Below are 56,589 nucleotides of genomic sequence, written 5' to 3'. Positions count from 1 at the left end.
CCTTGGCCAGCCTGACCTGCCCCGTTGCCTGATCCATCATGATCAGGTCGGTGAACGTGCCACCGACATCAACGCCTACAACCTGTCCCGCATCACCATTCGTCATCCGTTGTCCTTTGCCGCTGCCAAGCCATTTTTGCGCCAAGACTGTTTGTATGCAAATGATTTCAGCAATGTCCCGCGAAAGTCAACGGTGCGTCCATCTGCAGCTGCAATCAGCTTTGCAATTCGAGCAGATTTACCCATAGTCGGATACATGTTTCACCGCTTTGCCCTTGTTGTCGCCCTGATTTGCGCTGCCACGCGCGCCTTGGCGCATGCGGGCGAGCAGGGATTTGTCCTTCTGCTACCAACCCAGCTTTATATTATCGGTGGCGGGCTGAGCGTGCTGGCGACGGTCTTGTTGATCTCTGTCTTGCCACAGCGAATGGCGGTGTCGCTGTTCCGTCCCACGACGATCAAGCGCTGGCGCCTTGCGCGCGCAAAGTCAGGCGTCAGCTGTATCGGATTTGCCGTGATGGTCGGGCTGGTGTTTATCGGCCTGACCGGCCCGCATGATCCGAACCACAATGCCCTGCCGCTGGCGGTCTGGGCCATGTTCTGGTTTGGGTTCGTGACGTTGCAGGGGCTGATGGGCGACCTTTGGCGCTGGATCAATCCGTGGACCGGGCCGTGGTTGGCGATTCGGCGACTTGGTGTGCGCCCCATTGCGCGGTTGCCGCGTTGGCTTGGCTATTGGCCCGCGTCGCTGTCATTTCTGGCCTTTGCGGCTGTATTGCTGGCGCATCCGTCGCCGTCCGACCCTGACGCGCTGGCGGCGATGGTCGCATGTTACTGGGTCTTCCATTTCATCGGGATGGTGGTGTTCGGGCCCGCGTGGCTGCGGCGCGCCGAAGGTCTTGGCGTGTTGCTGCGCTGTTATGCAAGCCTGTCGGTTGCCGGGCAATCGGCGGGCAGATTGCGCCTGGGGGTTCCGGGCTGGAAGATCGTCACAGGGCCACGGCCCGACACAAGCCTTGCGGTCTTCATCGTGATTCTGCTGGCCGTCGGCAGCTTTGATGGCCTGAACGAAACGTTCTGGTGGATGGCCCGCATTGGGATCAACCCGCTTGAATTTCCCGGTCGGTCAGCCGTTGTGGCGCAAAATCTTGCAGGGCTTGGGTTGGCGGTGCCAATGCTGGTTGCGGCCTATGCCATGGCGATCTGGCTGGGCGTGCGGCTGATTGGGCAGGGCGCGCGGTTTGCGGCTGCGTTCTGCGCGCTGGCCCCGGCGATCCTGCCAATCGCCTTCGGATATCACTTTGGTCACTACATGCCGGGCTTTCTGGTGCAGATACAATATGTTGCCGGGGTGATTGCGGATGCGTTCGGGATGGGCCCCGTTCACGTAACCACTGGGTTCTTCAACACGTATGCCACGGTTCGCGCGATCTGGTTGTTGCAGGCGGGATCGGTGGTTGTGGGGCACATTCTGGCGATCATCCTGTCACATGTTCTTGCCCTCAGCCTGTTCGGAACGCATAGAAAAGCAGCGATCAGTCAGCTGCCACTGGCCATATTCATGGTGGGATACACAGTTTTTGGGCTTTGGCTGCTGGCATCGCCACGAGGGGTCTGATGCAGGGGCAAAAAGCTGGACAAATTGTTTGTGTGCATACAGGCTGTAGAAAAAAAGACGTTTAAATCGCAACAACCGTCAGGGAAACTTAGTTATGTCAAAATCGTCAGAGTCTAAATCCGCTGTCTCTCGCCGCTCGGCGCTCAAAACCCTCGGTCTTGGGGCCGGTGCTGCAGCTGCATTGCCGCTTTGGGCGCGGTATTCCAGCGCCGAAACCGCCGCGCCGATCCGTATCGGGTTTCAGAAGCACGCCACTGGTATCGGGGCCGCCTATGGCCGTTGGTATGACCGCACCAGCCAGGCCGCAGTCCGCCTGATCAACGAGGCCGGCGGCATCAATGGCCGTATGGTCGAACTGGTGACCGAAGATGACGGCACCGATCCCAAGCGCGGCGCCGAGGTGATCGAAAAATTCGCCACCCAAAGCAACTGTGATGTCGCGTTCGGCACACTGTTCAGCCATGTGGTTGTCGGCTCTGCCCCGCGTGCGGGCGAGCTGAAACTGCCTTATTTCGTGGTGTCCGAAGGTCACCACGTCGCCAGTGGCATGTTGAACCGCTATACTGTGCAGCCGGGCATTACCGATGTGAAAAGTCAGGTTCAGGCGATGGCGCCATTCGTGTCGCAGAACCTGGGCAAGAAAGTCACGATGATCTTCCCCGACTATGCGTTCGGCCATGATCACCGCGATTTCTTCACCGCCGCGATCGAAGCGCAGGGCGGCGAGGTTGTGGGCCTGATCCCGATCCCGCCGACAGAAACTTCGTTCACCAAATACTTCCCGAAAATCCCGCGCGAGACCGAAGTGATCTATCACGTCATGGTCGGCCCCGGCGTGCTGACGTTCGTAAAGGAACTGGGCGAATTCTTCGGGCCAAGCCGTCCCGAGATTTTCGGCTTCATTGACAGCCTTGAGGCCGTCGATCTGGCCAGCCCCGGTCTGGAGTTTCTCGAAGGCACCTATTTCTGGGAGGGAAATCCGCGTTACGCGCAGCCTGATCAGACAGAATATGACAAGCATTTCCGCGCGGCCATCGGTATTGACGAAAACGGCGCATCTATCAACGATTCCAAAGATGTGTCGACCTATGCGCATATGTTTGGTTGCTGGGAAACGCTGTATGTCATTAAGGCCGGAATGGAGGCCGCGGGCTATGCCGGACCGCAGGATCGCGCCAAGCTGATCGAGGCAGTCGAGGCGATAACCACGATGCCGCATTCGAACGAGCACCCGCAGGGCGCCAAGGTGTTCAATGGCAAGACCCATCAGGTGTTCGGACCGCAATATATCTCGAAGGTCGTCGATGGAAAGCTGATGGTGGTCCACACCGCGTCGATTGAGGACGGGATGTACCCTGACGAGGTTGATTACACCACGCAGGCTCTCTGACTTTGCTCACGCGCCCCGGAGGCAACTCCGGGGCCATTTGAGACGGAAATATCATGGATTTCGGACCCTATCTTATGCTGGCCACGCTGGAAGGCGCGGTCCTGGCGGCTGTACTTGCGCTTATGGCGTCGGGGCTTAGCCTAGTGTTTGGCGTGATGCGCGTGGTGAACGTGGCGCATGGCGAATTCTACATGCTGGGCGCGGTTCTGGCCTGGTGGGTCACCTCGATGGTGGGCGGCGGGCCAGCCGTGGCTTTTGTTGCGGCGCTGATCGTGGTGCCCGTGATTGTGGGCGCGTTGGCCGCAGCGGCGGATATGACAGTGCTCAAACGGCTGGAGTATGACCCCGAGCGCACGATCGTGGCCACGATTGGGCTGCTGTATATCCTGCAACAGGTCACGTTGATGACGTACGGGGCCGATGCGCGCCCGGTGGTGCCGCCTTTCAACACCCGCCTTGCCCTGCCTTGGCTGGAATGGTCTGACGGGGGGCTGCACATGTTCTGGCCCTGGGGGCTGTCCACAACCACCTATAAGCTGTTTGTCATCGTCGCGGGTATTGTCATTCTGTCTGCTGTCTGGGCGATGATGCGGCACAGCCGGATCGGTTTGCTGATGCGTGCAACGCAGTTGGACAGCGAGATGGCGCAGGCCTTCGGCATCCCGGTCGAGCGGGTCTATGCGCTGGTTTTCGGGATTGGGGCCGGGCTGGCGGCGCTGGCCGGGGTTCTGATCGTCCCGATCCAGCAGGCGCATTATCTGATGGGGGGTGATGCGTTGCTCTTGTCATTCATCGTGGTCATCATCGGTGGGCTGGGCAGTTTGGCGGGGACCATCGTGGCGGCGCTGCTGATCGGGCTGAGTGATGGCATCATTTCGGTGTTCTTTTCGCCGACTCTGGCCAAAATCATTGCCACCTTGCTGGTTGCCTTTGTGCTGGTGTTTCGCCCGCAGGGCCTGTTCGGGACGCGTGACCGATGACCGAAACGCAAAAGATCCTCGTGCTGCATGTCGGGCTGATTGCCCTGCTGTTTGCGCTTAATTTCATCCTTCCTGCATATCACCATGGCAATCTTGCGCGGGTGATGGTGCTGGCGACCTATGCCATCGGCTATAATGTGATGCTGGGCTATACGGGGCTGCTCAGCCTTGGGCACGCGATGTTCTTTGCTGCGGGCATGTACGGCATGGCGCTGAGCATTCGGCACCTTGGGTTCGCCCCGGCTCCGGCTTTGCTGGTTGGGATCGCGTCTGGGGCGGGGCTGGCGCTGGTTGTGGGGCTGCTGGCGCTGCGCACTGCTGGTGTGGCGTTCATGATCGTCACGCTGATGTTCGCACAGACGGTTTACCTGACGATCCTGCTGGCCGGGCGATGGACTCGCGGCGATGAAGGTTTCGTCATCCAGCAACACGAGCGCGTGCTTTGGGGTATTGATCTGAGCGATCCGTCCAGCCGGTATCTTGCGGCGCTGACGCTGTTTGCGATCTGCCTGTTTGCTACATTGAACCTGATCCGCCGCCCATTGGGCCGCGTCTTCGTCGCCATCCGCGAGAATGAAGAGCGCGCCCGCTTGCTGGGGTACAACGTGTTCCGGGCCAAGCTGTTTTCAGTGGTTATTTCCGGCACGATCTCGGCTGCGGCGGGGGCGAGTTACGGGCTGCTGTTCGGCTATGCCGGGGCGACATTCGCGACCGTGCAATATTCGATTTTTCCCCTGTTGTGGGTGTTGCTGGGGGGCACCGGGACCATCATCGGGCCGTTTCTTGGGGCATTGTTCATGTTCTATCTGATCGACCTGTCGTCGGGTGTGACCAACGCCTATATGTTGATCGCCGGTGTGGCCTTGGTTGTGCTTGTCATGTTCGCCCCCCAAGGCATCGCAGGCGAGCTGCGCCGCCGAATTTGGAGCTGGCTGCCATGAGCGTGATCCTGTCGACGCACGGTCTGACGCGGGCCTTTTCCGGGCATGTTGCTGTGAATGCTGTGGATTTCACCCTGAACGAGGGCGAAATACGTGCCCTGATCGGACCGAACGGCGCAGGCAAAACCACATTTGTGTCGATGCTGATCGGCCGCATCGCGCCAAGCGCTGGTCGTATCCGCTTTGAGGATCAGGATGTGACCGACCTGCCTGCGCATCTGCGCGTGTCGCGCGGTATGGCCTATACCTTTCAGATCACATCGGTTTTCGGTCAGCTGAGCGTCGAGGAAAACGTGGCCCTTGCAGCGCGGCGCAGGCTTGGCCGTGACCGGGTTGCGGTCCGCGCCGAGGTCGAGCACGCGCTGGCGCGGGTCGGGTTGACGGACCACATAGGCCAGACCGCGCAGGACCTGAGCTATGGCCACCAGCGCTTGCTGGAGATCGCGATGGGGCTGGCACAGCGCCCGCGCCTGCTGATCCTGGATGAGCCAACGCAGGGTCTGGCAGAGAACGAGATTGCTGCCTTCAAAACCCTGATCCGCAGCCTTGTGCCGGACACGACGATCCTGCTGATCGAACACAACATGAGCGTGGTGATGGAGCTTGCCGACCGGATTACGGTCCTGAATTTCGGTGAAATTCTGGCCGAGGGCACCCCGGTGGACATCCACGCCAATCCGCTTGTTCAAAACGCTTATCTGGGGTCGGGCTGATGTTGGAGCTGCGCAATATTGATGTGGCCTATGGCCGGGCGCAAATTCTGCGCAATCTGTCCTTTGCTGTGAAGCCCGGCGAAATCGTTTGCCTGTTGGGGCGGAACGGCGCGGGAAAAACCACCACGATGAAGGCGATCATGGGGCAGCTGCCCTTGCTGGACGGTCAGATCACGCTGGATGATGTCGTGCTGAACACGTTGCCCGCGCATGAGGTGCCCCGGCAGGGCATCGGTTATATTCCGCAGGGCAGGCGGCTGTTTTCAGAACTCACAGTGGCGCAGAACCTTGAGATTGGGATGCTGACCCGCAAAAGCCCGCCTGAGGTGTTGGAGCGGGTTCTGACCCTGTTCCCGCGTCTGCGCGAACGGATGCATCAGCGCGCAGAAACCCTGTCAGGTGGCGAGCAGCAGATGCTGGCCACCGCCCGTGCGTTATGCCTGCGCCCGCGCGTGTTGCTGTTGGACGAACCGACCGAGGGGTTGCAGCCCTCGATGGTCGAGGCGATCCGCCAGGTCGTCGTACAAATGCGCGCCGAAGGCGTGGCTGTGCTTTTGGTGGAGCAGAAGGTCGATGCGGTCCTGTCCGTGGCTGACCGGGTCGTGTTCATCGAAAACGGGGCCAACCTCAAAACGCTTGATGCAGAAGAGCTGCGCGCCGACCCGCAGGTTCTGCGCCGGGCGCTGGGGGTCTGAGTCGGGTTCAGAATCGCGAGGGGTGCTCTGTCAGGTCAACCGTGACAGAAACTCAAGAAAGACCGTTTGCTCGGCTTTGCTCAGCGGGGACAGGGTTTCTTCGCTGACTTTTTGGGCACTTTGTACGGTGTCATGATAAAGTGCGCTTCCGGCTTCGGATGCGGCGACAAAGATCCGGCGCTGGTCATCGGGGTCGCGGCGCGAGGTGATCAGGCCCTTTTTGCGCAGCCGGTCAATCACCCCTTTGATCGTGGCCGCGTCCATTGCTGTTGCGCGCCCAAGGGCGTTCTGCGAGGTCGGGCCAAGCTCGCACAGCTTGGACAATGCGGCGAATTGGGTCGAGGTAATTGCCGGAATAAGGCCGGAAAAGATCGTCAGGTGCCGTTGCGTGGCGCGGCGCAGCAAGAATCCGACCTGCGTATCCAGAATATATCCGGCAGTCATATCGGATTTGGGGGCAGGGGGCGTCGTGTTATCCATACCGAATGATCCTTTTGAACGAAGGCGGCTGCAAGGTCCGAATGCGTGTCGGGTGCCGAAATACCAAATTCAGCGGGCCATGTGACCCGACATCGACAATAGCCAGATCAATTCGATGTTGACAGGCCGACAAATCCGCCCGCAAAATCTGTTTGTATACGAACAATCCGATCCGTTCGGGTGAGGGGAGACGCCATGACCGACTTCTTCAGGCCGCACCAACTGTCCGACGCGCTGGAAATCGCCAGAACGGGTGGCGTGACAATCACCGCAGGCTGTACCGATCTGTTCCCGGCTACGCAGGCGCAGGCCTTGCGCGGGCCGGTTCTGGATGTGACCGGAATTGCCGGGATGCGCGGGATCACCCAGTCAGCGACCGGGTGGCGGATTGGTGCGGCAACCACGTGGACAGACATTCTGCGCGCGGATTTGCCGGGCGCTTTTGACGGGTTGCGGGCGGCTGCGCGCGAGGTCGGGTCGGTTCAGATCCAGAACGCAGGTACGATCGGCGGCAATCTGTGCAATGCCTCGCCCGCCGCAGACGGGGTTCCGGCGCTGCTGACGCTTGATGCCGAGGTCGAGCTGTGCTCGACCGCAGGCACGCGGCGGATGGCGCTTGATACCTTTCTGACCGGGCCGCGCCAGACGCTGCTGGCGCCGGGCGAATTGCTTACAGCAGTGCTGCTGCCGCCGGTGGCAGGCACAGGTGGGTTTCTGAAGCTCGGGGCCCGGCGGTACCTGGTCATTTCCATTGCAATGGTCGCGGCGCGGCTGGAGATCGAGGCGGGGCATATCCGCCATGCGGCGCTTGCCGTCGGGGCGTGTTCCGCCGTGGCGCGCCGCCTGCCCGCGCAAGAGGCCGCGCTGACAGGCGCACCCGTGGCCCGCGCGGCGTCACGGATTGACGCGTCGGTGTTGCAGCCGGACCTGTCGCCCATCACCGATATACGTGCCGATGCGACCTACCGCGCCCACAGTGCCACTGTTTTGATGCGCCGCCTTGTCGTCGGAATTTGTCAGGAGGCAGAAGCATGACTGCGCAACCAACCCATCTGAATCTTCAGGTCAATGGCAAGCCGGTTGTCGTGCAGGCTGATCCGATGCGCCGCCTGTCGGACGTGCTGCGCGAGGATCTGGGATTGCGCGGCAGCAAGGTCGGCTGTGACGCGGGCGACTGCGGCGCCTGCACCGTGCTTGTGGACGGCGCGCCGGTTTGTTCCTGCCTGACCCCGGTTGTGCGGGCGGTGGGGCATTCGGTCGAGACCATCGAGGGCCTGTCACCCAACGGGCTGTCCGATCTGCAAAACGCGTTTTTGCGACACGGCGCGGCGCAGTGCGGTATCTGCACGCCGGGCATGTTGATGGCGGCCACCGGGCTGCTGGCTGAAACCCCCGCGCCGACGCGCAGTCAGGTTGAAGACGCCCTTGGTGGCGTTCTGTGCCGCTGCACCGGTTATGCCAAGATTATTGATGCGGTTTTGTCGGTAGGGCATTCGGGCGCGGCGCAGGCTCTGCCCGCGTCGGGGCAGGCGGTCGGGGCCCGGATCGAGCGGCTGGACGGTCTGGCCAAGGTTAACGGGGCCGAGGTCTTTGGCGCGGATCACTGGCCCGAGGGCGCGTTGGTGGTGCGGGCCATTCGGTCGCCGCATTTCGCGGCGTCTTTCGAATTTGGCGATCTGGCGGGCTGGGAAGCGGCGCGTGCGGTTCAGGTGTTTACGGCGCGCGATCTGGCCGCACTTGGCGGCGTGAACCGTTTTGGGGTCATTCCCCCTTTCGCCGATCAACCCGCGCTGGCCGAGACCGAGGCGCGGTTGCGCGGCGAGGCCGTGGCCATCGTTGTCGGCACGCACAAGGTGATGGACGCGATTGACCTGTCGGATTTCCCGATCACTTGGACGACGCTTACGCCGGTGATGGACCCGGCCACGGCGATCGGCGCACGTGCGGTTCAGGCCGAGCGGGCAGACAATGTGCTGACGCGCGGCCGTGTGGTGCAGGGCGATGCGGCGGCCGGACTGGGTGCCGCGGCGCATGTGGCAGAGGTGACGGTCGAGACGGCCTATGTCGAGCACGCCTATATCGAGCCGGAGGCGGGCTGTGCATGGGTCGAAGGCGACACGCTGGTCATTCAGGCCTGCACGCAGGCGCCGGTGATGGATCAGGACGATGTGGCGATCCTGCTGGGGTTGCCGCGCGAAAGGGTGCGGATCATTCCGGCGGCAGCGGGGGGCGGGTTTGGCTCCAAGCTGGATGTGTCGTTGCAGCCCTTGATCGGGTTGGCAGCGCTGTTGACCGGACAGCCGTGCCGGATGGTTTACAGCCGCGCAGAGTCGATGCAATCAACCACCAAGCGCCACCCGGCGACGATGTCGGCGCAGATCGGTGTCGATGCGGCGGGGCGGATCACTGGCATGGCGTTTGAGGGGCAGTTCAACACCGGGGCCTATGCCAGCTGGGGGCCGACGGTGGCCAACCGGGTGCCTGTGCACGCGTCGGGGCCGTATCTGACGCCGAATTACCGTGCTGAAACGGTTGCCATCCACACCAACGGCCCGGTTTCGGGGGCGTTTCGCGGCTTCGGTGTGCCGCAGGCGGCGGTGGTGCAAGAGGTTCTGTATGATGATCTGGCGGCGGCACTGGCGATGGATCGGCTGGCGTTTCGGCGCTTGAATGCCCTGTCCGATGGCGACCGTTCGGTATGCGGCCAGCAATTGCACGGCGTTGGCATTGATGCCTGCCTTGCGGCATTGGAACCGCGTTGGGCGCAGGCCAATGCTGACGCTGCGGCTTTCAATGCGGCCGGCGGCGCACTACGGCGCGGCGTCGGTCTGGCGTCTTGCTGGTATGGGTGCGGGAATACGGCCTTGCCGAACCCGTCGACCGTCCGGCTGGGGATCACGGCGCAGGGGCGGCTGTGCCTGCATCAGGGGGCGACGGATATCGGGCAAGGCTCGAACACCGTGGTGACGCAGATTTGCGCTGACGCGCTTGGCCTGCCGATTGCGCAGTTTGAACTGATCGGACCAGATACCGCCCTGACGCCGGATTGCGGCAAGACCTCTGCCTCGCGTCAGACAGTGGTGACTGGCAAGGCGGCGATGCTGTCGGGGCAGGCGCTGCGCCAGCAGATCTTGGCGCTGACCAACCGGGGCGCGGATGCCGATCTGACACTGGACGGCGGGCGGATCATCGTGACCGACGCCGCAGGTGCGGGTGAGATCTCGCTGGCCGATCTTCCGCTTGGCGCGCATGGTTATGTGCTGATGGCCGAGGAAAGCTATGACCCGCCAACTCTTCCGCTGGACGAGGATGGGCAGGGCGCGCCCTATGCCGTTTATGGCTATGGCGCGCATCTGGCCGAGGTCGAGGTGGATATGGCGCTTGGCGTCGTGAAGGTGCTGCATATCACCGCCGCGCATGATCTGGGCCGGGTGATCAACCCACAACTGGCCGAAGGCCAGATCGAGGGCGGCATCGCGCAGGGGCTGGGCATGGCCCTGATGGAGGAATTCATTCCCGGTCGCACCGAAAACCTGCATGACTATCTGATCCCCACGGCGGGTGACATGCCGAAGATCACGCCGATTTTGATCGAGGTGCCTGACCCAGAGGGACCGATGGGAGCCAAGGGACTGGGCGAGCATGTGCTGATCCCGACCGCTCCGGCGATCCTGAATGCGATCCGCGATGCCAGCGGAGCCCGGGTCACCCGGTTGCCCGCCCTGCCGCATCGCGTGCTGGCCGCCATTCAGGAGGCCGGACAATGAGCGACTCGCACGACAGCCGCGCCGACACCTCGATGGGGGAAATGCCCGAGACCCGGACCCGGCCGGACAAGATCCGCTGCGATGCCTGCCCGGTGATGTGCTATGTCGCCGAAGGCAAGACCGGCGCCTGCGACCGCTATGCCAACGAAGGTGGTCGGATCATCCGCTGCGATCCGCTGACGGTACTGGACCGGCGCATCGCCGCCGGGGGCGAGATCAGGCCCTTCCTGAAATCCGACTGGGATGGGGTGCTGGTCAGCGATGATGACCTGTTTGTTTCGGCGGTGGGGGCGGGCACGACCTATCCCGATTACAAGCCCGCGCCGTTCATTGTCAGCCGCCAGATCGACGGCGTTGATTTTGTCACGGTGGTGACCGAAGCGATCTATTCCTACTGCGGGGTCAAGGTGAAGATCGACACCGACCGGCACCTTGGTCACGAAGGTGCGGTGGTGCGCGCCGGGGCCGAGGCGGTGGGGCTGGTTATCACCTCGGAATACGGCAGTCAGATGCTGTCGCTGGGCGGGGTGGATCACCTGACCGGCGGATCCAAGGCCGAGGGCCGCGTGACCTGCGATGTCTTGATGCGCCTGTGCAACAAAGAGCCGGTGGAGCTTGCGATTGACGATGGTGCTCACGTGGTCGTGCAGGCCGGAAAGCCCCCGATCGTGGACGGCAAAGCAGAGCACCGGATGCGTGTCGGCTGCGGGTCGGCAACGATCGGCATGTTCGCCTCGCAATGGCAGGGGCTGGTGGACGAGGTCGTTGTCGTCGATGATCATATCACCGGTGTTGTCAGCGAACATCAGGCCGGCAAGGTGCTGGGCTGGCCCGACACCGGGATCAAGATCAAGGGGCGACGCTCGACTCCGGGGCGCTATTTTCAGGTGGCGCAGCCGGGGCTGGGATGGGGCGGCACTGATATCGATGACCCGCTGACCATTCTGGGCGAGTGGTCCCCGAAAAAGGGCGCGGTGCCGGGCTTGTCGCTGCTGATGGTGTCGACCACCGGCGAGCATGCGGCATATTTCACGCTGGATAATGACCTGAAGCCGGTTGAACACCCGATCCCTGATCATCTGCGGCCATCGGTCGAACTGATCACCGAAAACTGTGAACCGGCGCTGTGCACGGTGATGTTTACCGGCGGCGCGGGGGGATCTCTGCGCTCTGGCGTGACCAAAAACCCGGTGCGGCTGACGCAGTCGGTGCAGGCGTTCAAAACCCATGTGAGCTGTGGCGGGGCACCCGCTTGGGTCTGGCCGGGTGGGGGGATCACACTGATGGTGGATGTCATGCAAATGCCGGATGGCTGCTTCGGCTATGTGCCGACGCCCGCCATTGTGGCACCGCTCGAATTCACTGTCCCCCGAGCCGACTATCAGGCGCTGGGGGGCCATGACGAGGCCGTGCGCGCTCTGAGGGACGTGCTTGAACACGGCGGCGAGTATGGCGATGCGGTGCGGGCCGTGCCGCGCAGCAGATGACCGCGCAGATGGGTCCACAGGCGGTCCTGTTACCGGATGGGCGCAGGCTGCACCTGAATCACGGTCCGATCGACCTGATTGTCGGGGCCGAGGGGGACGGTGCGCAAGCAGCGCAGGCCTTGGCCACGGCGCGATTTCAGACCGTCCTGCAAGAGCTTGTGGCAGAACTTCCAGCCCTGCGCCGCCCGGTGGATACCCATCCATTCGACGGATCAATCGCCCGCAAGATGCAGGCCGCAACGGTGCCGTTTAGCCCCGGCTTCATCACGCCAATGGCCGCCGTTGCAGGGGCCGTGGCCGATGAGGTGCTGGAGGCCCTCGCGGCGGCACCCGGCTTGACCAAGGCCTATGTCAACAACGGCGGCGATGTCGCGTTTTTTATGGCCGCCGGGCAATCGGTTACCGCCGCAATGGCAGAGGGGCGCGTGACGATCGACGCCGCTGCGCCGTGGTGCGGGTTGGCCACCTCTGGCTGGCGCGGGCGCAGCCACTCGCTTGGCATTGCCGATGCCGTCAGCGTTGTGGCCCGGTCTGCCGCCTTGGCCGATGCGGCGGCCACGATGATTGCCAATGCAGTTGATCTGCCGGACCACCCCGCGGTCACCCGCACGCCCGCGCATGACCTTGCCCCCGACAGCGACCTTGGCGCGCGACCTGTGACGGTTGATGTCGGTTCGCTGACCGCCGACGAAGCCCACGCCGCCCTTGATCGTGGCACCCGGCTTGCATCGGATCTGCTGCGGCGTGGGTTGATCGGTGGCGCCTGCCTCAGCCTCAATACGTTCTCGCAAATTGTGGGCGCGGCGTTTATACCCCTCTCAAATCGACCGGAGACATATCATGCCTGATTTTACCCTGCGCAAAACGATGCTTTTCATCGAAGACATCCATCATGATGGTGGCCCGGTTCAGACACCGCCGCGCCGCCGCGCCGCGATTTTGGCACTGGTCCGCAACCCTTTTGCGGGGCGATATGTTGAGGATCTGCAATCGGCGATGGACGATCTCAAGCCGCTGGGCCTGATGATGACCGACCGCCTGATCGAGGCGATGGGCGGCATTGACGGCATCGATGGTTATGGCAAGGCGGGCCTGTGCGGCGAAGCCGGAGAGTTGGAACACACCGCGCTGTGGCATGTGCCGGGCGGGTATTCCATGCGCGAAAGACTGGGCGAAGCCAAAGCGATTGTGCCCTCGTCGATGAAGGTTGGCGGGGTCGGAACCCGCATCGACATTCCGCTGGGGCATATCAATGCCGCCTATGTCCGCAGCCATTTCGATGCAATGGAAGTGGGCGTGCCGGACGGGCCGCGCGCTGACGAGCTGTTGTTCGCGCTGGCGATGTCGCGCGGCGCCCGCATCAACAGCCGGATGGGCGGGCTTGAGGTGGCTGACGTCAAAGGGCTGGACGGGCTGCGCTGAATGAGCGCCGGGCCTCGGCCCGGCCTTAGCGCCCGTTCGTTGGGGGCGCGTTTAAATGGCTTAAACAGCGGTCGCGTCGAACCCGGCGGATTTGATCGCTGACAGCAGCGCGGATGTATCGTCGGCGCTATCAATCTCCACCTCGCGGGTTGTCAGGTCGAAATTCAGCAATGCGGTTGGATCCGCTTGCGTCACAGCTTTTTCGATCGAAGCGGTGCAATGTCCGCAGCTCATTTTGGGGACGCTGAATTTGGTCATGGCGGTTACTCTCCTTGGATTATTCCCAAATGGAGGCTTCCAGCGCGGGAAGGTCAAGAGCGATTGAATTCATTTTTGTGACCCCTTGACCTTCCAGTAACGGGAAGCACTATCTGCGGTGGGAACACACAGTTGGAGACCCGCCATGATCCCGCAACACAAGCTGAAGCTCTCGGTCGAAGGCATGACTTGCGCGTCCTGCGTGGGCCGTGTCGAACAGGCGCTGAATGCCGTGCCCGGTGTGACCGAAGCCCATGTAAACCTGGCCAACGAAACGGCGCAGATCAGGTTTCAGGCCCCCGCAGATGCGGCGGGGCTGGTCGCTGCTCTGAAAGCGTCGGGTTATCCCGCGCGGTCACAGACGGCTGCCTTGGATATCGAAGGCATGACCTGCGCCTCTTGCGTCGGACGTGTTGAACAGGCGTTGGGCGCTGTGCCGGGGGTGACGGCCGCGCGGGTCAATTTGGCCAGCGAAAGCGCGCAAGTCGATTACCTCGAAGGGCAGGTGGACACAGCGGCCTTGCTGCGCGCGGTGGCCGGGGCGGGATATGCCGCGACGGCGCGCGGCAGCAGCGCGGTGCCGGTGGCCGATCGCAAAGAGGCCGAGGCCGCAGCGCTGAAGCGCCGGTTGCTGCTGGCCGCCGCATTGGCCCTGCCGGTGTTCGTGATGGAAATGGGCGGGCATATCTATGCGCCAGTTCACCATTGGATCGCAGCCACAATCGGTAGTCAAAACAGCTGGTTTATTCAGTTTGTTCTGACCACGCTGGTGTTGGTCGGGCCGGGGCGGCAATTCTACCTGAAGGGGTTCCCGGCATTGCTGCGCGGGGCGCCGGACATGAATGCGCTGGTGGCTGTCGGTACGGCGGCGGCCTATGGCTTTTCCGTGGTCGCGACCTTTTTGCCCACTGTTTTGCCGGGCGATACGCGGGTGGTTTACTATGAATCCGCAGCCGTGATCGTGGTTCTGATCTTGCTGGGCCGATACCTTGAGGCGCGGGCCAAAGGCCGCACCGGCGAGGCGATCCGCAAACTTGTGGGCCTTCAGGCCAAAAGCGCGATGGTGGAACGGAACGGTACGGCCGAAGAGGTGGCGCTGGAGCAGATCGTGTTGGGCGATGTGATCCGCGTGCGCCCCGGCGAGCGTATTGCCGTGGACGGCGAGGTGATCGAAGGCAAGGCCTATGTCGACGAAAGCATGATCACCGGCGAGCCCGTCCCCGTGGCCAAAGCCCCCGGCGCCGAGGTGGTGGGCGGCACGGTGAACGGAACCGGCGCCTTGCGGGTCAGGGCGACGCGGGTGGGGGACGACACGATGCTGGCCCAGATCATCCGCATGGTCGAAGACGCACAGGGCGCCAAGCTGCCGATACAGGGCGTGGTGGACCGCATCACGCTGTGGTTTGTGCCGGTCGTGATGGCGCTGGCGGCACTTACCGTGCTGATTTGGCTGGCATTTGGCCCATCCCCGGCGCTGACCCATGCGCTGGTTGCGGGCGTGGCGGTCTTGATCATCGCCTGCCCCTGCGCGATGGGGTTGGCCACGCCGACCTCGATCATGGTTGGCACCGGGCGCGCCGCAGAAATGGGCGTGTTGTTCCGCAAGGGGGATGCGCTGCAGGCGTTGCAGGGGGTCAGTGTGGTCGCCGTGGACAAGACCGGCACCCTGACCGAAGGCAAACCGGCGCTGACCGATCTGGTGATCGCCGATGGCTTTGACCAGGCAGAGGTTCTGCGCCGTGTCGCGGCCGTCGAGAGCTTTTCCGAACATCCCATCGCAGGCGCTATCGTGGCCGCGGCCAAGGCCGAGGGGCTGGTCCTGCCCGAGGTGACGGGCTTTGGCTCGGTCACCGGATACGGCGTCATGGGCACGGTTGAGGGCGCGCGGATCATGGTTGGCGCTGATCGTCTGATGCTGCGCCGCAAGGTGGATCTGGGCCAGTTGGAGCAGGCAGCCAAAGACATGGGCCGCGCCGGAAAAACGCCGCTTTTCGCGGCCATAGACGGCAAAATTGCCGCAGCGATTGCTGTCTCGGACCCGATCAAGCCCACGACCAAACCCGCAATCGATGCCCTGCACCGGATGGGCCTGCAGGTGGCAATGATCACTGGCGACAACCGTGCGGCGGCCGAGGCGATCGCGACCGAACTGGGGATCGACCATGTGGTCGCCGAGGTGCTGCCACAGGGCAAGGTCGAAGCGCTGGAAGAGCTGCGCAAGGATGGCGCAAAGCTGGCGTTTGTCGGCGACGGCATCAATGATGCCCCGGCGCTGGCCCATGCGGATGTGGGGATCGCCGTGGGCACCGGCACCGACGTGGCGATTGAAAGCGCGGATGTGGTGCTGATGACCGGCGACCTGCGCGGCGTGGTCAATGCCTTTGACATCTCGGCCCGCACCATGCGCAATATCCGGCAAAACCTGTTCTGGGCGTTCGGCTATAATGCGGCGCTGATCCCGGTCGCGGCAGGCTCGCTATACCCGGCTTTCGGGCTGCAACTGTCGCCGATGCTGGCGGCAGGGGCGATGGCGCTGTCCAGCGTATTCGTGCTGTCAAACGCATTGCGACTGCGGTTCATCCGCCCGGTTTTGCGTTCGATGACAGATTGATAATAAAGGAAAAAACATGAATATCGGCGATGTCTCCCGGCTGTCGGGCCTGCCTGCAAAAACCATCCGCTACTACGAGGATATCGGCCTGATCCAGCCTCAGCGCGGCGACAACGGCTACCGCCGGTTCCGCGACCGCGATCTGCACAAGCTGGCCTTTCTGGGGCGGGCGCGGCACTTGGGGTTCTCGATCGAGGATTGCCGCACCCTGCTGGCGCTTTACGAGGATCGTGGCCGCGCCAGCGCGGATGTGAAACAGGTGGCACGGCAGCACCTTGAGCGGATCGACAGCAAGCTCAAGGAGCTGAACCAGATGCGTGAAACGCTGGCGACGCTGGTGTCGGCCTGCGCCGGGGATGACCGGCCCGACTGTCCGATCCTGGCCGATCTGGCAGCCCCTTCGGCGTCGTGATCGCCGCTCACATTACATGCACATACCATGCACACCCGATGCATACCGCGCGCTGATCCAAGCCACAGGGCTGCCCTGCTGTTTCTTTCTGACCAAAATACTCAAAAGCCCGGCCCGCAAAATGTGATCCGCCCGCGGCAGGTGCGCACGGGCGGATCAATGTCCCCTCAGCGGTAGTGGCTGACCTGACCGGACAAACGGTCGAACGCCGCATGATATTCGCGGGTGATGCGGGCGATCAGGTCGGCGGCGGGCACCACTTCTTTCACGGCACCAATGCCCTGACCCGAGCCCCAGATTTCTTTCCAGCTTTTCGGCTTGGAGCTGCCCGAGCCGAAATCCATCTTCGACGGGTCCGAGCGTTCCAGATTGTCCGGGTCCATGCCTGCCGCCGCAACGGAAGGTTTCAGGTAATTGCCCCACACCCCGGTGAACAGGTCGGAATAGACGATGTCAGAGGCGCCGCTGTCGACGATCATCTGCTTGTACGCCTCTGCCGCGTTCGCTTCGGTGGTGGCGATAAAGGCCGAGCCCATATAGCCGCCATCCGCGCCCATTGCCTGCGCCGCCAGCAGGCTGTCGCCGGTGGCAATCGAGCCGGACAGGAACACAGGCCCCTCGAACCACGCGCGGATTTCCTGCACCAGCGCCAGTGGTGACAGCGCACCCGCGTGGCCGCCCGCCCCGGCCGATACGGCGATCAGCCCGTCGGCGCCTTTTTCGATTGCCTTATGGGCGAAGCGGTCGTTGATCACATCGTGCAGGGTGATGCCGCCGCAGGAATGTGCGGCCTCGTTGACCTCGGCCCGCGCGCCCAGCGAGGTGATCCAGACCGGCACTTTGTGTTTCACGCAAATCTCGATATCGCGTTCCAGCCGCGCGTTGGAGCGGTGCACGATCTGGTTCACCGCATAGGGCGCGGCGGGGCTGTCGGGGTTGGCCTGATTGTAGCGGTCCAGCTCTTCGGTGATGCGGGTCAGCCATTGATCCAGCAGGATCGGGTCGCCGTCATTTTCGCGCGCGTTCAGCGCGGGGAAAGAGCCAACGATCCCGGCCTTGCACTGGGCGATGACCAGATCGGGGTTGGAGATGATGAAAAGCGGGCTTCCGATCAGCGGAAGTTTCAGGTTTTGCAGAATGGGGGGCAGGGCCATGTGGCGCTCCTTGGGTTATGCGCCGGTAAAGACCGGTTTGCGTTTTTCGATGAAGGCGGACACACCTTCGCGGAAGTCGGCGCTTTTGACCAGTTTGCCCTGTTCCTGTGCCTCGGCGCTGAAGGCATCGCCGAAACTGCCCTCGCCGACCTTGCGCAGCAGGCGTTTGGCGGCAGCGGCGGCCAGCGGGGCGGTGTTTGCGATCCGGGCGGCAAGGGCCTGAGTTTCGGCCTCGAGCTGATCGTCGGAGGCGATCTGATTGATCAGGCCGTGATCAAGGCATTGCTGCGCCGTGATCTTCTTGCCCTCGAGGATGGTTTGAAGTGCGCGGTGATATCCCATCGCCTTGAGCAGCAACCAGGTGTTGCCGCCATCGGGGATCAGCGCGATCGACGCGAACGCCATATAGAGCGAGGCAGTATCGGCCATCACGACCATGTCGCAGCACATGGCATAGGCCGCGCCGATACCAGCGGCAGAGCCATGCACCTGAGCGATCCAGATCTTCGGGGAATGGGCGATCCCGATCAGCGAGGGGCGGAATTCGGATTCGAGCAGGTGTTCGATGGACCCGCCCAGCCCGCCTTTAAGGTCGGCGCCGGCGCAAAAGCCGCGGCCTTCGCCCTTGAGGATCACGACGCGCACAGCGTCGTCTTCGTTGATGTCGGCCACGGCGTTTTTCAGCGCGGTGCGCAGTGCCGCGTCGAAGGCGTTGAAGGCTTCGGGGCGGTTCAGGGTGATGGTTGCGATCGCCCCTGTCTTTTCGATCTTGAGCACGTCGGTCATGCGGCTTTCTCCTTCGTCACGTCAGAACACCGGCGGCGCGCAGGCGGGCCAGCGTTTCGGGGCTATAGCCGAGTTGCGCCAATGCGCTGTCGGTATCGGTGCCGGGGGCGGGTGGTCGGCCCGGTGCGGCGGTGGGCGTGCGGTCGAACCGGGGGGCGGGGGTGATCTGGGTCACGCCGTCCACCTGGGTATAGATGCCGCGCGCTTTCATATGCGGATGTTCGGGCGCTTCGCTCCAGCTCAGAACGGGGGCGACGCAGGCGTCGGTTCCGTCGAACAGCGCGGTCCATTCGTCGCGGGTTTTCTGTTTGAACACCTGCTCGTACAGAACATGGCGGTCGGGCCAGGTGGTCGCGTCGGTCTGGTTGGTCTTGTGGTCGTCGGGCAGCCCCGCGATCTGCACCAGCTGGGCGAAGAATTGCGGTTCCAGCGGCCCGACCGAAACATATTTGCCATCGGCGCATTCATAGCTGCGATAGTAGGGGGCACCGCCGTCAAGCATGTTGCTCTCGCGGGTTTCGCTCCAGCTGCCGCGCGCGATCATTGCGTGGATCATCGCCAGAAGGGCAGGCGCGCCATCGACCATGGCGGCGTCGATCACCTGACCCTTGCCCGAGGTCTGGCGTTCATAGAGCGCGGACAGCAGGCCCAGCAGCAGGAACATCGTGCCGCCGCCATAATCCGCGCCCAGATTCAGCGGAGGGATCGGCGGCATGTCGCGTTTGCCGATGGCGTTCAGCACGCCGGTCAGGCCCAGATAGTTGATATCATGCCCCGCCATTTGCGACATCGGGCCGGTTTGGCCCCAGCCGGTCATGCGACCATAGATCAGGGCCGGATTGCGGGCGTGGCAGTCGGAGGGGCCGAGGCCCATCCGTTCCATCACGCCGGGGCGGAAGCCTTCGATCAGGATATCGGCGTGTTCGAGCAGCCGCATGGCGGCCGCGATCCCGTCGGGGTGTTTGAGGTTCAGCGCCACCGAGCGTTTGCCACGGTTGTTGACATCCGTGGGATCGGCGGGGCCGGATTTGCGGGTGATCAGCGTGACCTCGGCGCCAAGATCGGCAAGGAACTGCCCCGCAAGCGGGGCAGGGCCAAGGCCTGCCATCTCGACCACTTTCAGGCCGGAAAGGGGCCCGCTCACGCTGCTTTCGCCGTGCTTGTGCGCAGGATGTCATAGGCCGACGGGGCAAGGGTAAAACGCTCGCCGTATTTGTCGGCCAGTTCCGCCGCGCGCGCGGCGAATGTATCGACGCCGATGCCACGGATGAACTGGATCGCCCCCCCGGTGTGGGCCGGAAAGCCGATGGCGAAGATGCCACCAAGGTTGGCTTCGACCTCGGTCCGCAACACGCCTTCGTTCAGGCAGCGCAGGGTTTCGATGGCTTGGCGATACAGCAGGCGATCAATCGCGTCCTGCATCGGGATTTCGGCGTTGCCCTTGGCGAACTGCGCCAGACCGGACCACAGCGATTTCGAACCATCCGCAGTATAGTCATAGAAGCCGCCGCCATAGTGACGCCCGCCGCGCCCCTGTTCGATCATCGCGTCGGAAACGGTGGCCGAGGCGGTGTTATGCGCGCCAAAGCCCGCATCGGTGCCCAGCCGCGCATCAAGATCCTTGTGGGTCTTGCGCACCTTCTGGGTCAGAACCATCGAGACCTCGTCGTGCACCGCCAGCGGGCCGACTGGCATACCGGCCAACCATGCGGCGCGCTCGATCGCGACGGGTGACATGCCGTCGATCATCAGCGCCAGACCTTCGTCCATGAAGGTGCCGAACACGCGGCTGGTGAAGAAGCCACGGCTGTCATTCACCACGATGGGCATATAGCCGATCTGCTGCACGTAATCATACGCTTTGCGCAGGGTCTCCTCGGAGGTCTGTTCGCCAAGGATGATCTCCACCACCTTCATCTTGTCGACGGGGCTGAAGAAATGCAGCCCGATGAAGCGGGTCGGGTCGGGGCAGGCTTTTGCCAGAATCGAGATCGGCAGGGTCGAGGTGTTGGAGCCGTAAATCCCGTCCGGCGCCAGCATTTTGAAGCTTTCGGGAATGACCTTTTCCTTCAGCGCGATGTCTTCGAACACGGCTTCGATGATGATGTCGGCGCCTTCAAACGCGGTATCATCCGTTGCCGGTGTGATCTGCGACAGCAGGGCGGTTTTCTTGTCGTCCGTCATGCGGCCGCGTTTGATCGCCTTGTCGGCCAGCGTGGCGGTATAGGATTTGCCCTTTTCGGCCTTGTCCATTTCCATGTCTTTCAGCACGGTCGGCAGGGCGGCGTTGGCATGTGCCCACGCGATGCCGCTGCCCATCATGCCCGCGCCCAGAACGGCGGCTTTCGTGGCTTTCCAATGCGGGCCTTCGGGGCGGACCTTGCCGCCTTTGATCGCCTGCATGCCAAAGAAGAAGGTGGTGATGGCGGCCTTGCACTCGGGCGTGGTGACCAGCGCGCAGATGCCCCGGCTTTCGTTGCGCAGTGCGGCGTCAAAGCCCATGCGCATCGAGTTGACGGCAATGTCGAGGATTTTCGCAGGCGCAGGCATCAGGCCACGGGTTTTCTGATACAGGATCGCCGGAGAGGCGACCGCGATCTGGCGGACCTTGGGGCTGAGCGCATCACCCCCCGGATAGCGGAAGCCTTTTTGATCCCAAGGCTGCGCGTGTTGGTCGGGGTTGGCCTTGATCCATGCCTTGGCGGCGGGGATCAGGTCGTCGCGGGTGGCGACGACTTCATCAACCATGCCAGCGGCAAGCGCGACTTGCGGCTTGGCCGGTTTGCCTTCGGTCAGGTAGGGCAGCGCCTTTTCCAGACCCAGCAGGGCGGTCAGGCGGACCACGCCACCGGCACCGGGCAGCAGGCCCAGCGTCACCTCGGGCAGGCCGACGATGGCCTTGGGGTCATCGACCACAATGCGGTGGTTGCAGGCAAGGCACAGCTCGTATCCGCCGCCAAGGGCCGCGCCGTTGATCGCGGCAACGACCGGAACCGGCAGCTTTTCAAGATCGCGGAACGGGAACTTGTTCCCTTCGATATAGCGCATGGTTTCGGCGTCGGATTTTTCGATCGCCAGGATCAGCCCCAGATCGCCGCCCGCAAAGAAGGTTTTCTTGGCCGAGGCGAAGATCACGCCGGTCAGCCCGTCTTCGGCGCGCAATTTGGCGATCGCGTCGTTCATGCCGGGCACGTAGCGGTCGTTCATGGTGTTGGCGGACTGGCCCTGCATATCGAGGGTGATGGTCACGATGCCGTCGGCGTCTTTTTCATAAATAAAATCGGTCATTTGTCTGTCTCCCCTCAGACGCGTTCAATGATGCTGGCGATGCCCATGCCGCCACCGACGCACATGCACATAAGGGCGCGTTTCAGATTGCGCCGCTCCAATTCGTCCAGCATGGTGCTGACCAGCATGCCGCCGGTGGCCCCCAGCGGGTGACCCATGGCGATGGCGCCGCCGACGACGTTGAGCTTCTCGTCGGGCACATCAAGGTCGCGTTGCAGGCGCAGGGCGACCGAGGCGAAGGCCTCGTTGATTTCGACAAGGTCGATGTCGTCGATGGTCAGGCCCGCCTTGGCCAGCGCCTTGAGCGACGCCGGGCCGGGGCCGGTCAGCATGATGGTCGGATCGGTCGAGGTCAGCGCGACGGATACGACGCGGCCACGCGGCGTGAGGCCAAGCTCTTTGCCGGTTTTTTCGTTGCCCAGCAGGATCAGCGAGGCGCCATCGACGATGCCAGAGCTGTTGCCGGGGGTGTGGACGTGGTTGATACGCTCGACATTGGGGTATTTCGCCAGTGCCACCGCATCAAAGCCCATCGCGCCGGGCATGGTGAAGCTGGGCTTGAGGGCGGCCAGTTTCTGCATGTCGGTGCCGGGTTTGATGAAATCGTCACGCTCGAGGATCACAACACCGTTTTCGTCGCGCACTGCCACGACCGAGCGGTCGAACCAGCCGGAATCGCGGGCATGGGCCGCGCGCTTCTGCGATTCCATGGCGAAGGCGTCGACGTCATCGCGGCTCCAGCCTTCGATGGTGGCGATCAGGTCAGCGCCGATGCCCTGCGGCACGAAACCGGTCGCGATCGAGGTTTCGGGGTCTTCGGCAAACGGGCCACCGTCGGCGCCCATCGGCACGCGGCTCATGCTTTCATAGCCGCCGGCGCAGACCATATCCTCCCACCCCGAGGCGATCTTGGCGGCGGCGGTGTTGAATGTATCCAAACCAGAAGCGCAGAAGCGGTTCACTTGCGCGCCCGCAACGCTTTGGTGCCAACCCGCCTTTTGCAGGGCGACCTTGGGCAGGACCGAGCCCTGTTCCATCACCGGGGCGACGCAGCCCAGCATCACGTCGTCGATGCGGCTGGTGTCCAGATCGTGGCGCTGCTGCATTTCGGTCAGCAGGGTGGTGACTAGGTTAATGGGTTTCACCTCGTTCAGGGTGCCATCGGTCTTGCCCTTGGAACGCGGGGTTCGGATTGCATCATAGATAAAGGCAGCTTCGGTCATTGGGGTCCTCCTCCAGAAGGTTTTAGCTTGGGATCTTGTCCCGAATTGCGCCCGCCTGACCCACCGAGGAAAAATCCACGCGGGGTAGGGGGGCATAATGAATTGTGGCAAGGCTGCGCGCCTCGGCCCGGTCAACGCCAACGGCGCGTAAAATCAGTTCGGCAGTGTCAGAACCCGACTGACGCCAAGTGCACACGCCATTCAGGACCAGCGACATCGCGCCAAAAACCGCGCCCCCGGCCATGCCGGTGATCGAATGGATCTGCTCGCGTTCGAATTCGAAGCGACCGGTCTCCAGCCCCTGAAGCAGGTAGACCGCCGGGTCACGGCCCCAGAACCGGCCCAGTCGCGGGTCGCTCATGGCGAAGAGTGCGACGAATCGTCCCCAGTCGGTTTCCTCGTGAACGCGGCGGATGACCTGATTGATGATGACCGACAGCCGCGCGGCAGGGTCATGCATTCCATCAGAGCTGGCCCGGACAGATTCGCGCATTTCGACATAGACGGCATCGCAAGCCATGCTGAACAGCTCGTCGGTATTTTCGACGTTATTATAGATGGTTCCACGCGACAGCCCCGCTTCTTTCGCCAGATCGCTGATCGAGATCTGCATCGATCCCTTCTCGGCGAACAGGCGCATTGCGGCATGCAAAATGCGGGATTTTACGGTTTTCATCAGGTGGTCCATGATCACTGTTGACAGAAATTGAACACGTGTGTTTATCTGAAGTCAATAGCGTTCATACGGTCAGGGAGGAGACAGCATGGATGTGTCAAGCAGACGGTCTTTAGAGGGCCGCCCCCGGTTTTTCCGGGCGCTTACACGCGAGCTTTCGCCACGCATGAAGCCGCAAATTGGCTCAGCGCGGGGAAGCATATAATATGGAATTGATTCAGCTGGTAATCGGGGGTGTGGCGTCAGGCTGCATCTATGGGCTTGTGGCATTGGGATTCGTCCTGATTTACAAGGCGACTGAGGGCGTGAACTTCGCGCAGGGTGACATGATGATGCTGGGCGCCTTTGTGGCGCTTGGGCTTGTCAATTCGGATTACGGCGCGCTGGCGTTCGTTCCGGGGGTCATTCTGGCCGCGGCCATCATGGGCGGGGTCGGATATGGTATCGACCGTCTGGTGGTGCGGCAGATCATCGGGCAGCCGCAGTTTGCGCTGGTGATCCTGACCATCGCGCTGGGCTTTGTTCTGCGGTTCGCAGCCGGAACGATCTGGGGCTTTTCACCGCTTGTGCTTGAGACGCCCTTTGCGGGGCAACACATGGAGATCGCCGGGATCATCATCGGATACGAGGACATGGTGACCATCATCGTGACCGCGCTTCTGACGCTGTTGCTGTGGGTGTTCTTCGGCTTTACCCGGATCGGGTTGGCGGCGCAGGCCGCGTCGCAGAACCAGATGGCGGCCTATATCGTCGGGGTGCCTGTGCACCGGATCAACTCGTTGATCTGGGGGCTGTCGGGGGTGGTTTCGACCATCGCGGGGGTGCTTTACGCCTCGAAGGGCGCGATTGACCCCAACATCGGCTTGCTGGGCATCAAGGCCTTTGCGGCGGCGGTTATTGGCGGCTTTGGCAGCCTGCCGGGTGCGTTGCTGGGCGGGATCCTGATCGGGGTGGTCGAGCCGGTAGCGGCGCGATACCTGCCGGGCGGGATCAGCCAGATGTCGCCTTACATCATCATGCTTGCCGTGCTGGTCACCCGACCGAACGGCCTGTTCGCCCAAATCTATGCGAAAAAGGTCTGACGGATGAAAGTGATCTTCAAAACAAGTTATGACAACGACATCGACCTGCACGAAGACGGCTGGGCGCGCGGACGCATCGCCCTGCTGGTTGTGGTAATGGCGGCGCTGCCGTTTCTGGTGGGCGAGTATTACCTGGCAGAAGCGGCGAACACGCTGATCTGGTCGCTGGCGGGGATGGGGCTGATGGTTCTGGTCGGGCATACCGGTCAGGCCAGCCTTGGCCACGCGGCGTTTCTGGCGATCGGGGCCTATACGGATGTGGCACTGATGAACATCGGCGTGCCGTGGATCATCAGCTTTCCGTTGGCGGGGCTGGCGACGGGGCTTTTCGGGGCGCTGGTGGCTATCCCGGCGGTGCGGATGTCGGGCATCTATCTGGCGATTGCCACGCTGGCGCTGTTTGTGATCGTGGAAGAAATGGTGATCCTGCTGGAGCCGATTACCGGCGGTGTGGGGGGGCTGATGGCGCCGTCAATCGAGATTTTCGGCGTCAACTTTGACCGCTATACCAATCTGAACAACTTCTACTGGCTGTGTCTGGCGGTGGTTGTGGCGGTAACCTGGCTCTATGCCAACCTGCTGCGCAGCCCGACCGGGCGCAGTTTTCTGGCGGTGCGCGACAGCGAGGTGTCGGCGCGTGCGCTGGGCATCAACATCACCCGCACCCGCGCGCTGGCCTTTGGTCTGTCGTGCGGGATGACGGGGTTGGCGGGGTCGCTTCTGGGCCACTACATCGCGTATTTCAATTACGAGCTGTTCTCGGTCTTCATCTCGATCAACCTGTTGCTGGTGGTGACGATTGGCGGGCTTGGCTTTATTCAGGGGGCGTTCATGGGCGCGATCCTGATCACGGCGGTGCCGCAGCTGATCGCCATTCTGCGCGGCACGGTGAACGATCTGACCGGGATCGATCTGTCGGTGCTGCCCGGGCTGGATACGCTGATCTTCTCGGCCATTCTGATCGGGTTCATCATCTATGAACCGGCCGGGCTGTGGGGCCGTTGGCTGAAGACCCGCGTGTGGTTTCAGCTGTTTCCGCTGGCGCGGCGCGATATGTTCCGTCGCCAGAAATCCTATCTGAAAACGGAGCGGCAACGATGAGCCTGTTGGAAGTCGAGGATCTGGCGATCCATTTCGGAGGTGTGAAGGCGGTGGATGGCGTGTCGTTCGCGGTGGAGGCTGGCGAGGTGTTCAGCATCATCGGGCCGAACGGGGCGGGGAAATCCACCATCTTCAACCTGATCTCACGCCTGTATAAGCCGACGCGCGGCAAGATCATGTTCGATGGCCGCGACATCACCCCGCTTCAGGCGCATGAGATTGCGCCGCTGGGGTTGGCGCGCACGTTCCAGAATATCGAGCTGTTCGATCATTCGACCGTGCTGGATAACCTGCTGATGGGGCGGCACACGCATCGCAGCACCAACTGGGTTCAGGACATGTTGTTCGTGCCCGCGGTGCGGCGGGCCGAGCGGGCGCATCGTCGCAAGGTCGAGGATGTGATCGAGTTTCTGGAACTTGAGGCGTATCGCGACAAGCTGATTGCCGGGTTGCCGTATGGCGTGCGCAAGGTCGTGGAAATCGGCCGGGCGCTGGCGGTGGGGCCGAAGCTGATATTGCTGGACGAACCGGCTTCGGGCCTGTCGGTCGAGGAAAGTCAGGAAGTGGCTTACTGGATCGAGGACATGCGCCGCGACATGGGGCTGACGGTTCTGATGGTCGAGCATGACATGAGCCTTGTGACCCAGGTCAGTGACCGGGTTCTGGCGGTGGCCAACGGTCAGCCGCTGGCGCAGGGCAGCCCGGCAGAGGTGCAGTCGGACCCGCGGGTCATGGCGGCCTATCTGGGCACGGAGGTATACACATGACGGTTCTGGATGTGCGCAACGTCGAGACGTTTTACGGCGCGATCATGGCGCTGCGCGGCGTGTCGCTGAGCGTGGAAGAGGGCGAGATCGTCACCATTCTGGGCGCCAACGGCGCAGGCAAGACCACGTTGATGAAGACCATCGCGGGCTTGATGGACCCCGAAAAGGGCCAGATCGAGTTCAACGGCGTGCGGATCGACAGTCAGGCGCCCGACAAGATCGTGGCGCAGGGACTGGCGCTGGTGCCCGAGGGGCGCGAGGTGTTTCCCTATCTGACGATCGAGGAAAATCTGCGCATGGGGGCCTTTACCCGGCGCGGGGCCGATATCCGCGAGGATATGGAGCTGGTCTACAGCTATTTCCCGATCCTGAAAGAGCGGCGCACGCAATCGGCGGGTTATCTGTCCGGCGGGCAGCAGCAGATGCTGGCGATCGGGCGTGGCCTGATGGCGCGGCCCAAGCTGATGCTGCTGGACGAGCCGTCACTGGGTCTGTCGCCGCTGCTGACGCAGGAGATTTTCGGCATCATCAAGCGGCTGAATGCCGAGCAGGGCGTGACCATGCTTCTGGTCGAGCAGAACGCCAACGTGGCGCTGCACACGGCGCACAAGGGATATGTTCTGGAAATGGGCCGGATCGTGATGGCTGGCACCTGCGAAGAGCTGCGCAATTCCGAAGATATTCAGGAGTTCTATCTGGGCAAGCAAGGCGACACCCAGCGCGGGCAAAAACGCTGGAAACGGCGGAAGACGTGGAGATGAGCATGGTAAACGCGACTCAAGACATGATCATCCCGGCGGATGCGCCGATTGCGATGGATGGCTGCGATACAGTGGTAAAACTGTGGGCAAAACGCTGTCGTGAACTGGACGGCAAGACCGCTCACCGGGAAAAAGAACTGGGAATCTGGCAGGCGTACAGCTGGGCCGATTATTACAACGGTGCCAAGCAGATCGGGCTGGGCCTGCTGTCACTTGGGCTGCAAAAAGGCCAGCCGGTGCAGATCCTGTCGGAAGACCGGCGCGAGTGGCTGTATTGCGATCTGGGCGTGGCGGCGGTGGGGGGGATCCCGTCAGGGGTCTATACCACCGACAGCGCGGTTCAGCTGGCCTATCTGGTGAACGATTCCGGCGCTCCGTTCCTGTTTCTTGAAGACGACGAGCAGCTGGACAAGTTCCTTGAGGTCCGGGATCAGATGCCGGGGCTGAAGAAGGTCATCGTCTTTGATCGGGACGGGCTGGCCGGGTTTGACGACCCGCAGGTGATGTTTCTGGATGAATTGCTGGAGCTTGGCGCGCAGCAGGCGCAGGCCAATCCCAAAGCGTTCGAACAGACGCTGGAGGCGGTGCAACCGGGTGATCCGCGCATGCTGATCTATACCTCGGGCACGACGGGGCCGCCCAAGGGCGCGATCATCAGCCACCGCAACGTGATGTATCAGATGTTCGCGGGCGAGCAGACGCTGGAATTCTATCCGACGGACGAACTGCTGTGCTTTTTGCCGCTGTGTCATGTTCTGGAACGGCTGATCTCGGTCGAGTTTCCGATCCTGGCCGGGTGCAAGGTGAACTTTGCCGAAAGCCCGGAAACGGTGTTCGACAACCTGCGTGAAGTGTCGCCCAACAGCTTTACCGGCGTGCCGCGGATCTGGGAGAAGATTTACTCGCGTGTGACCATCATGCGCAGCGAAGCCGGGTGGATCGGAAAGGCGTTTCTGGACTGGGCGGTGAACGCCGGGGCCAAGGTGGCCACAGCCAAGGAAGAGGGCCGGACCCCCGGCCTTGGCGCGCGGTTGAATCTGGCGCTGGCGGATCTGCTTGTGCTGCGCAACCTGCGCAATCTGGTGGGGTTGGCGCGCACGCGCCGCTGCACCACGGGCGCTGCGCCGATCTCTCCCGAACTGCTGCGGTGGTTCGAGGCGATTGGGGTGCATTTGCTTGAAGGTTACGGGATGACCGAAACCTCGGGGGTGGCGACGATCAACATGATCGGCAACAACCACATCGGCACGGTTGGCCCCGCGCTTCCGGGGACACAGGTGCGGATCGCGCCGGATGGCGAGATTCAGGTGGGTGGCCCGGCGGTGTTCGCAGGATACTGGAACAAGCCCGAAAAGACCGCCGAGACCCTGACCGACGATGGATGGCTGAAGACCGGCGACGTGGGCCGGGTCGACAATCAGGGCTGTCTGACGATCACCGGGCGCCTGAAGGACATCATCATCACCGCAGGCGGCAAGAACATCACTCCGGCCGAGATCGAAAGCCGGTTGAAATTCTCGCCCTATATCTCGGATGCGGTGGTGATCGGGGACCGGCGCAAATATCTGACCTGTCTGATCATGATTGATCAGGAAAATGTTGAAAGATTCGCGCAGGACCGGCAAATTCCCTATGCGGACTTTGCGTCATTGACCCGCGCCAAGGAGGTCGTTGATCTGATCGGCGGCGTTGTCGCCGAAACCAACAAGGCTTTTGCGCAGGTCGAGCAGATCAAGAATTTCCGCCTGATCGACATTCTTCTGACGGCTGAGGATGACGAGCTGACGCCGACGATGAAGCTCAAGCGGAATTTCGTGAACCAGCGTCACGCTGGCTTGATCGAAAGCATGTATTGATCCGGCCCGGAGGAGGGGACGGACAAGACGTAAGACCGATAACAAATGGGAGGAACAACTATGAAGACTTTCAAGGCAATTGCCGCCGCGGCGGCGCTGTCATTGGGGCTGTCTGCCCCTGTGATGGCGGATTCGACCGGCGTGTCGGATACCGAAATCAAGATCGGCGGCGCGCATGACCTGTCGGGCATCTTCGCGCCCTTCTCAGTGCCTGCGGTCAAGGCCGTGCAGCTGTATTTCGACGAGATCAACGCCGCGGGCGGCATTCACGGTCGCAAGCTGACCTATATCGTCGAGGACCACGGATATCAGGTGCCGCGCGCGGTGCAGGCGGCCAACAAGCTGATCAACCGCGATCAGGTGTTTGCGATGCTGCTGAACCTGGGCACGCCGCATAACCTGGCGATGTTCAAGCTGATGGGGCCGAAGGGCATTCCCAACGTCAACCCGCTGACGGCGGCGCGGCAGATGGTTGACCCGCCCGCCCCGTGGAAATTCGCGGGCACCGTGGCCTATTACGATGCGGTGCGTGCGGCCTCAAAATACATGGCGGACGATCTGGGATCGAAGAACTTCTGCCTGATGTTCCTGCCGACCGATTTCGGTGTGGAGATTCAGGAAGGTGTGCGCGATGGCGCGGCGGATGCGGGCGCAAGCTATACGGTTGAAACCAAGCACAAGCCGGACGAGACCGATTTCGCCGGGGCGCTGGGCAAGATCCGCGATGGTGGCTGTGATACGGTTGGTCTGGCGCTGGGCATCAGCCAGATGATCAACGTGATCGCCACCGCCAACAAGCTGGGCATGGGCGACATGAAGTTCCTCGTCTCAAGCGCCGGGTTCCACACGGTTGTCGCCAAAGGTATGGCACAGCAGGGCGTGACCACGGGGCTGTATGCTGCCGCAAGCTGGCAGGATCTTGAGGCGCGTATGGACGACCCAATCGTGGCGACTTGGGTGAAATCCTATATCGACGCCACCGGCGAGAAGTTTCCGGGCACCGGCGCTTTGCTTGGGCGCTCTGGCGCCGAAATCCTGGTGCGGGCGCTTGAGGCAGCCGGACCTGATCTGAGCCGTGAAAGCTTCACTCAGGCGATGGAAACCCTTGATTTCCACGATCACATCGCGGGCAACAACGTGAAGATCACCCCTGATCAACACGTCGCCGCGACCGAGATCTATGTCTCGACCATCGAAAATGGCTCGTGGAAGCTGGTTACAACGCTCAAGTGATGCGTGACGCTGTGGGGCGGTTTTGCCGCCCCACGGATACTTTCCCCTTATTCACCCCTGTCAGTCAAAAGAGGCCGCCCGTGCTGAAACGAACCATCTATGACGAAGAGCACGAGATTTTCCGCCGGACGGTGCGCAAATGGGCCGAGGTCGAAGTGTTCCCCTATGCCGAGCAATGGCGCGCCGAGGGCTGCGTCAGCCGCGAAGTCTGGCGCAAGGCAGGTGAACAGGGGTTCCTGTGCATGTATGCCGACGAGAAATACGGCGGGCTGGGGCTGGATGATTTCCGCTATGACATGATTCTGGCAGAAGAGATAAACCCGCGTGAACCGGGGTTCTTCATTGCCCTGCACAACCGGATTGTCGGGCCGTATCTGCAAAAACTGGGCACCGAGGAACAGCGCGCCCGTTTCATGCCGGGCGTTGTGTCGGGCGAATGCGTGCTGGCGGTTGCGATGACCGAACCGGGCACGGGCTCGGATCTGGGCGGTGTGACCACCCGCGCGGTCGATATGGGCGACCACTGGGTGCTGAATGGATCGAAAACCTATATCTCGAACGGGCTTCTGGCGGGATTGGTCGTGGTGGCCGCCCGCACCGGCGAGGGCCACGAGATCGGCTTGTTTCTGGTCGAAGACGGGATGGAAGGCTTTGTTCGCGGGCGCAATCTGAAGAAGCTGGGGCTGCAATCGCAGGATACGGCCGAGCTGTTTTTCGACGACGTCAAAGTGCCCAAGGCCAATGTGCTGGGCGACCCGGCCAAGGGGTTCAAAACGATGATGATGAACCTGGCCGAAGAGCGGATCATGGGCGCGCTTGGCTTTGTCGCGCGCGCCGAACATGCGTTCAACATCACGATGGAATACATTCAGGAACGCCGCGCCTTTGGCCGCCCGATCGGCACGTTCCAGAACTCGCGCTTCAAGATGGCGTCGATCAGGACCGAGATTGACGCGGCCTGGGCGCTGACGGATCACTGCGTGCGCGAGCATCTGCGCGGCGAGCTGAGCGCCGAGATGGCCTCGGAGGCCAAGCTGTTCACCTCGGAGGTCGAGGGCCGGGTGGTCGATGAATGCCTGCAACTGCACGGCGGTGCCGGGTATATGGAAGAGTATGAAATCTCTCGGCTTTATGCCGACGCGCGGATCAGCCGGATTTATGCCGGCACCAGCGAAATCATGCGCGAGATCATCGGGCGCGGTCTGGGGCTGGACGAGCGCAAGCGCAACTGACCCGGCCCGCGGGTGCCTTGGGCGGGCAAAAAACGTTGTGCAATCAGCGAAAAGATCGCGTAAGCAGGCAGTATATGCTGCAACTGCAGAAACATTTCTGATCTGCGGGCAGTGCTGAAGCAGGGACGCGATGGAGCAACGTGTCTATATTACCGGGGCTTCCGGGGGAGGCATAACCACGCTGGGCGCGCATTTGGCCGCCGTGTTGGGGGTCTGCCATATCGATATAGACAACGCGTTCTGGTTGCCAACCGATCCGCCATACACAACCAAAAGGTCACTGCCCGAACGTCTGGAGATGATCCGTGCGGCGCAGGGGCAGGGCGGCTGGGTGCTGAGCGGCGCATTCGACAGCTGGGGAGAGCCGGCGATCGAGGCGGTGGATCTGATCCTGTTTGTCGTGACCCCCACGCCGGTGCGCTTGGCGCGGCTGCGCGCCCGCGAGGCGGCACGGTTTGGCGACAGGATCGCGCCGGGAGGGGACATGCACGCGATCCATGACGGCTTTATCAATTGGGCGGCGCGGTATGACGACCCGGAGTTTTCCGGGCGCAATCTGGCGCGGCACGAAGAGTGGCTGGAGTGTTTGCCGCAGCCTGTGCTGCGTCTGGATGGCACGGACCCGACCAAGGCGCAGGTGGCACAGGTGCTGACCCGGCTGGGCGTGGCGGCGCACTAGCTGATCGGGGCGTTTGTGGCGCCGTGGGATGCCTCCGACGGGGATATTTGGGAAATGTGAAATGCTGGGGTACGGGGGTATCGGCGGTGCAAGAGACTTAAGCACCACCGCGCGGCCCGTGTTCTTTGGGGCGTGTGCTCAGCCCATCCGTTCGGAAGCGTAGCTGCCGGGGGAGGCGGGGAACACCACGGTTTTATTGCCGTTGATGAAGACCCGGTGGTGGATATGCGCATGGATGGCGCGCGACAGTACGGCGGCTTCGACATCGCGGCCCAGGCTGACGTAATCCTCGGAGCTTTGGGAATGGGTGACGCGGACGGTGTCCTGTTCGATGATCGGGCCTTCGTCGAGGTCGGCGGTGACGTAATGCGCGGTGGCACCGATCAGTTTCACGCCGCGCTCATACGCCTGTTTATAGGGGTTGGCGCCTTTGAAGCTGGGCAGGAACGAGTGGTGGATGTTGATGATCCGGCCTGACATTTTCTGGCACATCGTATCAGATAGCACCTGCATATAGCGCGCCAGCACGATCAGTTCGGCGCCGGATTCCTCGACAATGGTCATTTGCGCGGCTTCGGCTTGTGGTTTGTTGTCCTTGGTCACTTTGATGAAGTGGAACGGGATGTCGTGGTTCACCACAACCTTTTGATATTCCATATGGTTCGAGATCACACCGACGATGTCGATCGGCAGGGCGCCGATGCGCCAGCGATACAGCAGGTCGTTCAGGCAATGGCCAAAGCGCGAGACCATCAGGATGACTTTCATCTTCTGGCTGGCGTCGTGAAAGGCGTATTCCATGCCGAAGTCATTGGCGATGGCAGCGAAGGTTTCGGTCAGGCTGTCGTGGGTGGCGCCGGTTTCGCTGATGAAGGTGGTGCGCATGAAGAAATTGCCGGTCTCGAAATCGTCATACTGGCTGCTGTCACTGATATTGCAGCCCTGTTCGGTCAGATAGGCAGAGATCGCGGCAACGATACCGCGGGTCGAGGGGCATTTCACGGTCAGGGCGAAGCTGTTCATCGGTGGGTCCCATGTCAGAAGAGTGCGAGGAGCGTGGGGCGCGGGCGCCGTTGTCTGGGGTATAGCGGAGGCGGGCGGTGGCTCAATGCTGAAATCCGACCGAAAACGGTCTAAATGCGGGCGTTGGGCAGAAAACCATCGGTGAAATCAGCACGGTATGTGGCGATGTTGATGACGGTTTGACCTGCGTCAAATCCGACATTTGGAATATGTTATATTATACCATAGGGCGTGGGAGAAGCCTCTCGCGCTCTTGCATAGATGCTGGAGTTGTTTCCGGCAGGCATTGAAAGGGAATAATATGATGAATTCAAAACGCATAAAACGCTCGGCTGTTGCATTGTGCCTGTTGGTATCTGTGTCAGCCTGCGTGCCCGCGTCGGATGGGGACGTGGAGTATGATGCAAAAGATGTGTCGGCAAACGCGTTGAAGACCATGGCCGAATCCGGTGTGTATGAGACGCTGGGCACGCCGGGCACCGTGGCCGAGATTCTGATGAATTCGCCGGACATCACCAAGACCGCGCTGATCACGCATTTCAAGAAGAAGCGTGACGAAGCCGGTATGGATTTGGATTTCGACCAAGCAGAATGGTACGATGTGAACATTCAGTGCCTGAGCGGCGATTGCACAAACTTCAAGAAGATGCAGGCCGCGCGCGCGGCGGCCAAAGCCGGTCTGTCGGGCGGCGGTGACGGTGGCGGACACTGATCCCATGACACAGAGCCGCAGAACCTTTCTGCGCGGAACCGCCGGGCTTTGCCTGGCGGCGCCGATCGCAGCATGTGAAAGCCGGGCGGAAACTGTCGTGTCCTCGAAAGAGGGCACGGCACCGCGCGCGGCTGTAAAGGCTTCGGTCTATGTGCCGGGCTATTTTCCGCAGGCCGCCTATGCCAATGGTGTGGCCGTGGCGAACAACCGCCGCCTGTCAAAGGCAGTCCGCAATCAGGACGAACCGTTCAGGATGCTGACGCGCATCGACATGGACGGGCAGATCCGGCAGGCGCTGTTGCCGGCGTATGCGCATGACGTGAAAATCTCGCCGGATCGTCGGTTGGGGGTCTTGTGCGGGTTTGAAGAGCGCAATCAGGTGGCGTTTGATCCCGACACGCTGGAGTTGGTGGCCGAGGCGCCGACATTTGCCGAAGGCTGGCGTGGCGGCGGTCACGCGCAATTTGTGGACGGCGGCAAGACGGTGCTGTTGTCCGAACGCGCGCCGCTGGCAACGCTGAAACCCGGCGCGCCCGAGGCGCTGTTCGGGCGGATCACGATTCGCGATGCCGATACGCTGGCACTGAAAGGCAGCTATTCGACCCACGGGATTGATCCGCATGACATCCGGTTGATCGAGGATGGGCGCTATCTGGTGGTGGCCAACTATGGATCGGTGATCAAGCCGGGCGAGACCGAGTTTTCGGTGCCGCGCCATGTGGTGCAGGCCTGTGTGACCGTGATCGACATGACTGATGGGCGATTGGTGGACAAGCAGGTGACCAACCGCGGCGATGCCGAGCTGCGCCATCTGGCGGCAGGGGCGCAGGATCGCATTTTCGCCATTCAGGCGCGTTTGGGTGATGATGCGGCCGGGACGGCGGCGATGCGGTCGCGGGATGCGGCCTATCGCGCCGATATCACCTCGGAACGGGGGATGCATTACCTGTCGGCGGCCACGCTGAAATGCGAGGTGGGCAAGCCCCCGCGCGCGATGGGGCGCAAGGCCGAGCAGGCGCAGATGCGGCACGGTCTGTCGATCGCCTATGATGCGGAACACGATCAGGCCATCGCCACCTTTCCCAGTGCTGACCGGGTAATGGTGTTCGATGGGGCATCGGGCGAGGTGGTGCAGCAGATCGACACCACGCGCAGCGGTCTGCGCTATCCCTGCGGGGTGACGTTGCTGCCGGATGGCAAGCACTATGCCGTGACCGGGTATTGGGAAAACCTGTTCGTGTATGAGCGGGGCAGTCACCGCTTGGTGCGCGATCTGTGCCTGTATCCGATGTTCTTCGGCCATAGCCACATCACGGCGGCATAACGGCGGCGGCACGCGGCGCGGGGCATGTATGCGGGGGACAAGACCGGCGGTGGTCTAGCCGCCGGTGCCCGGCACTGTGTCGATCTCGAACTGAAGAAACACCGGCGCGGGGGCGGCTTTCTTTCTGCGGCTCGACAGGCTGATGGCGGCGCGGGTGGTCTGGCCAAAACCCGCCTCGTCCAGCAGACCGGCAAGGCCCACGCGACCCGCGGCTGTGCTGCGGGTACGGTCGACAGCGGATTGTTCGAGAAACGACAAATCCTCGATCACCGTTTGCGCGGCGGCGGGGGTGACGATCACCAACAGCCGGTCACGGCCAAAGCTGTCATCGGTGACCAGCACGTAATCCTCGTTCAGGGTGCCGCCGGGCTGCATCCGGCCATTGCCCATGAAGGTGATCGCGTAATCGGCCCCGACATAGAGCACATTGAAATCCACCGCGATGTCATTGGGGTTTTTCAGCCGCAGGCCGATCACGTCATTGGGGATCATCCGGGGCACGTTGGCGGTGTCGACCGGGTTGCGCGTCGTCTCGATCACCTCTTCGCGGTCGGGATCAAAGCGGGCGGTGACAAGCCCCGCCTCAAGGCGCAGCTGCCCGCCCGAGGCCGCGGCCCCGACCTTCAGCAGGTTCAGCGCCTTTGACATCCGGGTCAGGGTGTCGGCCATGACCTCGGCCAGTTCGGCGGCGGTTTTATCGGCGGTGGATACCGACGGGGTGCGCGCCAACTCGCTGTCATCGATTTGCCCGCTGGCGGGCAGAACCCACAGCGCATCGGGCCGGGGGCTGTCGGGGAAAACCGCAAGGCGCAGGTCAGCCTCGGCCCCGGCGGGGACAAATTGGATGCGGGGGCCGATCAGTGCGTCGGCCTGCATGATCCTCTGCGCCGCTGTCAGGTGATCGGCAGGGGCAGAACCGACAGGCGGCAGGGCGATGGTCAGCGACAGATCCACGCTTTCCCCCGCCAGCCTGAGCACAGCCCCGCGGGGGATTTCAGGCGCAGGACCATCGGCAGTGTTGGTGGCGGTGGCGGCAAAGGCGCTGAGCGTCGTCACGCGGTAGCGGGCAAGCGCTGCATCATCAGCATCGGCGGGCGACGCCAGCAGCAACAGCGCGCTGCCCTCGGACAGCCCATGCAGCCGCCCGGCGCGCAGGCTCAGCCCGTCCTTGTCGGGCGTGGCGGACCATTGCAGCACGCGCCCGGCGCTGCCGCCCGCGCCAAAGACCGGAACATCCAGATCGCCCTCGAACATCGGGGTGGACCGGGCAAGGTTGCGGGTGGAATATTTGCGCAGCACCTCTTGCCCCAACTGGCGATAGGTCACGCCGGGGCGTTCGGCCAGGGTTTCAAACAGCGTATAGGTGAATACGCCCTGCAACCGGCGACCCTGCTTGCCCTTGGGCATGTTTTTCTCGGGCGTGGTTTCGTTGGTCTGTGCGGCGAAAAACGCCACCAGCCGCCCTTTGCCGACATCGGCGGTGGTTTCCACCGGGGCGGGCGCCTGTGCGCGCGGATCGGGCAGGGCGCGGGCATGGCTTTCGGCCTCGGCCAGCCGGTCGGCGGGCACGCCAAGCGCCTCGGGGGCAAGCTGGCGCAGGCGGACCTCGTCATCGCCGGTGGGGGCGGCGCGGGTGGCGGTGCCGGAATGGCAGCTGTCGAACACCACCCAGACATCGGCGCCCTTGTCGCGGAGGCTGTCAATCAGCTGGCCGATTTCATCATCCACCAGCGCGTTTTGCACGGTGCCTACGCTGTCATCCCAAGGGCCGATATCCACCGGCAGGAACAGCTCGTCCAGCCCGTCCAACTCGGCGTCAGGGTCAATCGCAGGGGATTGCGAGCCGTGGCCGGAGAAATGCAGGTAAACGAAATCACCGGGCTGAACCGTCGCCGCAAGCGCGGCAAAGCCGTCGCGGATCGCGCTCAGGGTCGGCGCTGTCTGTCCGGGGATGCCATCGGCCAGAATTGTGATGTGATCCGGCGCGAAGGGCAGCGCGGGATTGCTGGTCAGATAAGTCTGCACCAGGTCAATGTCATTGGCGGGGCCTTTCAGCCAGAACCGCTGATCCAGCGCCGGATAGGTCGACGCACCAATCAGCAGCGCATAGTTTTCGCGCGCCACAGCCGGGACGGCGGCCAGCAGCGCCAGCGCCGTGGCCCACGCGCAGGACGGAAAAAACCGCATGGCCCACCCCCTCAGTTGGTGATCAGCGAATAGGACGAGGCCGCACGGCCACGGTTCTTGACCTCGATTGTAAAGCCGCCGCTTTGCGCGGGCCGCCAGCCGCAATAGGCGATGGCGCTGATATCGGTGTCCGAGCAGACCAGCCGCCCTTTGGTGTCCGAGACATACAGATTCAGGTCGGTGCCGTCATTCCCCTCGACATAGACCTCAGCGTACTCGCCGCCGGTATAGGGCAGCGGCGGATAGGTGTCGGTGCCACCCGCGCGGATCGCTGTGATGGAATACACCTGACCAGTGCTGACGCCCTTGGTGTTCTCGGCGCGGATATCGCCGATCAGGGCGGCGATCTGATCGTCGCCGGGGGCCAGTTCGGCGGCGGTGTCCAGCATATCCTGCCAACTGACGGGCGCGGTGGCGATGTCTTCGGGCACGGGGCTATCCGCGGTGGGCGCGCGCTGGGTCAACGTCAGGTTCAGGGTTTTGCGCAGCTTTGCAGCGGCAAGGATCAGCAGCGGATCGCCCGCTTCAAGCCCGACCTCGAACAGGCGGGCGGACAGCTCTGCGGTCTTGATCGGGCTTTCGGCAAGCGCGCTCAGCGGTGCGCAGGCCAAGGAGACGGTCAGGGAAAGGGCGAAAACAATGGATTTGGGAAACATAAGAAAACTCCGGTCTGAATGGACAGGATAATGCGGGGGGCGGGCTTTTTTGACAAAGGGTTTTTCGGCGTCGTGATCACATGACGGGACTTGTCATGTGATCTGTTGCGCGCAGCTTGCTAGCACAGAGGGCAGATAACCGAAGGATACATTCGCGATGCCCCTTGTCTTGCCCCTGCTCCGCTCCGCCCTGTTTGCACCGCTGAGCCACAGACCCCTGTTGCGGCTCGTGCCGCTGCTGGCGTTTTGCATCACGGCCCTGTCCGTTGCGGCGCAGGGGGCGGGGGCCGCGCCCGCGCTGAGCACCCCGCTGGAGGCCACTTTGGTGGTCTATTCCGACGATGGAGACGAGAAATTCCTCGGCTCCGCCTTTCTTTGGCGCGACGGCACGGTGGCTGTAACCAACGCTCATGTGGTCGGCGCGCGGCGGCAGGTGATCCTGCGCACAGGCTCGGGCGCGGTGATGGTGGCGCGGGTGGTCGCGTTGGACAAGGCGCGCGACGTGGCGGTGATCGCGGTGCCCGGCGCGGTTCTGGGCGCAGGCCTGTCCCCCGCGCAGGCGCCGCCGCTGTTGGGCGACGAGGTTTACGCCCTTGGCGCGCCGTTGCAGGCCGGATCATCAGTGACGCGCGGCATCGTTTCGGCGCTGGCGCGACAGGTCAACCCGGCGGTGCCGGTGCGGTTGATCCAACATGACGCGGCGGTCAACCCCGGCAGCTCGGGCGGGCCGCTGTTGAATGCGGCGGGGCGGGTGCTGGGCCTCAACAGCCAGATCGCCGATGGCTCGCGGCTGTTCGTCGGCATCGGCTATGCCATTCCGGTGGCGGTGGTGGTGCGGGTGATCGCGGGCGATCTGGCCCCGGTGCCGGTGCTGGGGCTGAGCACACGCCCGGTGGACCGGCGCATCGCGCAGGCGCTGGGCATCGAAAAGGCCGGGCTGCTGGTCGAGGATGCCACGCCGGGCGGGCTGGCCGGTCAGGCCGGGCTGCGACCGGGCGATGTGATCCTGCGCGCCGGTGGGGCGGGCATTGTCGCATCGGGCGATCTGGCGATGGCAATCGACGCGGCCGCGTGCCGTGACACCCCGCTGGATCTGTGGCGCGCGGGCGAAAAACTGCGCCTCATGCTGCGCTGCGCCGCCCAGTCCAGCATCGGCTTCGAGACCGAGGATGGCACCGCGCGCGGCGTGGCGATCATCCGCGCCTATGACCTGCCGGGGCTGGGGATCGGGCTGGCGGCGGATGGGGTCACGATCACGGCGCTGACGCCCGCCAGCCCGGCGTATCTGGCGGGGCTGGACATGGGCGACCGGGTGCTGGCGGTGAACGGCCGCGCGGCACAGGCCGCCACGCTGGCGACGCTGAAGATCACCCAGCCGGTGCTGTTTCTGGTGCGCCGCGCCACCGGGCGGACCCTGCATGTGACGGTGGATCCATGGAGCAACGGCGCGCCGCTGCGGCCACTGGGCGGTGCAAATGCGCTTGACCCGGCGGTGGTAATCTTCTGATCTTGAACCAAGGAGATTTTGATGACGCACGCGATTGCCCCCTGCATCCTGATTGTCGAGGATGACCCCGACACCGCCGAAGCGATGGCGCAGGCGGCGTGCGATGTCGGCGCCGATCCGGTGGTGCGGTGCAGCTATGCGGGCGGGCTGGCGGCGGCTGCGGGCGCCGAATTTGCGGTGATCATGTTCGACCGGATGCTGCCGGGCGGCGACGGGGTCGACGCAATCGCCAAGCTGCGCGCCGCCGGATCAACCGCCCTTGTGATGGTGGTCAGCGCCCTGGGGCGCGCCGCCAACAAGATCGAAGGGCTGGAGAAAGGCGCCGATGATTATCTGGCCAAACCCTTCGACCCTGACGAGCTGCGCGCGCGGCTGCGCGCATTGCTCAGGCGCAAGGCGATGGTGGCGCTGGACAATGATGTGATGGTGTTTGGCGATCTGGAAATCCGGCTTAAGGCGCGTACGGTGCACATCGGTCAGGCCCATGTCGCGCTCAGCCCGAAAGAGTTCGAACTGATCACCTATTTCGCGCGCAATGCCGGGGAAACGGTGACGCGGATGCAACTGCTGGAACACGTCTGGAACCTGCATTTCGATCCGCAGACCAACGTGGTCGATGTCCACGTGGGCCGCCTGCGCCGCAAGCTCGAGGCGGTCGCGGGCCGCGCGGTGATCCATACCGCGCGCGGCCAAGGCTACGTGTTTGACCCTCAGCGCGAGGGGGCGGCGTGACGCGGATGCGCCTGCGCGGATCGGCCAGCCTGCGGGTGACGCTGCTGGTGGCCAGCGGCATTATCCTGCTGTCGCTGGGCGCGATGGCCCTGCAATACCGCGTGACTGCGCGCTCGCTGGATGCGCGACAGGCCGAGATCCTCAGCGCCGATCTGGAAGCATTTGCGGCGTTCTATGAACAACGCCGGATCGTGGCGCTGCGTCAGGCCATCGCGTTCCGGGCGCAAAGCCACGATGTGCAGGCGCTTTACCTGTTGCAGGACCGGCACGGCAGCGTGCTGGCGGGCAACCTGACCACCTGGCCGCCGGGTGTGACGCCCACCGATGCGGGGTTCAGCCCGGAGGGGGCGCAGCATTTTCGCCTGTCCGGGGTCGATTACATCGGCGTGGCGCGCGCGCTGCCCGGCGGCTTTCCCTTCCTCGTGGCGCGGGCGCGCACCGCAACGCAGGCGACGCTGGCGGACCTGCGGCGGCTGATTGGCTGGGTCACGCTGGGGCTGATCGCGGCGTCGCTGCTGGCGGGCGGATGGGTGGCGCGGGCGGTTCTGGGCCGGATCGGGCGGATCAACGCGCTGGCTGACCGGGTGGCGGCGGGCGACCTGACCGCACGCCTGCCCGGCCCGCGCAGTGCCGACGAATTCGGCACGCTTGAGGCGCATGTCCACAACATGCTGGACCGGATCGAAGCACTGAACCGCGCCACCAGCCGACTGTCGGATACCATCGCGCACGAGCTGCGCACGCCGCTGAACCGGATTCAGCAAAAGCTGAGCCGGATCAAGGGGCAGGAGCAGGCCGTCAGCGATATTCAGGCCGAAATGCGCGCGACCATCCGCATCTTCGACGCGCTTTTGGATATTTCCAGCGCTGAAGCCGCCAAAGGCCAGCGCCCCGGTCTGGTGCCGGTCAACCTGTCGGTGCTGGCGGGCGAGGTGTTCGAACTGTACGCGCCACTGGCCGAGGATCGCGGCCTGTCCTGCACCGCCCAGATCGCCCCGGATCTGATGGTGCTGGGCGAACGTAGCCTGCTGGCGCAGATGGTCAGCAACCTGTTGGACAACGCGATCAAGTTCTGCCGCCCCGGCGATGCCATCCACCTCAGCCTGTGCCAAGACGCCGGTGGGCATGTGCTGCGCGTTGCCGATACCGGCCCCGGCCTGCCCGAGGATCTGCGCGCCTCGCTGTTCGAGCGGTTCACGCGGGCGCCGCGGGATCAGGCGGTGGCGGGGCATGGTCTGGGGCTGGCGCTGGTGCAGGCGATCGCCACCCGCCACGGCGCAAAACTGTCGCTGCCCGGCACAGACAAAGGCTTTGCGATCAAGATCACCTGCCCTAAGCTGGATCAAACGGAATAAGAAAACCGTCTTGGGGGGCTGATGAAAAGATCGCTGCTTGCAGCGGCGCTGCTGGTGCTGACCGGCTGCGCCGCGTTGAATACACCGCTGAATCACCCGCTGGGGCAGGGTGAAAACCTGTCTCTGATCTCGGCAGAGGCCGCCGCCCGCGATGGCGAAATCTGGGTCGGGCTGGCCTTTTCGGGCGGTGGTATGCGCGCGTCGGCCTTTGCCCACGGCATGCTAGAGGAGTTGCGCGCCGCCACCGCCACGGCAGCGGATCCCGATGGCATCCTGTCCGATGTGCGGCTGGTCACGGGGGTGTCGGGCGGGTCGGTGACTGCGGCCAATTTCGCGCTGCACGGCCCTCAAAGTCTGGATCGCTACCGCGAGATCTATCTGACGCAAAACGCCGAGAAATACATGGCGAACTCGCCGGTCAACCCGCTTGTCATCGCCCGTGGCCTGTCGGGCGGGGCCAACGGGCGCAAGACCTTTGGCCGGTTCCTTGATGAAACCCTGTTTGACGGCGCCACCTTTGGTGACCTGCGCAAACGCTCGAACGTCATCACCTGGATCAACGCCACCGACCTGGCCAATCAGACAACATTCCTGTTCACCCCTGAAACCTTCGATGCGCTGTGCTCGGACCTGTCGGATTACCCGATTTCGGATGCGGTGGCGGCCTCGGCGGCCTTTCCGCTGGTGTTTTCCCCCATCGTGCTGAAATCGCATCACGGCACCTGCAATTATACCGAACCCGATTGGCTGATCTCTGCGCGCCACAACCCCGAGGCAAACTCGGCCATGCGGGCGCATGCGGCGGCGCTGGAAAGCTATACCGACCCGGAAAAGGTGAAATACGTCAAACTGTTGGATGGCGGGATCACCGATAACTTTGGCACCACTGGTCTGGTGATTGAACGCGCGCGGGCGCGCACCGCCTATGCCCCGATGAGCGCGCAACAGGCCGTGCGGATGAAACGCCTGTTGTTTCTGGTGGCCGATGCCGGGGTCGAGAAACATTATAAATGGTCCGATAAACTGCGCGGTCCGGGCGGGCCGCAACTGGCGATGTCCATCGCCCGCAGTTCGATGGGATCGGCCTCGCGCACCGGATATGATGCGATGCGGCTGGAACTGGACAATTGGCAGCGCGATCTGGTCGAATACCGCTGTGGGTTGCCCGCCGGGCAGGTGCGCAAACTGCGTGGCAGCTTGCGCGGCTGGAACTGCCGGGATGTGAAATTCTTCGTCGGGCAGGTGTCGTTCGACGGGCTGGAGCCCGAGATGAAAACCCGGCTCGATGAAATTCCCACCCGGCTGCGGCTGAAAACCCAAGAGGTGGATCTGACGATCGAAGCGGGGCGCATTTCGACCCGGCAAAACCCCGAACTGAACGGTTTTCTGCGCTCGGTTCAGGGCAACATTTTTGCTGGGGTGACCCCGGCAAACGGCAAACCACCCAGACGGATTACCCCGCTCAAGAACTGATGACAAATTGGGTCACGCGCCACGCGGCGCTTGATCGAACGACTTTCACGGTTAATCATTTTCTCATGTCGCACACAGTTTTTCCTTTTTCCCTTTGCCTCAGCGGGCTGATATTGGGCCTTTCGCTGACCGGCGCCGCGCGCGCGGCGACCCATGCTGTGCTGGTGGGCGTGTCCGATTATCAGGTGCTCGAGGCCGATCTGCGCGGCCCGGCCAATGATGTCGGGCTGGTGGCCGAAACGCTGCTGGCGCGCGGCGTGGCCGCTGATCACATCCGCCTGCTGGCCGCCCCCGATGCACGCGCGCCCCAAGGCGTGACAGTGCACGCGGCCCCCACCCGCGCCGCGATCCTGTCCGAACTGGGCCGGATGGCGCAGCTGGCCGGGCCGGGCGACACGGTATTCTTCTACTATTCCGGCCACGGCGCGCAGGCGCCTGATCTCAATGGCGACGAGGCGGGCGGGTATGACGAAATTCTGCTGCCGACCGATGCCTCGGGCTGGAAAGGCGCGATTGGCAGGGTCGAAAACGCCATTGTCGATGATGAACTTGCCCCGCTGATGCAGGCGATTCTGGATCGCGGCGCGCAGGTGGTGGCGGTGCTGGATGCCTGCCATTCCGCCACCGGGTTCCGCGCCCTTGGGCGGGGCGTCGCGCGCTATGTCAGCCCGGCACAACTGGGCCTGCCCGACACGCCGGGCACTCCGGGCATCACCCCGGCCGAGGGCGCAGCGACCCATCTGGCCGAGCCTCTGCACGGTGATTTCGTGTTCCTCTACTCCTCGCAATCCGACCAGCGCTCGTTCGAATATCCGCTGGGCGATGCGAGCGATCCGGCCAACTGGTACGGCGATTTCACCCGCGCGCTGATGGGCGTTCTGGCGCAGGAATCCAGCCTCAGCTGGGCGCAGGCGCTTCAGGCCGCCAGTGATAGGATGGCGCGCAGCGGCCCGGCGGCACAGACCCCCGATGGCGAAGGCACGCTGATGCAGGCGGCGGTCTTTGGTCAGGCGCGGCCCGCACGGCGCTATGGCTTCGCGGCGGGCACCTTGGCGGCGGGGCTGCTGGCCGGGCTGAACGAAGGCGCTGAGGTGGCGGTGTTTGACAGCCTGCTGGCCGAGGCCCCCGTGGCCCGCGCCACGCTGCACCACTTGACCCCGGACAGCGCCGCGATGCAAAGCGCCGACATGCTGCCGCCCAAAGGCTATGCCGCGCTGCTGCGCCCCGGCCTGCCCGCGCCCGTGCGGCTGGCGGTGCCGGTGCGGGCCGATGCGGCGGATGGGCACGACTATGCCGCGATCCTGACCGGGCTGGCCGCGATGGACGCCCCCGAGGGCGTCACGCTGAACGCGCCCGACTATGACATGCTGCCCTATCTGGTCGACGGCACGCTGGCATTGACCGCACGCGATGGGGTGCTGGATGCAGACGGGCCGGGCACCAGCCCGCGGCTGGTTCAGGGCGAGGATCTGGCGGCCTTTCTGGACCGCGCGGCGCGGGTAACGCGGCTGCGCGCGGCGCTTGCCTTGGCCGAGGGCGGCGGTGGCCTGGCCTTCGCCATGCCGGGCGCCGGGCTGAAGCAGGATCTGGCGTGGCTGCGCGGCACCTCTGAAGGCGACGCATGCGCCGATCCGCAGACCGACCCCACCCCCATCACCGCGCCGATCACCGCAGGCCATTGCGATCAGATCTGGCTGACGCTGTCGAATGGCTCCAGCACGGCGCGCGACGTGACTGTCCTGTATGTGGACCGCGCGTTTCACATCACCCCGATCTGGCCCGCGCCGGGCCTGTCGAACCGCATCGCCTTTGGCGAGGCGCAGGAGGTGGGGATGCTGATCCAGAACCCGTCGCAGCGCCGCGGCGCAGAAGAGATCATCGTGCTGTCGGTGCCCGCCCGCGATGGCGCGCCGCGCACGGTTCTGACGGCGCTGGCCGACCCCGAAACCGCCCGTGACCTGACCTCGGGCGATGCCCTCAGCGGATGGTTGGGCGCGGCGCTGACACCCGACGAATCCAGCAGAAATTTCAGCTTTTCCGGCGCGATTCCCGCGCTTGAAATCACCCGCCACAGGATCAGCCTGCACGGCGGGACATAAGGCAGATGCCAACAAGTATTTAAACAATCATACACCGAAAGGACATGAATATGACGTTTCTCAGTATCAAAGGACTGGCCTTGGGCACGGCGCTTCTGGCCAGCACCGCCACGGCGCAGGAGTTTTCCGCGCCGCCCGCCGACCCGACGCAATCCTCGCCCTTCGCCTTTGCCGAAAGCCACAAAAAGGCCGAGCGCACGCAGGAAATGACCAAGGACGGCAGCGGCTCGCGCGTGATCGGCGGCGAACTGGCGGCGCCGGGGGCTTGGCCGTGGCAGGTCGGGCTGATGATCGCAGGCCAGCCGGTGACGCCAGACGCGCATTTCTGCGGCGGCTCGCTGATCCTGGACACCTGGGTGCTGACGGCGGCGCATTGCGTGCATATGCAGGACAAGGATGGCAGCTATTTCGACCTCGATCCGCGCCAGCTGACCGTGCTTGTGGGCACCAATACCATCGCGCCGGGCAAGGGCGACAACATCCCCGTTGCGGGCGTGTTCCGCAATCCCGGCTATAACCCGCAGGGTTGGGATGGCGATGTGGCGCTGCTGAAACTCGCGCGCCGTCCGAATGTCCCGGTCCGCCCGATCAAGGTGCCGGATGCGGATTTCGGCAATGTGCTGGATCAGGCGGGTGTGCCCACGGTGGTCACCGGCTGGGGGCTGGTGAATGGCGGCGAACACCCCTCTGACATGTATCAGGCCGAGATCCAGATGATGTCGCGCGAGATGTGCAACGGTGCCATCATGGAGGCGCGGGCCAAATCCGCCGCCCAGAGCTTTGGTGCCGCCGCCTCGACCTTCGGCCTCAGCCGTCAGGATGCACAGGACGCCTGGGTTGAGCTGGTCAAGCGCGCGCCGCTGCCGCTGACGGAAAACATGCTGTGCTCGGGCTCGTTCGAGGGTGGCAAGACCTCGTGCCAGGGCGACAGCGGCGGGCCGCTGGTGGTGCCGCTCGATGACGGCAGCTATGTGCAGGCGGGCGTCGTCAGCTGGGGCCTGTCGGCGGGACCGAACAAGACCTGCGCCGAAAACGCGATCTTCTCGGCCTATACCAAAGTGTCCAACTTCCTGCCTTGGCTGAACCAGACGATCAGCGCGAACTAAGACAGGCCTGCGCCTGCCCAACGCCCCGCGCCGGACCCTTCGGCGCGGGGCACTGACATGGACCGAAAAGTCGAAATGCGACCCGTGTCGACGGATCGGCCCCCATGGCGGCGACGATTGCCTGCGGCCAATATGCCGATGCACCGCTTCGGCCGCGGCATCTCCGCGCAATCCGATGATCATTTCATCGCCGCGCCCCGTTCCGACCCTGCGGCGACGCTCAGGATCGCATGCGTCACCGCGTGCCCTCCGTCGGGGCTTCCCCCCGCCGCAATTCCGGCTAAGCTGCGCCGGTCACAGATGATTTGCCAGAGGCCCCCCATGCACGAGACAGCCAAGACCATTGCCATCATCGGCGCCGGTATCAACGGTGTGGCCACTGCGCTGTGGTTGCAACGCGACGGGCACCGGGTGATCCTGATCGACAAGGCTGGCCCGGCCGAGGGCACGTCCTATGGCAATGGTGGCGTGCTGGCCTCTTGCGCGATCGTGCCGGTCACGTCTCCCGGCCTGCTGGGCAAAGCGCCGGGGATGCTGCTGGACCAGAACCAGCCGCTGTTCCTGAAATGGCGCTACCTGCCGCGGCTGCTGCCGTGGCTGGTGAAATATCTGCGCCACGCCAATGCCGCCGATACCCGCCGGATCGCCGCCGCCCTGACGCCGATCGTCGGCGACAGTCTGGCCGATCATCAGGCGCTGGCCGCGGGCACCGGCGCAGAAAAATGGCTGGTGCCCTCGGACTACACCTTCCTCTATCCCTCTCGTGCCGCATTTGAAAAAGACAGCTTCGGCTGGTCCATCCGCCGCGCCAACGGCTTCACCTGGGACGAACTCGACGGCCCCGAAGTGGCAGCCTATGACCCGGCCTTTGACCCCGCCCTGTCGTTTGCCGCGCGGCTGAAAAACCATGGCCGCATCAGCGATCCGGGCCAATATGTCAAAGATCTGGCCGCTCATGTGGTCGCCAACGGCGGGCAGCTGATCCAGGCCGAGGTCAGCGACCTCGTGCGCGACAATGGCCGTGTGACCGGGGTGCGCGCGGGCGGCGAAACCATTGCCTGCGATGCTGCCGTGATCACCACCGGCGTGTGGTCCGGGCCACTGGCGGCCAAACTCGGCCTCAACGTGCCGCTCGAAAGCGAACGCGGCTATCATATCGAGCTGTGGAACCCGTCGGTCATGCCGCGCGGGCCGATGATGATCACCTCTGGCAAATTCGTGGTGACCCCCATGGAGGGGCGGCTGCGGCTGGCCGGAGTCGTCGAATTCGGCGGGCTCAAGGCCGCGCCCTCGCGCCCGCCGTTCGAACTGCTGATGCGCAATATCCGCACTGCAATGCCGGGGCTGACATGGGATCACGCCACCGAATGGATGGGTCACCGCCCCGCGACCAGCGATTCAATCCCGCTGATCGGCGCCGTGCCGGGGCTGGAAGGCGCCTATATGGGCTTCGGTCACCACCACGTCGGGCTGACCGGCGGGCCGAAAACCGGCCGTTTGCTGGCGCAGATGATCAGTGGCCGCGTGCCCAACGTTGATATGGCGCCCTATGATCCTGCCCGCTTCGCCGCGCGCTGATCACAGCGCCGTGGCGGACCGTGCGGCCTGATCATACTGCCCAGACATCAGTCGCAGCAGGGTGGACAGCTTGCTGATCTGCTCTGGCTCGAACCCCAGTTCATGCACCGCCTCCAACAGCAGGCTCTCGCGGATCTCGCGGTAGCGCAGACAGGCGGCAACTCCGGCCTCGGTCGCCTCGACCGTCTTTTCCTTGCCGCGCCGCCCGTCCTTGACCAGCCCGGATTTGATCAGCTTCTTGATCGCGTAATTCACCGTGTGGGTGTCTTCGATATTCATCACCAGACACAGATCCGCCAGCGTCTTGGGCCGCCCGCGATGATACACTGAATGCAACACCAGCACATCCAACGAGGACAACTCGGGATACCCGGTCGCCGCCATCGCCCGCGCCACCCAGCGGTGAAACGCATTGCCCGCGATGATCAGGCCGAACTCAAATTCCGAAATCTCGGGGAAGGAACCTTCCGCGAGGTGCGAGGACGAAACGATCGGGCCAATTTTTGCATCAGACATAAGCACAGAGTGCCGGACGCTGACAATTTGTCAACATTTTGTTGACGAACCGCAGCGCCCTGCGCCTATACTGATCACAGAATCGCGACCTCGCCCGCTTTGGCGCGGTACGATCTTTCAGGCTCTCCCCGAAGCCGAACCATTTTTCAGGGGCAACAAGGCGCAACAGCCGATCACTCTTTCAACATGGGAGCTTTCCTCAATGACCAAACTGACCAGCCTTCTGGCCGCCACCGCACTGACTGCCGCCACCGCCCTGCCTGCCGTTGCGGGCGAAAAATGGGATATGCCGATGGCCTATTCCGCCTCGAACTTCCACTCCGCCGTGGGGGCCGAATTCGCCAAATGCGTCACCACCGGCACCGGCGGCGAGATCGAAATTACCACCCATCCCTCCGGCTCGCTGATTGCGGGCAATGATATCAAACGCGCGGTGCAGACCGGGCAGGTCCAGATCGGTGAACGCCTGCTGTCGGCGCACCAGAACGAAAACCCGATCTTCGGTTTCGATTCCGTGCCCTTCCTTGCCACCTCGTTTGACGATTCCGAAAAGCTCTATGCCGCTGCCAAACCCACGCTGGAGAAAATCCTGGGCGAGCAGAACCTGACCCTGCTTTATGCCGTGCCATGGCCGCCGCAGGGGCTGTATTTCAAGAACGAAGTTACGTCCGTGGCCGACATGAAGGGCGTCAAGTTCCGGTCCTACAACTCTGCCACCGCGCGTCTGGCCGAACTGACCGGCATGCTGCCGGTGCAGATCGAAGCCGCCGAGATTTCCCAAGCCTTCGCCACCGGCGTGGCTGAATCCATGGTTTCCTCCGGCGCCACCGGCTATGACCGTAAGGTCTGGGAAAGCCTGAACTATTTCTACGAGGTCGACGCCTGGCTGCCGCATAACTACGTCTTCGTGAACTCGGACGTGTGGAAAGCCACCCCCGATGCCAGCAAGTCGGTGATCTCTGCCTGCGCCAATCTGGCGGAATACACCGGCGTGTGGCGCTCCAAGCAATATACCGATTTCACCATGAAGGGCCTCGCCGATGGCGGCATGACCGTCGCCCCCGCCTCTGACACGCTCAAGGCTGAATTGCAGGTGATCGGCGAAACCATGACCGCTGATTGGCTGGCCTCTGCCGGCGCCGAAGGCCAGGCGATCGTTGACGCCTTCAAAGCCGACTAATCCGGCGCGCGGGGGCCACACCGGCCCCCGCCCATCCCATCCTTTCTCATCCGACAGGAGGTTCCGCCATGGCCGCTTTGCGTGCCCTGCTTGACGGGCTGTACCGGGTCTCGGGCGTTGCCGCCGCGCTTTGCCTGATTGCCATTCTGACGCTGATCGTGCTGCAAATGCTGGCCCGATGGACTGGCGAGGTGTTCCCCGGCGCCCCGGAATACGCGGGCTATGCCATGGCCGCCGCCTCGTTCCTGGCCTTCGCCAGCGCGCTTAACCACGGCAGCCATATCCGCGTCTCGATCCTGCTGAATTCTCTTGGCCCCCGTGCCGGGCGCGCGCTTGATATCTGGTGCTTTGTCATTGGCAGCGCGGTGGCGTGGTATTTCACCTACTACGCTTGGCGCTTCGTGAATTTCTCCTACAAGTTCAAAGATATAAGCCAAGGTCAGGATCGCACCCTGCTGTGGATGCCGCAATCTTTGATGCTGATCGGCGCCGCCATTCTGGCCGTTGCCCTGACCGATAACCTGATCCACCTGATCGTGACTGGCAAAAACCGCGTCGTCCGTGATCTGGTCGACCAAAGCCACGGGGAATAGGCCATGGAAGACCTCTCAATCATCGTGCTGTTCCTGTTTGTCCTCTTCGTGCTGCTTGGCTCTGGCGTCTGGGTCGGGCTGGCGCTGATGGGCGTCGCCTGGGTCGGGATGGAGCTGTTTACCACCCGCCCCGTTGGCGATGTGATGATGACCGTGATCTGGACCGCGTCGTCAAGCTGGACCCTGACCGCGCTGCCGCTGTTCATCTGGATGGGCGAAATCCTCTATCGAACCCGGCTTTCCGAGGACATGTTTCGCGGCCTTGCCCCATGGATGGCGCCGCTTCCGGGCGGGTTGGTACACACCAATATCGTCGGCTGCACGGTGTTTGCCGCCGTCTCCGGCTCCTCCGCCGCGACGCTGACCACCGTGGGCAAGATGTCGATCCCGGAACTGCGCAGGCGCAATTACCCCGAGAAAATGATCATCGGCACGCTGGCCGGTGCCGCCACGCTGGGCCTGATGATCCCGCCCTCGCTGACCCTGATCGTTTACGGCGTCACCATAAACGAAAGCATTTCCAAACTGTTCTTCGCCGGCATCGTGCCGGGCATCGTGCTGGCTGCAATGTTCATGACCTATGTCGCCATCATGTCGCGCCGGGCGCGTGACTGGGCGCCGACCCCTGAACCCAAACTCAGCTTCGCGCAGAAGATCGCCAACTCCCGCTTCCTGATCCCGGTGATGTTGCTGATCATGCTGGTGATCGGCTCGATGTACCTCGGCTTTGCCACCGCGACCGAGGCCGCCGCCTTCGGCGTCCTCGGCAGTCTGGCGCTCGCCGCCTCGCAAGGCTCGCTCAGCTGGTCGACCTTCACCGCCTCGCTGATGGGCGCCACCCGCACCAGCGCGATGATCGCGCTGATCCTTGCAGGCGCGGCCTTCCTGTCGCTCAGCATGGGCTTCACCGGCCTGCCGCGCGGGCTGGCCGACCTGATCAGCAGTTGGAACCTCAGCAAATTCCAACTTCTGATGGCGCTTTTGGTGTTCTACATCATCCTTGGTATGTTCCTTGATGGCATTTCGTCGGTGGTGCTGACCATGGCCGTGGTCGAACCGATGATCCGCGAGGCGGGCATTGACCTGATCTGGTTCGGCATCTTCATCGTCGTGGTGGTGGAAATGGCGCAGATCACGCCGCCGATCGGTTTCAACCTCTTTGTGCTGCAAGGCATGACCGAGCATGAAATGGGCTTCATCGCCCGCGCGGCCTTCCCGATGTTCCTGATCATGGTGCTGATGGTCTTCGTCTTGATCGCCTTCCCCGAGCTGGCAACATGGCTGCCGGACAACATCCGCCGGGGGCCGGGCGGTTAGCGATGAATCCGCTGCATTTCTTCGCCCGCCACGGGCGTGCCACGCTGATCGCGGGGCTGCTGGCGGGGTTGTTGCTGCCCGCGCTGGCCGGGGCCTTGCGGCCTTGGCTGCCGCAGATCGTGGCGGTGCTGCTGTTCCTGACCGCCTTCCGTATCGGCCCGCAACAGGCGATAGGTTCGATGGCGCAGGCCCGCTGGACTCTCTGGCTGGTGCTTGCCTTCCAGCTGGCGCTGCCGCTGGCCGGTCTGGCGCTGATGACCGCGCTTGGCGTGGCGCAGACCCCCTTCGGCTTTGCGCTGCTGCTGGTGCTCTCGTCCTGTTCCATCTCTGGCTCCCCCAGTTTTGCCCTGATGCTGGGCCATGATCCGGCCCCGGCGCTGCGGCTGCTGATCCTCGGCACCGCGCTCTTACCGCTGACCGTGCTGCCGATCTTGTGGCTTTCGCCCAGCATGGGCGACCCGCGCGCCGTGCTGACCGCCGCCGCGCGGCTGCTTGGCGTCATCGCGCTGGCCTCGGCCACCGGCTTTGCCCTGCGCCATGCCGCCTTTCGCACCCTGACGCCTAAGGCCACCCGCACCGTCGATGGGCTGACCAGCCTTGCCTTGGCCGTCATCGTCATCGGGCTGATGTCGGCCCTCGGTCCGGCGCTGCACACCGACCCCGCGCTGGTCGCGCGCTGGATGCTGGCCGCCTTCGCCACCAATTTCGGCCTGCAAATCAGCGCCTTCATGATCCTGCGTCGCCTTGGCCACCCCGATCCCGTCGGCCCCGCCATCGTTGCGGGCAACCGCAACATGGCGCTGTTCCTCGTGGCGCTGCCTGCGGCCACCACTGACCCTTTACTGATCTTCATTGGCTGCTATCAGGTGCCCATGTATCTTACGCCCATCCTTCTCAAACGCCTCTATGCCCATGACTGACGCCTTTCCCCGCATCGCCCCCGTTGGCCTGTCCGGCATCGCCATCAGCTTTGCCGATACCCTGTCGGAACCCGCCAACCGCGCCGCGCTGGCGTTTCGCGCGGCAATCGACAGCGCCGGTTGGGACGGGGTCGAGGAAAGCTCGACCTCGCTCACCTCGGCCTTCCTGCGATTCGATCCCCTGCATTTGACGCATGATGACCTGACCAAACGGTTAACATCGCTGATCACGGCACAGGACTGGTACGCCGCGCCGCTGCCCACTGGCCGCCGCCACTTCCGCATCCCGTGCGTCTTTGGCACCGACCTCGCGCCGCAATTCTCCGAGGCCGCACAGGCCGCGGGCCTCACCGAGGCTGAGGCCCTGCACAGCCTGACCGCTGCCCGCCCGCGCGTGCTGACCATCGGCTTTGCCCCCGGCCAGCCCTATACCGGCCAGCTTGGCCCGGAATGGGATATTCCGCGCTTGAAAACCCTGACCCCAAGCGTGCCGCAGGGCGCGCTGGTGGTGGCAATCCGCCAGTTGATCATCTTCTCCAACGCGACGCCCACCGGCTGGCGCCATATCGGTCAGACCGCGTTCCGTTGCTTCCGCCCCGAGGCGCCCGATCCCTTCGCCCTGCGCCCCGGCGACGAACTCAGCTTCACCGCAATCACCCCCGAAGAATTGCACAACATCCGCAATGCCCAAACCACCAACGGCGGCGCCCGGATCGAGGCAATCGCATGACCCGCAGCCTCACGATCCACCGCGCCGGGCCGTCGCTGACCGTGCAGGACGCGGGCCGCCCCGGCTACCTTGGCCAAGGCCTGTCGCGCTCCGGCGCCGCTGACCCGATCGCACTGGCCGAAGGGGCCGCGCTGCTGGGCCAATCCGCCGAACTGGCCGCGCTGGAAATGGCCGGGGTCGGCGGCGAATTCACCGCCGATCAAGACACCCGTATCGCCCTGACCGGCGCGCCCATGATGGCCACGCTCGACGGCGCGCCGCTGCGCTGGAATGCCAGCCACCTCATGCCGCGCGGCGCGCGTCTGGTGATCGGCGCGGCGGGGCAGGGGGTTTATGGCTACCTTCACCTCGGCGGCGGTCTCGCCACGCCGCCGCTGCTCGGCTCGCGCTCGGTGCATCTCGCCGCGGGCGTCGGACGCGCCTGTGTCACGGGTGATGACCTGCCAATCGGGCCGGACCGCGGCAAAACCACCGGGCTGACGCTGGACCCGGAACCGCGCCTGACCGGCGGCGCCCTGCGCATCGTGCCCTCGATGCAGACAGAGCTGTTCCCCCCCGCCGAACGCGCCCGGTTCGAGGCGGCGGAATTTACCCGCGACACCCGCGCCAACCGCATGGGCGTGCGGATGCTGCAACCCGGCGCGCCCTTCGCGGCGCAGGGCCAGCTCAACATCCTGTCCGAAATCATCGTGCCCGGCGATATCCAGATGACCGGCGAAGGCACCCCCTTCGTGCTGCTCAACGAATGCCAGACCACCGGCGGCTATCCCCGCATCGGCACGGTGATCGCCCCCGATCTGCCCCGCGTGGCCCAGGCCGGACCGGGCACCAAGCTGCGCTTTCAGTTTGTCACGCAAGAGACTGCGCTCGATGCCCTGCGCCGCTACCGCGCCATGCTGGCCGGGCTGAAATCCCGCACCCGCCCCTTGGTGCGCGCGCCGCATGACATCCCCGACCTGCTGTCCTACCAATTGGTGGACGGTGCCATTTCCGCCCACCACGAAGGAGACTAAGCCATGACCCTGACCGTCGATCTGAACGCCGATATGGGCGAAAGCTTTGGCCCGTGGAAAATGGGCAATGACGCGGCCCTGCTCGAGGTCATCACCTCGGCCAATATCGCCTGCGGTTTTCACGCGGGCGACCCCGATGTGATGATGGCAACGATGATGGCGGCGGTGCAAAACGGTGTCGGCATCGGCGCACACCCAGGCTTTCACGACCTGCAAGGCTTCGGCCGCTACCGGATGAATATCCCCGCGGCGACCCTCGCCAATCAGGTTCGCTATCAGGTCGGCGCAGCCCAAGCGATGGCCCGCGCCGCAGGCGGGCAGGTCCGCCACCTCAAACTCCACGGCGCGCTGGCGAATATGGCCGCCGAGGACGAGGGGCTGGCCAAAGCCTGCTACGAGGCCGCCCTCTCAGTCGCCCCCGATATCATCATCATGACCCTCGCCGCCACCGCCCAGCAACGCGCCGCCGAAGCGCTCAACTGCGCTTGGGTCGGCGAGATTTTCGCCGATCGCGCCTATAATGACGATGCCACGCTGGTCGACCGTTCCCTGCCCGGCGCGGTGATCCACGACGCCGCCCTCGCTGGTCCGCGCATCGCCCAAATGGTGCAGGAAGGCGCGATCATCACCGAAAGCGGCAAGCGTATCCCGACGAAAATCGACACGATCTGCCTGCATGGCGACACCCCCGAAGCGGTCGATATCGCCCAGTCCACCCGCGCCGCCCTAGAGGCCGCAGGCGTCACCGTCCGTGCCTTCGGCACCTGACCCCGGCTTTCACATGTTCCAAATATCCCCGCCGGAGGCTCCACCGCCTCAGCCCGCGAACGGATCCTCGGGATAGCCAACACTGGCCAGATACAGCCCCTGCGGCGGGCAGACCGGACCGCACTGGGCGCGGTCCCGCGCTTCCAGCGCACCCCGCACCTGATCGGGCGACATCGCGCCCGCGCCGACGCGCTCCAGCGTGCCAACGAAACTGCGCACCTGATTGTGCAGAAAGGACCGCGCCCGCAGATGAAACCGCATCTCAGGCCCGGACCAGCTTTCGACCTCGGTGATCCGCAACTCATCCAGCGTCTTGACCGGGCTGGCGGCCTGACAGATCTTCGAGCGGAAGGTGGTGAAATCATGCCGTCCGACCAGATGCGTCGCCGCCTGTCGCATCAATTCGGGGTCCAGCTGCCGTGGCACCTGCCAGACCAACCCGGCATCATGCGTCGCCGGGGCCCGCCGCATCAGCAACCGAAAGACATAGCGCCGCTCGGTCGCGGAAAACCGCGCGTGCCAGTCATCGGCCACGCGCGTGCAGGCGCGCACCGCGACCGGCAGCGGCTTGAGGTGATAGTTCAGCGCCTCGGACAGCCGGAACGGCTCCCATTCGCGGCTCAGATCGCAATGCGCCACCTGACCCAAGGCATGCACCCCCGCATCCGTCCGCCCGGCAGCGGCGATGGTGTGCGGGCCGGGCTCCAGCCGGGCCAATGCGGCCTCGACCGCGCCCTGCACCGACGCCAGATCAGTCTGCCGCTGCCACCCCACAAAGGGCGCGCCATGGTATTCGATTTGAAGAGCATATCTGGGCATGCGCGCCGCATATCGCAAAACACAGCGCGGGGGAAGACGCCGGGTTTTTGAGTATTTATTTCAGAAAGAAGCAGCGAAAGGTTTTTTGCAGCGCAGCTTGCGCTTATGTTGAACACAGAGATTTCAGCGAAAGGCGCAGTTTTGGTCATTTCCGCAATTGCCGACAGTCTGACCCGACAGGTCGAAGCAGTCGGCGACACACTTTCCGAGACGTTTTTTGAGCCGGTGATCCGGCTGGGGGTGACCGGGCTGGCGCGATCGGGCAAGACGGTGTTCATTACCTCGTTGATCGCCAATCTGATGGACCGGGGCCGGATGCCACAACTGGTGGCCGCCGCTGATGGCCGGATTTCCGCGGCCTATCTGCAA

At 63.6% G+C, this 56,589-nt stretch carries 53 protein-coding genes (2 of these 53 cut by a window edge); 38 read left to right on the top strand and 15 right to left on the bottom strand.

Features of this window, described 5'->3' with window-relative positions; translation table 11 throughout:
* Positions 1-106: the beginning of a hydantoinase/oxoprolinase family protein gene (locus BSF79_RS03225; protein ID WP_090268699.1), read on the bottom strand. 1,955 nt of this gene lie to the left of the window's left edge; 106 of the gene's 2,061 nt are visible here — the first part of the coding sequence; the start codon lies at positions 104-106; the stop codon falls past the left edge of the window.
* Positions 103-258 (bottom strand): hypothetical protein, encoded by a 156-nt coding sequence (locus tag BSF79_RS19705; RefSeq protein ID WP_175545245.1) that lies wholly within the window; start codon positions 256-258, stop codon positions 103-105. Before BSF79_RS19705 ends, BSF79_RS03225 begins: the two co-directional genes overlap by 4 nt.
* Here BSF79_RS19705 and BSF79_RS03220 point away from each other — a divergent pair.
* From BSF79_RS03220 to BSF79_RS03195, 6 genes are all read left to right on the top strand, one after another.
* Entirely contained in the window at positions 257-1,618 is a 1,362-nt protein-coding gene (locus BSF79_RS03220; protein ID WP_090268249.1) for a hypothetical protein, read from the top strand. The two genes, BSF79_RS19705 and BSF79_RS03220, sit on opposite strands and share 2 nt — an antisense overlap.
* Positions 1,619-1,712: 94 nt before the next feature.
* Positions 1,713-3,008, top strand: a complete 1,296-nt coding sequence (locus tag BSF79_RS03215) for an ABC transporter substrate-binding protein (protein WP_090268247.1) — start codon at positions 1,713-1,715, stop codon at positions 3,006-3,008.
* 53 nt (positions 3,009-3,061) lie between these two features.
* Positions 3,062-3,988: a branched-chain amino acid ABC transporter permease gene (locus BSF79_RS03210; RefSeq protein WP_090268245.1), complete on the top strand. Its 927-nt coding sequence runs from the start codon at positions 3,062-3,064 to the stop codon at positions 3,986-3,988.
* The gene (locus BSF79_RS03205; protein ID WP_090268242.1) at positions 3,985-4,929 is read left to right on the top strand and encodes a branched-chain amino acid ABC transporter permease; all 945 of its coding nucleotides are present in this window, start codon (positions 3,985-3,987) and stop codon (positions 4,927-4,929) included. Before BSF79_RS03210 ends, BSF79_RS03205 begins: the two co-directional genes overlap by 4 nt.
* A complete protein-coding gene (locus BSF79_RS03200; protein ID WP_090268241.1) occupies positions 4,926-5,642 on the top strand; it encodes an ABC transporter ATP-binding protein in 717 nt (238 codons plus the stop codon). The genes BSF79_RS03205 and BSF79_RS03200 overlap by 4 nt, the downstream gene beginning before the upstream one ends.
* Positions 5,642-6,337, top strand: a complete 696-nt coding sequence (locus tag BSF79_RS03195; RefSeq protein WP_090268238.1) for an ABC transporter ATP-binding protein — start codon at positions 5,642-5,644, stop codon at positions 6,335-6,337. Before BSF79_RS03200 ends, BSF79_RS03195 begins: the two co-directional genes overlap by 1 nt.
* A 30-nt stretch (positions 6,338-6,367) precedes the next feature.
* Here BSF79_RS03195 and BSF79_RS03190 read toward each other — a convergent pair whose 3' ends face one another.
* Positions 6,368-6,817 carry a MarR family winged helix-turn-helix transcriptional regulator gene (locus BSF79_RS03190; protein ID WP_090268236.1) on the bottom strand — a complete coding sequence of 150 codons (450 nt, stop codon included), beginning with the start codon at positions 6,815-6,817 and terminating at the stop codon, positions 6,368-6,370.
* A gap of 195 nt (positions 6,818-7,012) precedes the next feature.
* Here BSF79_RS03190 and BSF79_RS03185 point away from each other — a divergent pair, with 195 nt between their 5' ends.
* From BSF79_RS03185 to BSF79_RS03165, 5 genes are read left to right on the top strand one after another with little or no spacing between them, the layout of a single operon-like run.
* Positions 7,013-7,852: an FAD binding domain-containing protein gene (locus BSF79_RS03185; protein ID WP_090268234.1), complete on the top strand. Its 840-nt coding sequence runs from the start codon at positions 7,013-7,015 to the stop codon at positions 7,850-7,852.
* Positions 7,849-10,584, top strand: coding sequence for a molybdopterin-dependent oxidoreductase (locus tag BSF79_RS03180; protein ID WP_090268231.1), 2,736 nt, complete (start codon positions 7,849-7,851; stop codon positions 10,582-10,584). The genes BSF79_RS03185 and BSF79_RS03180 overlap by 4 nt, the downstream gene beginning before the upstream one ends.
* A gap of 32 nt (positions 10,585-10,616) precedes the next feature.
* Positions 10,617-12,071, top strand: a complete 1,455-nt coding sequence (locus tag BSF79_RS03175) for a 6-hydroxynicotinate reductase (RefSeq protein WP_090268698.1) — start codon at positions 10,617-10,619, stop codon at positions 12,069-12,071.
* Positions 12,068-12,919, top strand: coding sequence for a UPF0280 family protein (locus tag BSF79_RS03170; protein WP_090268229.1), 852 nt, complete (start codon positions 12,068-12,070; stop codon positions 12,917-12,919). The genes BSF79_RS03175 and BSF79_RS03170 overlap by 4 nt, the downstream gene beginning before the upstream one ends.
* Positions 12,912-13,493 (top strand): amino acid synthesis family protein, encoded by a 582-nt coding sequence (locus BSF79_RS03165; protein WP_090268227.1) that lies wholly within the window; start codon positions 12,912-12,914, stop codon positions 13,491-13,493. The genes BSF79_RS03170 and BSF79_RS03165 overlap by 8 nt, the downstream gene beginning before the upstream one ends.
* Before the next feature lie 60 nt (positions 13,494-13,553).
* Here BSF79_RS03165 and BSF79_RS03160 read toward each other — a convergent pair whose 3' ends face one another.
* A complete protein-coding gene (locus BSF79_RS03160) occupies positions 13,554-13,751 on the bottom strand; it encodes a heavy-metal-associated domain-containing protein (RefSeq protein ID WP_090268225.1) in 198 nt (65 codons plus the stop codon).
* A 145-nt stretch (positions 13,752-13,896) separates the two neighbouring features.
* On the opposite strand from BSF79_RS03160, the gene BSF79_RS03155 reads away from it, so the two are divergent.
* Both BSF79_RS03155 and cueR read left to right on the top strand, forming a co-directional pair.
* A complete protein-coding gene (locus BSF79_RS03155; RefSeq protein ID WP_090268223.1) occupies positions 13,897-16,362 on the top strand; it encodes a heavy metal translocating P-type ATPase in 2,466 nt (821 codons plus the stop codon).
* A 16-nt stretch (positions 16,363-16,378) separates the two neighbouring features.
* Positions 16,379-16,774, top strand: a complete 396-nt coding sequence (gene cueR, locus BSF79_RS03150; RefSeq protein WP_090268221.1) for a Cu(I)-responsive transcriptional regulator — start codon at positions 16,379-16,381, stop codon at positions 16,772-16,774.
* A 167-nt stretch (positions 16,775-16,941) separates the two neighbouring features.
* Here cueR and BSF79_RS03145 read toward each other — a convergent pair whose 3' ends face one another.
* From BSF79_RS03145 to BSF79_RS03120, 6 genes are read right to left on the bottom strand one after another with little or no spacing between them, the layout of a single operon-like run.
* Positions 16,942-17,928: an NAD(P)H-dependent flavin oxidoreductase gene (locus BSF79_RS03145; protein WP_090268219.1), complete on the bottom strand. Its 987-nt coding sequence runs from the start codon at positions 17,926-17,928 to the stop codon at positions 16,942-16,944.
* 15 nt (positions 17,929-17,943) lie between these two features.
* Entirely contained in the window at positions 17,944-18,714 is a 771-nt protein-coding gene (locus BSF79_RS03140; RefSeq protein WP_090268217.1) for an enoyl-CoA hydratase/isomerase family protein, read from the bottom strand.
* A 16-nt stretch (positions 18,715-18,730) separates the two neighbouring features.
* Entirely contained in the window at positions 18,731-19,858 is a 1,128-nt protein-coding gene (locus tag BSF79_RS03135) for a CaiB/BaiF CoA transferase family protein (RefSeq protein WP_090268215.1), read from the bottom strand.
* Positions 19,855-22,002, bottom strand: a complete 2,148-nt coding sequence (locus tag BSF79_RS03130; protein WP_090268213.1) for a 3-hydroxyacyl-CoA dehydrogenase NAD-binding domain-containing protein — start codon at positions 22,000-22,002, stop codon at positions 19,855-19,857. The genes BSF79_RS03135 and BSF79_RS03130 overlap by 4 nt, the downstream gene beginning before the upstream one ends.
* Before the next feature lie 14 nt (positions 22,003-22,016).
* Positions 22,017-23,225 (bottom strand): acetyl-CoA C-acetyltransferase, encoded by a 1,209-nt coding sequence (locus BSF79_RS03125; RefSeq protein WP_090268211.1) that lies wholly within the window; start codon positions 23,223-23,225, stop codon positions 22,017-22,019.
* A 22-nt stretch (positions 23,226-23,247) separates the two neighbouring features.
* Positions 23,248-23,913, bottom strand: a complete 666-nt coding sequence (locus tag BSF79_RS03120; RefSeq protein ID WP_245776302.1) for a TetR/AcrR family transcriptional regulator — start codon at positions 23,911-23,913, stop codon at positions 23,248-23,250.
* 194 nt (positions 23,914-24,107) lie between these two features.
* Here BSF79_RS03120 and BSF79_RS03115 point away from each other — a divergent pair, with 194 nt between their 5' ends.
* From BSF79_RS03115 to BSF79_RS03080, 8 genes are all read left to right on the top strand, one after another.
* On the top strand, positions 24,108-24,983 hold the full coding sequence (locus BSF79_RS03115; RefSeq protein WP_090268209.1) for a branched-chain amino acid ABC transporter permease: 876 nt from the start codon (positions 24,108-24,110) through the stop codon (positions 24,981-24,983).
* A gap of 3 nt (positions 24,984-24,986) precedes the next feature.
* The gene (locus BSF79_RS03110; protein ID WP_090268206.1) at positions 24,987-26,084 is read left to right on the top strand and encodes a branched-chain amino acid ABC transporter permease; all 1,098 of its coding nucleotides are present in this window, start codon (positions 24,987-24,989) and stop codon (positions 26,082-26,084) included.
* Entirely contained in the window at positions 26,081-26,851 is a 771-nt protein-coding gene (locus BSF79_RS03105; RefSeq protein ID WP_090268204.1) for an ABC transporter ATP-binding protein, read from the top strand. Before BSF79_RS03110 ends, BSF79_RS03105 begins: the two co-directional genes overlap by 4 nt.
* Positions 26,848-27,612, top strand: a complete 765-nt coding sequence (locus tag BSF79_RS03100) for an ABC transporter ATP-binding protein (protein WP_090268201.1) — start codon at positions 26,848-26,850, stop codon at positions 27,610-27,612. Before BSF79_RS03105 ends, BSF79_RS03100 begins: the two co-directional genes overlap by 4 nt.
* Positions 27,613-27,614: 2 nt before the next feature.
* On the top strand, positions 27,615-29,468 hold the full coding sequence (locus tag BSF79_RS03095) for an AMP-dependent synthetase/ligase (RefSeq protein ID WP_175545244.1): 1,854 nt from the start codon (positions 27,615-27,617) through the stop codon (positions 29,466-29,468).
* Positions 29,469-29,528: 60 nt separating this feature from the next.
* The gene (locus tag BSF79_RS03090; protein ID WP_090268196.1) at positions 29,529-30,701 is read left to right on the top strand and encodes an ABC transporter substrate-binding protein; all 1,173 of its coding nucleotides are present in this window, start codon (positions 29,529-29,531) and stop codon (positions 30,699-30,701) included.
* A gap of 80 nt (positions 30,702-30,781) precedes the next feature.
* The gene (locus tag BSF79_RS03085) at positions 30,782-31,933 is read left to right on the top strand and encodes an acyl-CoA dehydrogenase family protein (RefSeq protein WP_217650039.1); all 1,152 of its coding nucleotides are present in this window, start codon (positions 30,782-30,784) and stop codon (positions 31,931-31,933) included.
* 130 nt (positions 31,934-32,063) lie between these two features.
* On the top strand, positions 32,064-32,612 hold the full coding sequence (locus BSF79_RS03080) for a P-loop NTPase family protein (RefSeq protein WP_090268194.1): 549 nt from the start codon (positions 32,064-32,066) through the stop codon (positions 32,610-32,612).
* A 138-nt stretch (positions 32,613-32,750) separates the two neighbouring features.
* Here BSF79_RS03080 and purU read toward each other — a convergent pair whose 3' ends face one another.
* On the bottom strand, positions 32,751-33,635 hold the full coding sequence (gene purU / locus BSF79_RS03075; RefSeq protein ID WP_090268191.1) for a formyltetrahydrofolate deformylase: 885 nt from the start codon (positions 33,633-33,635) through the stop codon (positions 32,751-32,753).
* Between the two features lie 436 nt (positions 33,636-34,071).
* Between purU and BSF79_RS03070 the strand changes: the two genes are divergently transcribed.
* The gene (locus BSF79_RS03070; RefSeq protein ID WP_139246375.1) at positions 34,072-34,347 is read left to right on the top strand and encodes a hypothetical protein; all 276 of its coding nucleotides are present in this window, start codon (positions 34,072-34,074) and stop codon (positions 34,345-34,347) included.
* A 4-nt stretch (positions 34,348-34,351) separates the two neighbouring features.
* The gene (locus BSF79_RS03065) at positions 34,352-35,671 is read left to right on the top strand and encodes a DUF1513 domain-containing protein (protein WP_090268187.1); all 1,320 of its coding nucleotides are present in this window, start codon (positions 34,352-34,354) and stop codon (positions 35,669-35,671) included.
* 54 nt (positions 35,672-35,725) lie between these two features.
* On the opposite strand, the gene BSF79_RS03060 is transcribed toward BSF79_RS03065, so the two are convergent.
* On the bottom strand, positions 35,726-37,858 hold the full coding sequence (locus tag BSF79_RS03060; protein WP_090268184.1) for a caspase family protein: 2,133 nt from the start codon (positions 37,856-37,858) through the stop codon (positions 35,726-35,728).
* Between the two features lie 11 nt (positions 37,859-37,869).
* Entirely contained in the window at positions 37,870-38,514 is a 645-nt protein-coding gene (locus tag BSF79_RS03055) for a hypothetical protein (RefSeq protein WP_090268182.1), read from the bottom strand.
* A 157-nt stretch (positions 38,515-38,671) separates the two neighbouring features.
* Between BSF79_RS03055 and BSF79_RS03050 the strand changes: the two genes are divergently transcribed.
* From BSF79_RS03050 to BSF79_RS03020, 7 genes are all read left to right on the top strand, one after another.
* Complete coding sequence (locus BSF79_RS03050) at positions 38,672-40,021, top strand: S1C family serine protease (RefSeq protein ID WP_090268180.1); 1,350 nt, start codon at positions 38,672-38,674, stop codon at positions 40,019-40,021.
* A gap of 21 nt (positions 40,022-40,042) precedes the next feature.
* Complete coding sequence (locus BSF79_RS03045; protein WP_090268177.1) at positions 40,043-40,753, top strand: response regulator transcription factor; 711 nt, start codon at positions 40,043-40,045, stop codon at positions 40,751-40,753.
* A 5-nt stretch (positions 40,754-40,758) separates the two neighbouring features.
* Positions 40,759-42,108 carry a sensor histidine kinase gene (locus BSF79_RS03040; protein ID WP_090268175.1) on the top strand — a complete coding sequence of 450 codons (1,350 nt, stop codon included), beginning with the start codon at positions 40,759-40,761 and terminating at the stop codon, positions 42,106-42,108.
* Between the two features lie 21 nt (positions 42,109-42,129).
* A complete protein-coding gene (locus tag BSF79_RS03035; protein WP_090268172.1) occupies positions 42,130-43,581 on the top strand; it encodes a patatin-like phospholipase family protein in 1,452 nt (483 codons plus the stop codon).
* A 65-nt stretch (positions 43,582-43,646) separates the two neighbouring features.
* A complete protein-coding gene (locus BSF79_RS03030; protein ID WP_175545243.1) occupies positions 43,647-45,680 on the top strand; it encodes a caspase family protein in 2,034 nt (677 codons plus the stop codon).
* A 50-nt stretch (positions 45,681-45,730) separates the two neighbouring features.
* Positions 45,731-46,786 carry a serine protease gene (locus BSF79_RS03025; RefSeq protein ID WP_175545242.1) on the top strand — a complete coding sequence of 352 codons (1,056 nt, stop codon included), beginning with the start codon at positions 45,731-45,733 and terminating at the stop codon, positions 46,784-46,786.
* A 321-nt stretch (positions 46,787-47,107) separates the two neighbouring features.
* Positions 47,108-48,364, top strand: a complete 1,257-nt coding sequence (locus BSF79_RS03020) for an NAD(P)/FAD-dependent oxidoreductase (RefSeq protein WP_090268162.1) — start codon at positions 47,108-47,110, stop codon at positions 48,362-48,364.
* Here BSF79_RS03020 and BSF79_RS03015 read toward each other — a convergent pair whose 3' ends face one another.
* Positions 48,365-48,880 carry a winged helix DNA-binding protein gene (locus BSF79_RS03015; protein ID WP_090268159.1) on the bottom strand — a complete coding sequence of 172 codons (516 nt, stop codon included), beginning with the start codon at positions 48,878-48,880 and terminating at the stop codon, positions 48,365-48,367.
* 202 nt (positions 48,881-49,082) lie between these two features.
* On the opposite strand from BSF79_RS03015, the gene BSF79_RS03010 reads away from it, so the two are divergent.
* From BSF79_RS03010 to BSF79_RS02980, 7 genes are all read left to right on the top strand, one after another.
* The gene (locus BSF79_RS03010) at positions 49,083-50,060 is read left to right on the top strand and encodes a TRAP transporter substrate-binding protein (protein WP_090268156.1); all 978 of its coding nucleotides are present in this window, start codon (positions 49,083-49,085) and stop codon (positions 50,058-50,060) included.
* Between the two features lie 68 nt (positions 50,061-50,128).
* Complete coding sequence (locus BSF79_RS03005) at positions 50,129-50,653, top strand: TRAP transporter small permease (RefSeq protein ID WP_090268153.1); 525 nt, start codon at positions 50,129-50,131, stop codon at positions 50,651-50,653.
* Between the two features lie 3 nt (positions 50,654-50,656).
* Positions 50,657-51,970: a TRAP transporter large permease gene (locus tag BSF79_RS03000; RefSeq protein ID WP_090268151.1), complete on the top strand. Its 1,314-nt coding sequence runs from the start codon at positions 50,657-50,659 to the stop codon at positions 51,968-51,970.
* Positions 51,931-52,890 carry a hypothetical protein gene (locus tag BSF79_RS02995; RefSeq protein ID WP_245776301.1) on the top strand — a complete coding sequence of 320 codons (960 nt, stop codon included), beginning with the start codon at positions 51,931-51,933 and terminating at the stop codon, positions 52,888-52,890. The genes BSF79_RS03000 and BSF79_RS02995 overlap by 40 nt, the downstream gene beginning before the upstream one ends.
* The gene (locus BSF79_RS02990; RefSeq protein WP_090268147.1) at positions 52,883-53,620 is read left to right on the top strand and encodes a 5-oxoprolinase subunit B family protein; all 738 of its coding nucleotides are present in this window, start codon (positions 52,883-52,885) and stop codon (positions 53,618-53,620) included. The genes BSF79_RS02995 and BSF79_RS02990 overlap by 8 nt, the downstream gene beginning before the upstream one ends.
* Positions 53,617-54,633 carry a 5-oxoprolinase subunit C family protein gene (locus BSF79_RS02985; protein WP_090268145.1) on the top strand — a complete coding sequence of 339 codons (1,017 nt, stop codon included), beginning with the start codon at positions 53,617-53,619 and terminating at the stop codon, positions 54,631-54,633. Before BSF79_RS02990 ends, BSF79_RS02985 begins: the two co-directional genes overlap by 4 nt.
* A 3-nt stretch (positions 54,634-54,636) precedes the next feature.
* Complete coding sequence (locus BSF79_RS02980) at positions 54,637-55,401, top strand: LamB/YcsF family protein (RefSeq protein ID WP_090268143.1); 765 nt, start codon at positions 54,637-54,639, stop codon at positions 55,399-55,401.
* A gap of 48 nt (positions 55,402-55,449) precedes the next feature.
* Here BSF79_RS02980 and truA read toward each other — a convergent pair whose 3' ends face one another.
* Positions 55,450-56,220, bottom strand: a complete 771-nt coding sequence (gene truA / locus BSF79_RS02975) for a tRNA pseudouridine(38-40) synthase TruA (protein ID WP_090268140.1) — start codon at positions 56,218-56,220, stop codon at positions 55,450-55,452.
* Between the two features lie 141 nt (positions 56,221-56,361).
* Here truA and BSF79_RS02970 point away from each other — a divergent pair, with 141 nt between their 5' ends.
* Positions 56,362-56,589, top strand: the beginning of a protein-coding gene (locus BSF79_RS02970) for a YcjX family GTP-binding protein (protein ID WP_090268695.1). 1,188 nt of this gene lie beyond the right edge of the window; the window shows 228 of its 1,416 coding nt (coding positions 1-228); its start codon is at positions 56,362-56,364; its stop codon lies beyond the right edge, outside the window.

It is taken from the genome of Thalassovita taeanensis (genome assembly GCF_900110775.1).
GTDB lineage: Bacteria > Pseudomonadota > Alphaproteobacteria > Rhodobacterales > Rhodobacteraceae > Litorimicrobium > Litorimicrobium taeanense.
This window is presented reverse-complemented; position numbering and strand designations above follow the sequence as displayed.

Bases quoted from the DNA above. Each gene is read 5' to 3' on its own strand.
- BSF79_RS02980 (WP_090268143.1), top strand. From the start codon at position 54,637: ATGACCCTGACCGTCGATCTGAACGCCGATATGGGCGAAAGCTTTGGC.
- BSF79_RS03065 (WP_090268187.1), top strand. From the start codon at position 34,352: ATGACACAGAGCCGCAGAACCTTTCTGCGCGGAACCGCCGGGCTTTGC.
- BSF79_RS03175 (WP_090268698.1), top strand. From the start codon at position 10,617: ATGGGGGAAATGCCCGAGACCCGGACCCGGCCGGACAAGATCCGCTGC.
- BSF79_RS03215 (WP_090268247.1), top strand. From the start codon at position 1,713: ATGTCAAAATCGTCAGAGTCTAAATCCGCTGTCTCTCGCCGCTCGGCG.
- BSF79_RS03040 (WP_090268175.1), top strand. From the start codon at position 40,759: ATGCGCCTGCGCGGATCGGCCAGCCTGCGGGTGACGCTGCTGGTGGCC.
- purU (WP_090268191.1), bottom strand. From the start codon at position 33,635: ATGAACAGCTTCGCCCTGACCGTGAAATGCCCCTCGACCCGCGGTATC.
- BSF79_RS03190 (WP_090268236.1), bottom strand. From the start codon at position 6,817: ATGGATAACACGACGCCCCCTGCCCCCAAATCCGATATGACTGCCGGA.
- BSF79_RS03100 (WP_090268201.1), top strand. From the start codon at position 26,848: ATGACGGTTCTGGATGTGCGCAACGTCGAGACGTTTTACGGCGCGATC.
- BSF79_RS03015 (WP_090268159.1), bottom strand. From the start codon at position 48,880: ATGTCTGATGCAAAAATTGGCCCGATCGTTTCGTCCTCGCACCTCGCG.
- BSF79_RS03030 (WP_175545243.1), top strand. From the start codon at position 43,647: ATGTCGCACACAGTTTTTCCTTTTTCCCTTTGCCTCAGCGGGCTGATA.
- BSF79_RS03035 (WP_090268172.1), top strand. From the start codon at position 42,130: ATGAAAAGATCGCTGCTTGCAGCGGCGCTGCTGGTGCTGACCGGCTGC.
- BSF79_RS03110 (WP_090268206.1), top strand. From the start codon at position 24,987: ATGAAAGTGATCTTCAAAACAAGTTATGACAACGACATCGACCTGCAC.
- truA (WP_090268140.1), bottom strand. From the start codon at position 56,220: ATGCCCAGATATGCTCTTCAAATCGAATACCATGGCGCGCCCTTTGTG.
- BSF79_RS03120 (WP_245776302.1), bottom strand. From the start codon at position 23,913: ATGGACCACCTGATGAAAACCGTAAAATCCCGCATTTTGCATGCCGCA.
- BSF79_RS03090 (WP_090268196.1), top strand. From the start codon at position 29,529: ATGAAGACTTTCAAGGCAATTGCCGCCGCGGCGGCGCTGTCATTGGGG.
- BSF79_RS03095 (WP_175545244.1), top strand. From the start codon at position 27,615: ATGGTAAACGCGACTCAAGACATGATCATCCCGGCGGATGCGCCGATT.
- BSF79_RS03185 (WP_090268234.1), top strand. From the start codon at position 7,013: ATGACCGACTTCTTCAGGCCGCACCAACTGTCCGACGCGCTGGAAATC.
- BSF79_RS02985 (WP_090268145.1), top strand. From the start codon at position 53,617: ATGACCCGCAGCCTCACGATCCACCGCGCCGGGCCGTCGCTGACCGTG.
- BSF79_RS03115 (WP_090268209.1), top strand. From the start codon at position 24,108: ATGGAATTGATTCAGCTGGTAATCGGGGGTGTGGCGTCAGGCTGCATC.
- BSF79_RS03205 (WP_090268242.1), top strand. From the start codon at position 3,985: ATGACCGAAACGCAAAAGATCCTCGTGCTGCATGTCGGGCTGATTGCC.
- cueR (WP_090268221.1), top strand. From the start codon at position 16,379: ATGAATATCGGCGATGTCTCCCGGCTGTCGGGCCTGCCTGCAAAAACC.
- BSF79_RS03055 (WP_090268182.1), bottom strand. From the start codon at position 38,514: ATGTTTCCCAAATCCATTGTTTTCGCCCTTTCCCTGACCGTCTCCTTG.
- BSF79_RS03050 (WP_090268180.1), top strand. From the start codon at position 38,672: ATGCCCCTTGTCTTGCCCCTGCTCCGCTCCGCCCTGTTTGCACCGCTG.
- BSF79_RS02990 (WP_090268147.1), top strand. From the start codon at position 52,883: ATGACTGACGCCTTTCCCCGCATCGCCCCCGTTGGCCTGTCCGGCATC.
- BSF79_RS03210 (WP_090268245.1), top strand. From the start codon at position 3,062: ATGGATTTCGGACCCTATCTTATGCTGGCCACGCTGGAAGGCGCGGTC.
- BSF79_RS03020 (WP_090268162.1), top strand. From the start codon at position 47,108: ATGCACGAGACAGCCAAGACCATTGCCATCATCGGCGCCGGTATCAAC.
- BSF79_RS03010 (WP_090268156.1), top strand. From the start codon at position 49,083: ATGACCAAACTGACCAGCCTTCTGGCCGCCACCGCACTGACTGCCGCC.
- BSF79_RS03165 (WP_090268227.1), top strand. From the start codon at position 12,912: ATGCCTGATTTTACCCTGCGCAAAACGATGCTTTTCATCGAAGACATC.
- BSF79_RS03220 (WP_090268249.1), top strand. From the start codon at position 257: ATGTTTCACCGCTTTGCCCTTGTTGTCGCCCTGATTTGCGCTGCCACG.
- BSF79_RS03170 (WP_090268229.1), top strand. From the start codon at position 12,068: ATGACCGCGCAGATGGGTCCACAGGCGGTCCTGTTACCGGATGGGCGC.
- BSF79_RS03125 (WP_090268211.1), bottom strand. From the start codon at position 23,225: ATGACCGAAGCTGCCTTTATCTATGATGCAATCCGAACCCCGCGTTCC.
- BSF79_RS03180 (WP_090268231.1), top strand. From the start codon at position 7,849: ATGACTGCGCAACCAACCCATCTGAATCTTCAGGTCAATGGCAAGCCG.
- BSF79_RS03080 (WP_090268194.1), top strand. From the start codon at position 32,064: ATGGAGCAACGTGTCTATATTACCGGGGCTTCCGGGGGAGGCATAACC.
- BSF79_RS03000 (WP_090268151.1), top strand. From the start codon at position 50,657: ATGGAAGACCTCTCAATCATCGTGCTGTTCCTGTTTGTCCTCTTCGTG.
- BSF79_RS03130 (WP_090268213.1), bottom strand. From the start codon at position 22,002: ATGACCGATTTTATTTATGAAAAAGACGCCGACGGCATCGTGACCATC.
- BSF79_RS03060 (WP_090268184.1), bottom strand. From the start codon at position 37,858: ATGCGGTTTTTTCCGTCCTGCGCGTGGGCCACGGCGCTGGCGCTGCTG.
- BSF79_RS03140 (WP_090268217.1), bottom strand. From the start codon at position 18,714: ATGACCGACGTGCTCAAGATCGAAAAGACAGGGGCGATCGCAACCATC.
- BSF79_RS03045 (WP_090268177.1), top strand. From the start codon at position 40,043: ATGACGCACGCGATTGCCCCCTGCATCCTGATTGTCGAGGATGACCCC.
- BSF79_RS02995 (WP_245776301.1), top strand. From the start codon at position 51,931: ATGGCTGCCGGACAACATCCGCCGGGGGCCGGGCGGTTAGCGATGAAT.
- BSF79_RS03025 (WP_175545242.1), top strand. From the start codon at position 45,731: ATGACGTTTCTCAGTATCAAAGGACTGGCCTTGGGCACGGCGCTTCTG.
- BSF79_RS03005 (WP_090268153.1), top strand. From the start codon at position 50,129: ATGGCCGCTTTGCGTGCCCTGCTTGACGGGCTGTACCGGGTCTCGGGC.
- BSF79_RS03145 (WP_090268219.1), bottom strand. From the start codon at position 17,928: ATGGCCCTGCCCCCCATTCTGCAAAACCTGAAACTTCCGCTGATCGGA.
- BSF79_RS03105 (WP_090268204.1), top strand. From the start codon at position 26,081: ATGAGCCTGTTGGAAGTCGAGGATCTGGCGATCCATTTCGGAGGTGTG.
- BSF79_RS03200 (WP_090268241.1), top strand. From the start codon at position 4,926: ATGAGCGTGATCCTGTCGACGCACGGTCTGACGCGGGCCTTTTCCGGG.
- BSF79_RS03160 (WP_090268225.1), bottom strand. From the start codon at position 13,751: ATGACCAAATTCAGCGTCCCCAAAATGAGCTGCGGACATTGCACCGCT.
- BSF79_RS03195 (WP_090268238.1), top strand. From the start codon at position 5,642: ATGTTGGAGCTGCGCAATATTGATGTGGCCTATGGCCGGGCGCAAATT.
- BSF79_RS19705 (WP_175545245.1), bottom strand. From the start codon at position 258: ATGTATCCGACTATGGGTAAATCTGCTCGAATTGCAAAGCTGATTGCA.
- BSF79_RS03155 (WP_090268223.1), top strand. From the start codon at position 13,897: ATGATCCCGCAACACAAGCTGAAGCTCTCGGTCGAAGGCATGACTTGC.
- BSF79_RS03070 (WP_139246375.1), top strand. From the start codon at position 34,072: ATGGCCGAATCCGGTGTGTATGAGACGCTGGGCACGCCGGGCACCGTG.